Here is a 57,671-nt window from a genome sequence, read left to right on the forward strand (position 1 = left end):
TGACGACGACGCCCTTGGGCAGGCCGGTGGAGCCGGAGGTGTACATCACGTAGGCCGGGTGTGCGGCCCGGGACGGGGCGAGCCGTTCGGCGTCCGTGAGGTCATCGGCGGACCGGTCGGCGTCGCCGTCCTCCCGTACGGGGATCAGGGGCAGGCCGGTGAGCTCGCGCGGCCAGGTGTCCTGCGGGGCGACGACGCAGACAGCCTGGGCGTCGTCGAGCATCAGCCGCACGCGGTGTGCGGGGTGGTCGGGGTCGACGGGCAGGTACCCCGCGCCCGTCTTGAGGACGGCGAGGAGGGCGACGATCTGCTCGGCCGAGCGGGGCAGGGCGAGGGCGACGAGGCGTTCGGGGCCCGCGCCCGCCTCGATCAGACGGCGTGCCAGGCGGTTGGCCCGGGTGTTGAGTTCGTGATAGGTCAGCTGCTCGTCCCGCCAGATGACGGCGGTGGCGTCGGGGGTGCGGGCGGCCTGACGCTCGAACACGGCGGGGACCGGTTCGGCGGAGGCGGTCAGCGGGGCGCCGGTCCCGAGGGCGGACAGGACGTGGTGTTCCTCCGCCGTGAGCAGGTCGATCGCACCGATCGCGCGGCCGGGGTCGGCCGTGGCGGCGTCAAGCAGCCGGATCAGGCGACCGCCCAGCGCCTCGGCGGTCTCCCGGTCGTAGAGATCGGTGCGGTACTCCACCTTGCAGGCGATCCCGGCGGGCTCGCCGTCGGGCCCCTGTGTCTCGCGCATGCTGAACGTGAGGTCGAACCGGGCGTGCGGGCCGGCGGCGTACTCGCGGCTCGCCTCGACTCCGGGGAGCTCCAGGGTGCCTTCCGCGTTGTTCTGGAGCACCAGCATGATCTGGAACAGCGGATGATGCGCCCGGGAGCGGCGCGGGTTGAGTACGTCCACCAGCCGCTCGAACGGCACGTCCTGGTTCGCGTAGGCCGACAGAGCCCGCTCCCGCACCCGGTGCACCAGGTCGGTGAAGCTCGGGTCGCCGCTGGTGTCGGTGCGCAGTACGAGGGTGTTGACGAAGAACCCGACGAGTTCGTCCAGCGCGTCGTCGGTGCGGCCGGCCACCGGGGTGCCGATCGGGATGTCGTTCCCCGCACCCAGCCGGGTCAACAGGGCGGCGAGAGCGGCCTGAGCGACGATGAACACGGTGGCGCCCGTCGACCGGGCCATGTCGAGGACGCGGGCGTGGAGGTCCTGTCCGATGTCGAAGGTCACGGTCGCACCGGACAGCGATTCCACGGCGGGTCGGGGCCCGCCCGGCAGACCGACCTGTTCGGGCAGACCGGCGAGCGCCTCGGCCCAGTAGTCGGTCTGTCGCGCGATCGGACTCCGCGGATCGTCGATCTCGCCCAGCATCCGCCGCTGCCAGACGCTGTAGTCCGCGTACTGCACGGGCAGTCGGGGCCAGTCGGGTTCGGTGCGGGCCAGCCGGGCCGCGTAGGCGCGTGACAGGTCCCGCAGCAGCGGGGTGATCGACCAGCCGTCACCGGCGATGTGATGCATCACCAGTACCAGCAGCCACTCCTCGTCCGCGACGCGCAGCAGGGAGGCGCGGAAGGGGATCTCGGCGGCCAGATCGAATCGGTGGCCGATCGCCTCCTGGACCGCGGCGGCCTCGTCACCGGGACCCACGTCGGTGACGGACAGGGCGAAGGGCTCGTCCGCGGGGAGGATGAGCTGGCGCGGGGTCCCCTCGACCTCGGTGAGGACCGTCCGCAGTGACTCGTGTCTGCCGACGACGTCCGTCAGCGCGTCCCGCAGCGCCGCCACGTCGAGGCCGCCGGTCAGCCGCAGGACGACCGGGATGTTGTACACCGCGCTCTGCCCGTCCAGCTGCCACAGGAACCACAGGCGCTGCTGGGCGAACGACACCGGCATGTGCGGCACGCGGGAGACCGGCCGCAGTCCGGGCTGCACCCGGTCGGCGGCCGAGACCGTCCGACGGGCCAGGCCCGCCACCGTGGGAGCCTCGAACACCGACCGGACCGACAGCTCGACGCCCATCACCGTACGTACGCGGGCCACCAACCGTGTCGCGAGCAGCGAGTGTCCGCCGAGGTCGAAGAAGCCGTCGTCGACGCCGACGCTGCCCTTGGACAGCCCGAGGACCTCGGCGACCAGCTCGCGCAGCTGTTCCTCCCGCCTGGTGCGCGGAGCCCCGCCGGCGCCCGCCGCGGCGGCGTAGTCCGGTGCGGGAAGGGCCTTGCGGTCCGCTTTGCCGCTCGGGGTCAGAGGGATCGCGTCCAGCCGCACCAGGGCCGCGGGCACCAGGTGCTCCGGCAGGCGTGTGCGCAGGAACTCCCGCAGTGCGGCGGGCAGTTCGTCGTCGGCCTCCGCGGTCACGACGTAGGCCACGAGGCGGGGATCGCCGGGCTGGTCCTCACGGGAGAGGACCAGCGCCTCGGTCACGGCGGGATGGGCGGCCAGTTCGGCCTCCACCTCACCGGGCTCGACCCGGAATCCGCGGATCTTCACCTGGTGGTCGGCGCGGCCGAGGTACTCCAGGTTGCCGTCCGCCCGCCACCGGACGATGTCGCCGGTGCGGTACATGCGCTCGCCCGCCCCGCCGAACGGGCAGGCGACGAAGCGGTCCGCCGTCAGTACGGGGCGTCCGAGATAACCACGGGTCACGCAGACGCCCGCCAGGTACAGCTCGCCCGCCACCCCCGGGGGCACCGGGTGCAGCGTGTCGTCGAGCACGTACACCCGGACATTGGTGATCGGCGCGCCGATGGGCGGCGCGCCGTCGGGGGCGGCGCGGCGACAGTCCCATGCCGTGACCTCGATCGATGCCTCGGTCGGGCCGTAGAAGTTGTGCAGGCTCGCGGAGAGGGTCGCGTGGAACTGCGTCTGGAGGTCGGCGGTCAGTGCCTCGCCGCTGCAGAAGACCGCGCGCAGGCTCGGGAGGTCCTCGGGCGCGGACCGGTTGAGGAACGAACGCAGCATCGACGGCACGAAGTGGGCCACGGTGACCCGTTCGCGCCGGATGAGCCCGGCGACGTACTCCGGATCGCGGTGCCCTCCGGGACGGGCCACGACGAGGGTCGCGCCGGAGGCCAGCGTGCAGAAGAACTCCCAGGCCGAGACGTCGAAACCGTAGGGCGTCTTCTGGAGGACGCGGTCCTGCGGGGACAGCCCGTACCGCTCGATCATCCACAAGAGCCGGTTGGTCACACCGCGGTGCGGCACCACGGTTCCCTTGGGCCTGCCGGTGGTGCCCGAGGTGTAGCTGACGTAGGCGGGATGCGCCGGGGTCAGGGCGGCCGTCCGCTCGGCGTCGACGACGTCGTGCCCGGCGTACGGGCGCAGCGAGTCGGCGGTCAGGGGGTCGTCCAGCACCAGCCGGGGAGTACCCTCCGTGTCCTGGTGCGCTGCCGCCGCCTCGGACAGGGTGAGCAGGCAGACCGGACCGGCGTCGTCCAGCATGTACCGGACCCGGTCGTCGGGGAACTCGGGGTCGATCGGGAGGTAGGCGGCGCCGGACTTCATGACGGCCAGCAGGGCGACGACCATCTCCACCGACCGGGGCAACGTCAGCGCGACGATCCGCTCCGGGCCCGCGCCCAGTTCGACGAGCCGCCGCGCCAGCCGGTTCGCACCGGCGTTCAGCTCTGCGTAGGTCACGGCCCGGTCCTCGAACACCACCGCCACGGCGTCCGGTGTCCGCGCGGCCTGTCGCTCGAACAGGACGTGCACCGGGGCGTCCGGCACGGTGGCCGACGTGTCGTTCCACCGTGTGAGGACCTGGAGCCGCTCGTCGGGTGACAGCAGATCGATCTCGCCCAGCCTGCGGTCGGGGTCGGCGGCGCCCGCGTCGACCAGGCGCACCCAGCGTCCGATCAGGTTCTCGATCGTGGACCGGTCGTACAGGTCGGTGCTGTACTCGACCCGGCAGCGGATGCCGTCGGGGGCGCCGTCCGGCGTGTGCCTCTCCAGCAGACTGACCGTGATGTCGAAACGGGCGGTGGTGCGGGGCGGGAGTTCCCTCACCGCGTCGAGGCCGGGAAGGTCCAGTCCGGCCTCGACGTCCTTCTGCAGTACCAGCATGATCTGGAACAGCGGGTGGCGTGCCAGTGAGCGGGTCGGGTTGAGCGCCTCCACCAGCTGCTCGAACGGTACGTCCTGGTTGACGTACGCCGACAGCGCGGTCTCGCGCACCCGGCCCAGTAACTCGCCGAAGGCCGGGTCGCCGGAGGTGTCGGTCCGCAGGACCAGCGTGTTGACGAAGAACCCGATCGACTCGTCCAGCGCCTCGTCGGCACGGCCGGCCACCGGGGAACCGATCGGGATGTCGGTGCCCGCGCCCAGCCGGGTCAGCACTCCGGCGAGCGCGGCGTGGAACATCATGAACACGCTCACGCCCGCGGCGCGCGCCGCGGCCACGATCCGTTCGTGGGTCCGCGGACCGATCGGTACGTCGATGGTGGCGCCGGCGCGCGATGCGATCGCGGGCCGGGGCCGGTCGCCCGGCAGTCCGACCTGGTCGGGCAGTCCGGCGAGCGCGTCCTTCCAGTAACGCGTCTGGGTCGCGAGCGGGCTGTCCGGGTCGCCGGGATCCCCGAGGAGTTCGCGCTGCCACACCGCGTAGTCCGCGTACTGCACCGGCAGTTCCGGCAGCGCCGGGGCGTCGCCGCCCACGCGCGCGGCGTAGGCCCGGGACAGGTCGCGCAGCAATGGACCCAGGGACCAGCCGTCGCTGGCGATGTGGTGGATCACCAGCACGAGCACCGACACGGGGTCCTCAGGAGTGTCGGCGCGGCGCAGCAGCCACGCGGCCACGGGGATCCGGGCGGTCAGGTCGAACCGGTGGTCGACGGCCGTGCCCACCGCTGCCTCCAGCCGGTCGGCGGGCACGTCGAGCGCGGTGAACGGCACCGGGGTGCCGGGGGGCAGCACCGTCTGAACGGGAGTCCCGTCGGCCTCCGTGAACACCGTCCGCAAGGACTCGTGCCTGGCGACCACGTCCCCGAGCGCGAGGCGCAGCGCGACCGGATCCGGCTCGCCCGTCAGCCGCAGGACCGTCGGGATGTTGTAGACCGGGCTCGCGTCCTCCAGCTGGTGCAGGAACCACAGGCGCTGCTGCGCGAAGGACAGCGGCATCCGCTCCGAGCGGGGTACACGCCGCAGTGCGGGGTGCCCGGGGTCCGCCGCCTCGCGGATCTCGCGCACCAGGTCGGCGATGGTCGGCGCCTCGAACACCGTCAGCACCGACAGTTCCACTCCGAGCAGGGCGCCCACCCTGGCGGTCAGACGGGCGGCCAGGAGGGAGTCGCCGCCGAGGTCGATGAAGTCGGCCCCGAGGTCCACGGGTCGCCCCAGCACGTCGGTGATCAGATCGCGCACCAGCTGGTCTCGCGGATCGTCTTCGGCAGTCCGGTTCATGTGTCGTACCCCCGTGGTGGTTACGTGCTGTGCGGGTTCCTCGGGTAGCCGTGGCAACTGGGCACTTCGTCCAGGGCACCGCGGCGTGTCCGCCTGCCCTCGGCGAACGGTGGCTGCGTGGCATCCATGACGGCCGGGCGCGCGGCCAGGAGGGGCGGCGCGTGGTCCAGCAGGACTCCGGCCCCGGACGGGACTCAGTTGGTGTTGCTCTTGATGCGGGTGTGGGCGGGAAGGTGGGTGCGGGTCAGGACATCAAGGGACTCGGCCTCGGAGTTCGTGGAGCGGCCAGAACAGGTGGGAGGACCTGTCGGCACCGCCCGTTCCCGTTCCGGAGCCCGCGACGCGTTCCGTCGTCCCGGGTGCGTGTCCGGCGGGATCGGCGCCCGTCCGGCTCGCGGCGCCCTCGCCGGGAGCCACGAACGACTTGATCCGACGATCACCCATGTCTCGTCCCCTCCCGAGCCGACGGCGAAGCCGGGTGCTGTGGGCACCGACTCGGGGGCATGACTGCAGATCCGCCCAACGACAACGTTGGCAGACAGCTGAACCCCCGTTGGTGACCGGTGAAACGCATGAGATCTGCGTGACATCGGGCCACTCACCGCCTGATGCTTCCCCAGGGCCGGACGAGGGTCAACCGTCTTTCCTGGCCACAGGAATGAGTTCTGGCCAGACGTGTTCGGAGCGTAGTAGGCGAGCAACCGGCGGGGCAGGATGTGGCTCGCGCGTCTCATGAGGCGGCCAGGAGAGGTGTCCCGGGCCGCCCCGGCGCACAAGGGACAGTCGGGCCGCTTCACAGCGTGCCTGGTCACGGGGAGGAAGAAGATGAGCAACCCGTTCGACGACGTTGAGGGACGCTTCCTGGTCCTGGTCAACGACGAGCGCCAGTACTCGCTCTGGCCGAGCTTCGCCGAGGTTCCCGAGGGCTGGTCCGTCGAACTCGAAGAGAGCGATCACCAGACCTGCGTCGAGCACATCGAGCGGAACTGGACGGACATGCGGCCGAAGAGCCTCGTGGACGCCATGGAGGCGGACGCCGCGGAGCGGTCCCGTACCACCTGACCTCGGCCTGCTCCGTGACCGCCCGACGGGTGGCCTCGGAGCGGGAACCTCTCATCCCACCGCGGCGGCACACCGTCCGCGCACCCTCATGCCCCACGGGCCGGTACGGCTGCTGCCGGACGCCGGTGACGTCGGCATGTCCGTCGGCCGCCGATGGACGCCCGGCCGGAGAACCCGGCCTGCGTCCTGCCCGCACGGAACACGTGCGCCATCACATCACGGGGGACCCCTGTGCCCAGCGAGGCACCTCTGCACGCACCGCACCACAACCTGCTCTGTCCGGTGTGCGCTCGGCGAACGACCGATGACGGTCTGCTGCTCGAATGCCCGGCGGACCACGAACGGGCCCTCCTGCGCGTCGAGTACGCGGCGAAGGGCTTCACGCCCGACCTCGCCCGGACGGGACTGTTCCGCTATCGCGACTGGCTGCCGGTCCGGCGGGAGTTGCCCGGGGCGGGCGGAACAGTCATGTACCGCAGCATCGGACTCGCCGAATTCCTCGGCCTGCGCAACCTGTGGATCGCGTTCAACGGATATTGGCCGGAACGTGGTTGCACCCTCGAAACGGGCACGTTCAAGGAGTTGGAGGCGTTCAGCGTCCTGGCACGGCTGCCGGACGATCCGCCGACACTGGTGGTGTCCTCGGCCGGCAACACGGCCGTGGCCTTTGCCGTTCTGGCCTCCCGGTGTCACGTGCCGTGTGTCATCGTCGTTCCCGAGGGGGGCCTCGGCGCGCTCATGCTGCGCGAGCCGCCGGCGCCCTGGGTACGGTTGATCGCGCTCGAACAGGCCGACTACTCCGACGCGATCGTTTTCGCCGACTCCCTCTCCCGGGCACTCGGCGGCCGGCTCGAAGGCGGGACCAGGAATGTCGCCCGCAGGGCCGGACTGGCCACGGTGCTGCTGTCGGCGATCGAGGCGTTACCGGGGATGCCGGACTTCTACTTCCAGGCCGTCGGCAGCGGCGCGGGCGCGATCGGCGTCCACGAGGCCGCGCGCAGACTGGTGGAGGCAGGTGTCGGAGAGACCCCGCCACGGCTCATGCTGTGTCAGAACGCAGCCATGGCACCCCTGTACGACGCCTGGCGCGGCACCAGGACCCGGCAGGCCCCCCTGTCCGCGCCACCCCAGGTCTTCGCACCCGAGCTGACCAACCGGCACCCCCCGTACGGGACGCGGGGCGGCGTGCGCGACTGCCTCGTCGAGAGCGCGGGCGACATGCTGGTCGCCGATCGCACGACGGCCGACGCCGCCAGGGCCCTGTTCGCCGACGTCGAACACATCGACATCGAACCCGCCGCCGCGGTCGCCGTCGCCTGCCTGCGTCAGTCGGTGGCCGACCAAACCGTGCCCCGGGACGCGACGGTTCTCCTCAACATCACCGGGGGCGGCCGGCGCAGGATCGCCGAGCAGGCCCTGCTCTCCCCCGCCGCACCGGTGAGCGTCGTCCCGGCCGCCGACTGGCGCTCCGGGGAGCCTCCCGTGGGCCTGTTGCGCAACTGCGCGGTGCTTCAGTGACCTTGTACGTCGCACCACCGTCCTCCCGGCATCCGTTCTCCGTGCTCCGCGGCGGCTCGCCCGCCTCGTTGCGGAAGCGGCGACGGTGCCCCTCCACAGGCTCGCCGAGGCCCGGCGGCGCACTGCCGGGAACCCGTCCGGGCGTGTGATCAGCTGTGGTTAACTGAGCCAGGCGCGACCATCGAGTGACCGCTCGGACCACCTGTGCAGCATGCTCGGCGCGCGGTGTCACCGAGGGGAGAGGACCGGGTGTGAAGCTGCGCGACATCGGCAAACGCTACGGACGACAGACATGGGTCCTCGCCCATGTGCAGGTGGATCTGCCCCCCGGCGAGCTGATCGCGTTCAGTGGCGGCAACGGATCGGGAAAGTCCACACTTCTGAGAATCGTGGTCGGCGTGACGCGGCCGACCACGGGCCGGGTGACGGACCGTCCGGCCCTGATCGGCTACGTGCCCGACCGGTTTCCGCCCGACGAGCGGATGTCGGCACTCGACTACCTGACCCACATGGGCCGGGTCAGCGGCCTGCGGAGCGCGGCGGCCGGACGGCGTGCCGAGTCGTTACTCGAACGACTCGCCCTGGTCGGCGGCGCCGACACGGCTCTGCGCGCACTGTCCAAGGGAAACGCACAGAAGGTCGCCCTGGCACAGGCGCTGATGGTCCCCCCGCAACTGCTCGTTCTGGACGAGCCCTGGTCCGGACTGGACAGCTCGGCGCACGGTGTCCTGGCGGAGATCATGAACGAGATCACGCGAGCGGGCGGCACCCTCGTGTTCACCGACCACCGCGAGTCGGTGGTCCAGGCGAACGCGACCCGGATCTACCGTGTCGCCGGGGGAAGCGTGACCCTCGACGAGAACCCCACCCGCGTGGCACGGCCGACTGAGACCCGGCTGGTCCTCAGGGCACCGGTGAACGAGTACGGGATTCCCCGCACCGCGGACTGGCGGTCCCGCGCCGGCGTGGTCACCGCGCACGACAACGGCGCGCACACCACGATCCATGTCACCAGCGCGTACGCGGACGAACTGATCCTGGCCGCCCTGCACGAAGGATGGTCGATGGTGGAAGCGGGCACGGTGAACACCCCCCAGGTCTCCGTCCACGGCGGTGCTTCATGATCGCGCTGTGCCGCTACACCATGGCGGTCATGCTGCACTCGCAGCGCTACATGCATCCGATGCTGCTGTTCGTCGCCGTCGCCGTCATCTTCACCGGAAGTTCCGACTCGGTACCGGTGGCTGCGATCTACGGGCCCGTCTCGGGCGTGCTGTTCGTCTGCTCGGCCTGGCTGACCGCCGCCCTGGTGAACGTCGAGGATCCGGTACGGCGCGTCATCTCCGTGGTCCACGCCGGCCGATCGCGTTCCGTGCTCCTCGCGACCGTGCTGGTGGCCCTGGCCATGAGTCTCCTCGTCTCCGGCGTGCTGCTCTTCTCACCGCTGGTGATAGGCGACCACTCGATCACCCCCGACGACCTCATGGTCGGTGTGCTGGCCCAGTTGACGGGTGCGAGCACCGGGGTGGCGATCGGTCTGATCGTGTCCCGCCTGGTGATCCGCCGCACCGGCTACGCGCTGGTCACGGCTCTGGTGCTCATGGCGGCCCTCAGTTTCACGCAGGGCCTTCCGCCGATCAACCGACTGATCCGTCTCCTGGCGTACACGCCCGACGCCCCCGGCCTGCTACCGGCGACGGCGGGATGCGCGGCCGTCGCGGTGGCACTGTTGGCGGCAAGCACGCTCTTCACCGATTTCATCGCCGCCCGCCGGGACTGAGGCCCGCACCCGTCCGTACCCCCGCAGGTCCGGACGGGTATCGAGCGCAGGTCCGGACGGGTATCGAGCACGACTTCCCCAGCCCTCGACGCCGCCCATACCGTCGTGCGCGCCGACCCTGATCGGGCGGGCAGCTTCTTTCCGTCAATCGTCCGGCTGCGCGCCAGGGCGGGGCCGTTTCCCGTCTCCCCATGGGAGACAGATGGGAGGAAGATCTTCCCGATCGAGGCCGGCCAGGGCGAGCGAAAGCCGAGTAGGGCTAGGTAGCGGAACCGGATGGAAGCCGGTAGGAACGCTGACCGGGCTTTGCGTCGGCGCAACCGTTGATCCGGACGATGCCTGACAGCTTCGGGTGACCATCTCGCAGAACAGCAACACCAAACTTCGCGACGTGGCCCAAGCGGTGGTCGCTGCGACCACCCGGCAGGAACCGCTGCCCGAGAAGTTCCAACGGCACCCGGCGGCGGCACTGGCCGCCCATCCGTAGAGATAGACCTACATCGATCAGGCTGGCGTGAATCAGACGAACCAGCCTGTCTGTACCAGGCGCGCGATCCGACGACCGCGTACGGGCGTGGCGCCCCTCGCCAAGCTCGCGGCGGACTTGAAGCTGTTCGCCAAGGCTCCGCAGGGCTTCAGGAACGGATTCCGTACTGCGCCGATTCCAGGGCCACCGCACGCCAACTGCCGGACTCTCAGAAGCTGCAGCTGAAGAATCCGCCTCGTATCAGTGGGCGCGGCGGCGACATTCCCGGAAGCACCGGCGCGGTTCTGCCCTACTCCAGCCCGCGCTTGCCCGGTGCCCAGAACGGCTTCGTGAGTACCGCCCGTCGGTCCCAGCCGGCCTCTCGCACGAGCACCTGCCGCACGTGCTGCACGGTCCGCGCCTCCCCGGCGACGTACGCGATCCCGCCCGCCTCGGGGGCAAGGCGTCGCACCGCATCCGGAAGCGAAGTACCACTCCTGATGATCCAGTCGAGGCGGTGCGAGTACGGCAGGGGGAGCCGGTCGGCAGCCGTCTCCGTTTCGATGCAGCCGGAGATCCGCGCCCCGTCAGGCAGTGCGCCCAGCATCGCGCCGAAGGCGACCGACGCCGTCTCCTCCCCGACGAACACGTGGTGCGCGGCGTCGGGCCGCAGCACGAACGCCCCTTCCGGCTTGCGCATGCGGACCCGGTCGCCGACTGTCACGCTGCTCCCCCACCGTGCTCCGGGGCCACCCCCGGGGTGATCCAGCACGCACAACTCGACTGCGCCCGACGGGTCGTAGCGCCAGATCGAGTACGTGCGCAGAGTCAGCCCGTCGCCGACCATGACCCTCACCTGCTGTCCGGGACGGACGGTCAGCCCGGACAGGGCCTCGCCCTCGATACGCAGGCGACGGAGCCGGGCGGCGACAGGTTCGGTCTCGGTGACCGTGCCCTGAAGCGTCAGCAGGTCCAGGAGGGGGGAGAGCAGGGCAGCCATGGGACTCCTCGAAAACTCGTCGATGCGGTGGGGCACTGAAGGCCAACATCAAACCGAACGCGACACTATCGCGTTTCTTTCAAAACGCGATAGTACTCGTCTGTGTGTGTGTCTGGTTCGGCTACGCCGGGGTCCTTCGCGCCACGATCAGTAGACCGACTTGGCGAGGGTCGGGGCCTTGGCATATGCGGAGCTGAGACGGACAGTTGGGGGCCCTGCTGGTAACGGCGACACCGGGGTCGCGCCGCCGTGCACCTGATGCGCCCAGCCCAGATCCAGCTTCGCCTGGAAGCGCGGGGAGGGTATTGACCCGGCCGGACCGGCCTGGACAGGTGAGCGCCGATCAATCCCGGCAACAACCCACACGGCGCCTCGCTGCCCGGCGGGACGCCACCACGCACCTGCAGGATTTCGCCGACCAACTCGAACCGCACCTGGCGAGCGACGACCACCGCGCGTGGGTGCTCATCACCGCCACCTGCTCCGTACCCAGCCCACACGACACCGCACCACCGGTGAACCCTCACGCAGCAGACCCGGGCATGACCGACAGACACCCTCTGGCTCACCGAGACGACGTGCGGCGAGACGACATGCGGCACCACTTCACCACAACCGCGTCCTGCTCCTGTGCGTCCTACTGCTGAACGCCGGCAGAAGGCGGCTACCCCGGGGGATCGAGACGCGAGTCATGCAAAAGCACGCAATTGTCCGGCACATCACACGGCTCTTCCGGCCGCCGCGTGATGCAAGACGGCCGCCCACGTTCGCCCGGCAACTGGTGGGGCTCTGGCTGTTCGCGCTTGCCTTCGGGGCCGGGCTCACCGTGATCGGCTGGGACGCCGAGTTCGGGATGGGACTGCTGCTCCTCTTCTATGGCGACATCATCGACGGGGTGCGGTACCGCTGGACGGCCGCACTGGCAGCGGTGACAGTCCTGTTGGCTGCCAGCCGGCTCACAAAGGCCGTCCTGCCCGGCTCCCTCGACGACGCCTGGGCGCAGAGCATTGGCTCCGCTGCCGGTATCACACTCGGGCTGGCAGTGAGCGCCGCGATCACACGGCTTCCAGAGCGCCGACCGCATCGGCCCGCCGGGGGACACGACTCCGGGTCCGGCGGTCAAGACTCCCGGTAAAGGGAAAGGGCCGCCGACCTCGGTGACAACAAACTTGCCTTTGTGACACCTATCTCGCTTCAGCTCAGTAGACTGATTTATAGGAGTCATGAACTCGGGGTGGCTAAAACCGAAGCCCCGATTGTCGCGGTCGCTTGCGAAGCCGCGGTCTCCCCTGCAGCCGAAGACGGCCAGAAATCGTTCACTTGAGCCGTGCGGCGTCTTCGATCGGCGCTTGATACGTTCGGCGTGGGAAACGCCTACGCCGCTGAGGCTGCGCCGGCCGAGCCGGCTTTCGGCTTACAGGCCGTCGAGCTGCCGGGATTGGCGGCGTCTGCAGGAATGCTCACGGCTCTGTCCGCGTTCGAGGTCTCTCGTCACAGAAGACCGGTAGATCCTGCTCTGCGGACAGGATTCAGCCGGTGGACCAGGCACGCAGTTGTGCGGCGATCTCCTGCACACCTGCCCCCTTGTGTTTGGCGCGCATAACCAGTGCGAGGGCCCCTTCCGGCTCGTAGTGCAGGACATGCCTGTTGGTGTTCAGGAACACCTCGGCGGCCATCCAGGCGAAGAAGAGGTTCTTGTCTTCCAGGGGCTCGTGCAGGGCGATCGACTCGATCATTGCGGCCCCTTTGAGCCAGTCGCTGGCATAGACATCCCGCCCCATGTAGTGCGCTTGCACACGGGCGCAGACGCCGTCCAGAACTCCGAGATCCAGGCAGGCGGGATCGCCAGGCAGGGTCTGGGCGATCTGTAGCAGTTCCTGCGGGGTGAGGTACCGGGTCACGCGGCGTGGCCGTGGCGCTGAACGTCGTGCAGGTCGCGGCTGCTCATCGGTGCCGGGTCCGGCCAGGCGGTGTGGTCCTCGCCGGTGGTGTGGGTGTCCTGGGTGTCGAAGACCTGCGCCAGGCGGCGGGCGCGGTCTCCGGCGTCGCTGAGAGCCTTGAGGAACGGATCGGCGGCGGCAGCGAGTGCGGCGTCCCGTACGAACGCCTCGGGTGTCTTGCCGACGAGGCGTGCGGCCTTCTCCAGGCGGGCGTACTCGTCCGCGTCGAAGGGCGGCGGGCCCTGGAATCCGTTCTGATCCATGACAGGCACGGTACCAGCGAGCCCGGCCCCGGCCGAGGCCGTTCGGACAAGCAGCACTTTCCACGGGTGCGGGACAAGCAGCGCTTTCCACGGGTGCGGGACAAGCCGCACGAGACGGCTGTGCGGCACGGCCCGGCCGCCCTGCTCCGGAGTTCCGCGTGCTGACTGTGTTGGCGGTCCCCCGGTTCCGCACGTCCCGCAGGTCTGTCCCGGCGCGGGGGTACACGTACCGCTTGACGCGTGAGCGGGTGCGGTGGCCGGCCGTGGTGGACCGGGCCAGGCAGATTGTGGTGCAAGCACGCGTCGTTGAACGTCACGCTGCGACAGGTGATGTACCGGCTGGTCTCCGAGGGTGTCTTGCCGCGCACGGCCCCGACGTACCGCCCGCCTGTCCGCGCACCTGGCGCAGGCACGGCGGGAGGGCCGTTTCCCCCTGGTCGACACCGTCCGTGGAGTCCACGTCCCGCCGGTCTGGCCCGACGCGACCGCTTTGCCAAGGCCGAGCGTCTCTGGGGCGCGCGGCGGCCGCAAGCATTCGATCGGCTGGGCCGTGCAGCCGCCGCACGGCCCAGCGTGTCGATTCACCGATCAGTCGACAACCCAGTTCCGGTCACTACGGTTCGAAGGCTCGCAGGGTGTCGTCGCCGTCGGTCCATGAGACCCCGAGCCGCTGCCGGGCCAAGAGCCATCTGTCCCCGTCACGGCGGAACTCCCAGTCGTAGGGACCGCCCATGGAGTAGGGGGCAGAGGTCTTCCCCGGAGCGGTGACGGCGACGAACCACATGTACCCGATGCCGGTCGCCCGGTCACCCGCCACGTCCACGTGCATGTTGAGGATGTGGTGCTGGATGCTCGTGTAAGGCGACTCGGCCTCCTCCACCTTCGCGCGGATGGCCTTCCTTCCCTGGATTCGCTGCCAGGGCCCGAACTCCAGCACGGCGTCTTCGGCCCAGCAGGCGGACCAGGTCCGCCAGTCCTTGCGGTCCAGTGCCCGCCAGCCGCGGATCATGAGGGCGTGCAGGGCGTCCCGGTCCTCCAGGTCCCGCACTCTGCGCGTCAGGTCGTCGAGAGCGGGGGTGTGCAGCATTCCGGTTCCTTCCGTCACTGGGCGCTCGCCGCAGGTCGTACGACGATCTCGTTCACGTCGACGTGCGCCGGCTGGGAGATCGCGTAGGCGACGGCGTCCGCGATCGCGGACGCCGGCAGGGCCACGGCGCGGTAGGTCCGCATGGCCGCCCGGGCGGCCGGGTCCGCGATACCGTCGGCGAGTTCGGACTGCGTGACGCCCGGCGAGACCAGCGTGACCCGGACGTCGCCGGCGGACTCCTGACGCAGGCCCTCGGAGATCGCACGGACCGCGAACTTGGTGGCGCAGTACACCGCAGCGGTGGGAGAGACCTCGTGTGCGCCGACGGAGGCGATGTTCACGATGTGCCCGCCACCTTGGGCGCGCATCACGGGCAAGACGGCGGAGATACCGTGCAGGACACCCCGCATGTTCACGTCGATCATGCGGTCCCACTCCTCCGTCCTGAGCGCCTCCAGCGGCGACAGCGGCATCACCCCGGCGTTGTTGACCATCACGTCCACGCGGCCGTATCGCTCTTCGGCCGCTGTCACGAAGTCCCGCACGTCGGCGGCCCCGGTCACGTCCAGCCGCTGGGTCGCCGCCGTGCCGCCCGCGGCGGTGATCTCCGTGACGATTTGGTCCAGGCGATCGGTGCGCCGTGCTCCCAGGAACAGGCGGTGGCCGTCGGCGGCGAGCCGGCGGGCGGTCGCCTCGCCGATCCCACTGCTGGCACCTGTGATCGCTACGACCTTGATTGTCCGGTCCGGCATGACTGCCCCTTATCTCTTTGGTAGGGCACCGAGTCTGGGCGAGGTGTTCCAGGCGGCCCAGGCCGTGTGCTGCCTGGGTGCGGTACACCCAGGCAGCACACCGGGCCCGCGGCCTAGCCTGGGCACATGACCGACAACCAGCTGGGTGAATTCCTGCGGGCGCGCCGTGCGGCCGTGCGGCCGGACGAGGTGGGGATGCCGAGCCATGGCGTGCGGAGGGTCGCCGGGCTGCGCCGCGAAGAGGTCGCCGTACTGGCAGGGGTGAACGCGGACTACTACACCCGGCTGGAACAGGGCCGCGAGCGCCACCCGTCCGCGCAGGTGGTGGATGCGCTCAGCCGCGCGCTGCTACTGGATACCGACGCACAGGCGCACCTTCACCAACTGTCCGGAACCGCACCGTCCCAGCAGCCCGTCGCCGCCACCGGCCAGGTCGCCCCCGCCCTGCGCGTCCTGCTGGACGGCTACCCCAGCACTCCGGCGTTCGTCATCAACCCGGTCCTGGACATCCTGGCCGCCAACGCCCTGGCCGAGGCCCTGTACTCCCCCTTCGAAGCGATGGACAACCTGGCCCGCATGGTCTTCCTCGACCCGGCAGGTCGGCCCTTCCACCCCCGATGGGACTGGACAGCCGAGACGGTGGTAGGGCACCTGCGCCAGGCGTCCGGCGTCGACCCGGGCAGTCCGCGCCTACGGGCTCTCGTAGGCGAACTCAGCACGCGCAGCACGGACTTCACCCGGCTGTGGAACACCCACACCGTGCGCGGCAAGACCCGGGAAAACAAGCACCTCCACCACCCGGACGTCGGCGGCATGACCCTCACCCACCACGCATTCGACGTGCGGGACGCCCCCGGCCAGCAGTTGATCATCTACCATGCCGAACACGGCAGCCCCAGCGCCGAGGCACTCAGCCTGCTCGGCTCCGTGCACGCGACGGCGACCGGCCTGACGGGGGCGCCCACGTCCGGTGGGCCTGGACCGACGGCGGGGCGCCGCTCGGCGACGCCATCGACCGGGCCGCACTGACCGCCGGGTACGACAGCTCCGACTGGTTTCACACCGGCAACCGCCACCTCACCAAGCACACCAGGGGCTGAACCGTTTCGCTCAGATCGGGACGCCCTTTCCAAGGGAGTGTCACTTTCACGGAGTTACCGTTGCATCGCCCCGGCTATGGCTCCACTCATGACCCGTCAGCAGTTTTGTCAGGGGACGTCCTGGCCGATCGCCCGGATCACGTCGGCAAGCCACACCAAGTGGTGACCCACGGCCTGGTCCTGGCGAGCAAGCAGATCCTCAAGATGCTGCCATGACTCCGAAAGCTGTCCGATCGTAAGGTCCTGGGGTTCGCTGCCGACGTCGTAGAGCTCGTCGACCGGGACAGACCAGAAGAGGTCTTCCTTGAGTGTCACGGTGGGCCCGGCCGACACTTCGATGTGCCGTGGCGCCACGTCCAAAGCGCGACGGAGTTGATCGATCGGGATCTGCACGGGTTCGCTGACCATGGGCACCATCTTTGCTCAGTCACGGCCCTGACCCATCGGACAAGCCCTAACCCGCCGACGGGTGACTACAGCGTGAGGCGGTCCGCTTCGGCCAGCAGCAGATCACCAAAGGGCTGAAAGCCAATACTGCAGGCATAGACGCCGCTGACGACTCGGTGGATAGTTCCCCATTCCCAGATGGCGGTGATATCCACGCCTGTGCGAGAAGCCAGTTGCTCGGTCCGCGTCCAGAGGTCATCGCCGAGATCTGGGTTGCAGCGCACGATTGTGCCGAGATCACACGCCGGTTCGGCCCTCAGCCCGGCTGGATCGATGAGCTTGTAGCTGCCGTCGCGCGCCCGCAGGGCGTTCATCTCGTGGATATCACCGTGGACCAGAACCGCGGACCGATCGTCGTGGGCAAGGCGACGACGATTCATGCAATTCAGCGCGTCCGCCACAGTGGCCGGCGAACACGGTCGCCCCGCCTGTTCCCATAGTTCTGGCAGCCGATCGGCGTACTGCTCAGCCAACTTCGCGCCGGTGGGGAGGTCAATGTCGGGACCGATCGGATGCCACAGCCGAACCGCCACGTCGCACAGCAAGTTGTGGCGGTTCGCAGGGTCGACGACGATGTCGTACATCGGAGGGCCCAGGCGCTCCAGCAGAAGGGCTCGTCGACCCACGTCTTCGCCCAACAGCTTGGCGCATCCCCCTCCGTTCGCCAGGCGCAACACCGTGGCCTCCTGTCGGATGTCCCGGCCCGGCACACCGATCTTGAGGACCGCCGGGGTTCGGTCGGCAAGGGTCGCCTCGACGGCCAGGGCGGCGTGACCGCCTGCGAAGCTGAAGCCGATCATCAGAGACCACTCCTGGGCCAGCGAGTCGACTAGGCCTGGCAGCTCGTCCAGCCAGGATTCGTTCCCGTCGGCTATGACCGTCTTGCGCACCTGGTCAGGAATGTCGAGGGTCATGCCGCCAGCCTAGAGCCGTGATCGTTTTGGTTCGCCGGACTGGTTCAAGCTGCTGCCTTGAGCGGCCCTCGCCCCAGCGAAAGCGGTCGGATCGGATGTCACCGCACATTCCAACCGCCGCGACGGCCAGCCCGGCGAACCTATGCGGCCGCAGCAACGGCCGGTGGAATCCAGTCTCTGCCGCCTCGGGCCTGGCGGTCCAGGAACTCAATCAGCCGTGGGAGTCCGATGCACCGCTCGAACATCGAGGACTCGGGCGGATGGAATCGGTACTGGTACGAGCGGACGGGCGTTCCGCAGGCGGCACAGATCCGTGGCGTGACCTCTCAGATGGGGTGCTTCACAGAGTTGTAGGCGGCCCGTACGGTCATTCGACGCGAATTGCCGAACGGACCGTATGGACAACTCCTGCACTCCACCCGTGCAGGGCGACTCGTTACGAATGTCGGACGAGGTTCGCGCGCAGCACCTCTTCGATGTCCAACTCCACCTCTCGCGTATGAGCCCCGGCCGCGAGTGCTGCCCGGGCAAGCTCTCCAGACGCGGGGGTGAACGTTTCTCCGAGCAGGCGGTCCTCCGCGCGCAGTGCGTCCTCAAGCGTGCCGTCGGCCGCGTCGATTGCTTCGGTGGCCGCGGCGCGGACACCGTCGGGCAGAGTCGCGATGGTCAGTGCGACCCACTCGACATATTCGTCCAGTTCTGCGGCGGGGAGAGCTCGGTTCACCCATCCCCACCGCTCGGCAGTCGCCGCGTTGACGAGCCCGCCCGTCAGCACGATCTCAAGGGCGCGAGCGCGACCCACGAGGCGGGGCAGGTGGGCAGTTGCACCGGCTCCAGGAACGATGCCCATCAGTGTCTCGAACTGGCCGAACGCCGCAGTCTCCAGGGCCGCGAAGCGCAGATCCAGGCTGGAGACCAGCTCGGATCCACCGCCACGGACGAGTCCCGCGACTTTGGCGATGGTGGTCTGAGGCAGACGCCGCCAGCGTTCATGAAGCCGCATCATCGGGCCCGTCCCGACAAGCGTCTCCTCCGCGATCGGGAGGGCGGCATAGGTCGCGGGGTCCTCCACGAACGACAGGTCGCCGTGTGCCAGGAAGAACTCCGAATTGGCGCTCTGGACCACGATGACGTGCAGCTCGGGATCGTTCTCGGCCGATGCAGCGACGGCGTCCAGGTCGAGCATGAGCTGCGCCGTCATCAGGTTGACGGGCGGAACATCAATCGAGACCCACAGCACTCCGTCCTGGCGCTTGAGCTTGAGGCTGGGCAGGGACTGTTCGGTCATGAGATTCCTTTGACTTGAAGGTATCTCTGGTATACCTGGCACATGAAAGGCACTTCAACGCAACCTGGTATCCGCGAAGATCGGGCCGGTCACGAGACCATCGTCGGCCCGCAGCGCGAGCTCCTGGATCAGTTGCTGGACAAGTGGGGTCACCTGCTGCTGGCGGCGTTGTGCCGGCAACCGCGACGCTTCAACGAGCTCAAGAGAGAGCTCGATGGGGTCACTCAAAAGTCGCTGACTCAGGCACTACGACGGTTGGAACGCAACGGCCTCGTCGAGCGCCGGGTGCTGACGCAGCGCCCCGTTGCCGTGGAGTACCGGATCACGCCGCTGGGTCGCACGCTTGAGGAGCCCTTCGCGATCCTGCGCGCCTGGACCGCCGACCACCTCCCCGAAGTCGAACGGCACAGGAATGCATTCGACGAAGGCGCGGACACCCTTTAGCTGGCGGCTCTCGCGCCAGCAGTCGGCCAGGCAAGGTCGAGCGTACGCACGGGGGTTACGTGTCTGCGCGTCGGGAGAGCCATGTCAGGAGGTCGCTGGTGACTCCTCCAGGCCCTCGCGCTCCCCCGCCGGCTCAAAGGCTGCCGCAGAGTCCGGATTGCTGCCGCATGGAAGTTGAACCGCGCAGCGTTTGCCAGGATCAGTGCGGGATTCCACTCGTCCCAGTGGGGACAGGTCGCGCCGACCTGCCCTTGAGCCGTGATCACGTCCCGCTTTGCAACGAAGGCGTCCCCCCATGGCCCGTACCGCGAAGTCGATCCGATGCGGACCCAAGAGCTAACCCGTTCGAGATCCCCGCGGACGGCACGCCACGCTTCCCCCAGCAGACAGCTTGCCGTCTCAGCCGGGTCTTCAAGTGCGTGGTCTTGCTGGTACTCATGTACCCGCAACTCCCATGACTGCTGCACCCCGTGCAAGCTCTCCACCCACATGTCCCACGTGCGCTGTTTGTCGAGCACAACCTGGCCGCGCCGCTGACGCTGTGCCCACCGACCACCGACGCGGCCATTTTCCGTGCAATGACTGGCGTGGACGGCGGCCGGGCTGGAGGGTCTGTCTGCGCTTCGTCGACCTCGCCGGGAACGTGCGGGGTGGCACGGCCGGACAGATGCCTCACCTCGGGGTGTGCCCGCGGACCGTTTCGCGGAAGGCGATCGGGGTCCGGCCGGTGCGCTGGTGGAAGTATTTGCTGAAGTGGGTGGCGCTGGAGAAGCCGAGGCGGTCGGCGATTCGGGCGGCACTCTGATCGCTGTGGGCCAGGAGGCGCTTGGCTTCGAGGACGACACGGCGGTCGATGAACTCCTTGGCGCCCAGGCCGACTGAGCCGAGGGTGGCGCGCGCCAGGGTGCGGGCCGAGTAGCCGAGCGCGTCGGCGTAGTCCTCGACCCGGCGGGTGCGGGCGAAGTTCTTCTCCACCGCGTCACGGAAGCGCAGGTAGGTGGTGTCGGGTTCGGGGGCGGGGCTGCCGACCGGCTCGGTGAGGTGGGCCATTCGCAGGACGAGGACGGCCAGCAGGTGGCGCAGGGCCGCGGTGTGGATCTCCAGGGGCAGGCGACCGAGGGCGTGGAACTCGGCGGCGAGATGGTCGGCTGCCAGGCGAAGGGCTCGGGCGTCCTCGGGAAGGGGCCGGCGCAGGATCGGCGCGTGCGGGTCCTCTACATGGGCGCCGGTGGTGGTGGCCGGGTCGAGGAAGTCCTGGCGGAACAGGATCAGGGTGCCCTCGGCGTGGGTGAGGTCGCCCCACTGCTGCACCTGGCCGGGGCGGACCCACAGCCATGAGCCGGGTTCGAGGGCGTAGGCGGTGAAGTCGACCGTGTGCCAGAGGGTTCCGCCGGTGAGGGTGATCAGGTGGTGGAAGTCCGGACGCTGGGGGGCCGTGAGCCGCTCGACCGTTACGCGGTGGCGCAGGTCGTTGAGGGGCAGCACTTCGACGCCGGCGGGGGTGCCGGCGGGCGCCGCGAATGAGATCTCCTTGATCCCGCGGTCGGCATCATGTCGGTTTTTGACCATCATCAGTCGCCAGCGTATCCGATTCTGCCTGTTCAGCGACCCTAGCGTAGAGCTGTCAGCTCATCCGGCAGCGTCGATGTCGGAAAGCAGTAAGAGCGCGGTAGGAGAGGAGGAGCGTGATGCTTTCGTCGGAGCGGGCCTGCCTGACGTACGCCTTCGACGCGTACTGCGCCTGGTGCTACGGCTTCGGCCCCGTTCTGCGCGCCTTCGCCGAGGACAACGCGCACCGCATCCGACTCAGCGTCGTGTCGGCCGGCCTCTACACCGGCGCCCGGGCGCTGCCGGTGGCGGCCTATCCGCACCTGCCGGCCGAATGCGGCACCATCACGCGGCTGACCGGGGTCGCCTTCGGCACGGGTTACGAACGCGCCGTGTCGCGGGGGACGACCGTGCTCGACTCCACCGACGCGGCGGCGGGGCTGGCCGCGCTGCGCGAGCAGCCCGGAATCAGCGAACTGGACGCGGCCGAGGCCATGCAGCGGGCGTGGTTCGTCGACGGCCGCAGCCTGTCCGACGTCAAGGTCTACCGGGGCATAGCCGGCGAGCTCGGCCTGGACGCGGACGCCGTGACCGCGGCATACAACTCCCCGGCCGGCCGGGTGCAGGCCCGCGCCGACTTCCGCACGCTGCGTCGCCTGCGCGTCCTCTGCTACCCGACGCTGCTGCTGGACACCGAGCACGGCGCCGACCAGATGGGTGGCGCAGCCTCCACCGCCGCCTCCCTGACCTCCGCACTCGACCAGCGGCTGACCACGCCCATCCCCCAAGTCCCCATCCATGAACTGCCCTTGCGAGGAGAACCATCATGAGTAACGCCAAGAACACCGTCCTGACCGCGGCCGGCGAGCTGTTCGGCCAGAAGGACCCGAGCGCGGTGGACCGCTGGGTCGCCGCCGACTACACCCAGCACAGCACCCTGGCCGCCGACGGCCCCGAGGCCCTGCGCCGGCTGGTCGCAGGCCTGCCGGAAGGCTTCCGCTACGAAGGCGCCCGGGTGATCGCCGACGGCGACCTGGTCGCCCTGCACGGCACGTATCACGGTTTCGGGCCCGACCCGCTGGTCGCCTTCGACATCTTCCGCGTCGACGCCGACGGCAAGCTCGCCGAGCACTGGGACGCGCTGACCCCGATGGTCTCCGACACCGCCTCCGGGCGCTCGCAGACCGATGGCCCCACCGAGGTCACCGCGCCCGAACAGACCGAGGCCAACCGAGCCCTGGTCGCCGAGTTCGCGCAGAAGGTCCTGGTCGGCGCCGACTACTCGGTGCTCACCGGCTACATCTCCACCGAGACGTACAACCAGCACAACCCGGAGGCCGCCGACGGCCTCGACGGCTTCGGCGCCGCCGCCGCGAAGTGGGCCGAGCAGGGCAAGAACCTCGTCTACAAGACCGTCCACAAGGTCATCGCCGAGGGTGAGTTCGTTCTGCTCCAGTCCGAGGGCGAGTTCGGCGTCCCCGTCGCGTACTACGACCTCTTCCGCGTCCACTGCGGCAAGATCGCCGAGCACTGGGACGTCATCTCCCCCATCCCGGCCGAGCTGCCCCACGGCAACGATCTGTTCTGAGAGCCGCGCACCACCCTCCACCACGAGACCCTCGAAGGCCCGGCCAAAGGCACCGAGGAGACCGTCACCCTCCACACCGCCGAGGTGGCCCCCAGCCTGTTCATGCTCGGCCGGGCCGAGAAGTCCGGCATGACGGTCACCCACCTCAGGAACCTCAACGCCCGGACCATTCACGCCTTCTGGGCCTACGAGACGGGCGACGGCCGCGTCGCCGAACTGCACACCGGAACCCTCGAACCCGCCTGACGGGCCCTCACCTGTCGCCGTGCCCCCGCCACCCTGCGGGTGAGGGCACGGCGGCGTGCCGTTCAGCAGAGCTGTCTCACCTTCGACCCACCACGTACCCACTGTCCGGAGGGCCACCGTGTATCCGACCCCGACCCCGACCTCGCTGCCGCTCCCCGCCTACCGCGCAGCCATCGCCTTGGACGAGCCGTTCCGGCCCGACGTCGGCCACGACATGGACGACCGTCGGGCAGCCGTCCTGGTCCGCGAGGCACTCGGCCTGTTGGGCGACGACCCGACGGCAGCGAGGGCCGGTCTGCGTCCCGGCGCAGCCGACCGGATCGACGACGACGCCGCCCGGCGGCTCCTGCGCGCCGTGCTGACGGTCCGGCAACCGGCCCCGCTGCCCATTCGGGCCGCCCGCGTCCTGGACGCGCTTTTGGCCGCCGAACGCCTGGCGCGCGACACCACCGACGCGGCCTCGCTGCCCACCGTCCGCGACACGCTCCCCCACGCCGCGTACCGGGCCGCCGACCGTACGGTGCTGTGGCAGGGCGACCTCACCACCCTCCGCGCGGACGCCGTCGTGAACGCCGCCAACAGTGCCCTGCTCGGATGCTTCCGGCCGATGCACCCGTGCATCGACAACGCCCTCCACACCGCGGCCGGCCCCCGCCTGCGCGACGACTGCCACGCGATCATGTCCCTGCAGGGCCATCCGGAGCCGACCGGCACCGCCAAGATCACCCGCGGCTACCACCTGCCCGCCCGCTACGTCCTGCACACCGTCGGCCCGATCGTCGACGGTCCCGTGCTCCCGCAGCACCAGCAGGCGCTGGCGGCCTCCTACCGTGCCTGCCTCGACCTCGCCGCCGAAGTGGACGGCATACGCGACGTCGCGTTCTGCGGCATCAGCACCGGCGTCTTCGGCTACCCCAAGTCGCCCGCCGCCCGCATCGCCCTGGACACCGTGGCCGAATGGCTCGACCTGCACCCCGAGCGGCTCGACCGCGTGATCTTCAACGTGTACGCGGACGACGATCTCGCCGCCTACGTCCAGGCACTGACCGAAGGAACCCAGCCCCGATGACCCAGCCCGCCTTCGACCTGGAAGCCGCCGCCGAAACGATACGCACCTGGCTCGGCGAGGCCGACCGCGTCCTGATCACCGCCGGAGCCGGACTCAGCGCCGCCGCCGGATACGACTACGGCGACGAAGACCGCTTCCGGGAACTCTTCCCCGCCCTGCACCGCCTCGGCCTGCGCTCCCGCTACCTCGTCGGCGTCCCCCTGCCGCCCGAGCTGTGGTGGGGCTACTGGGCCGTCCACATCGACGACATCCGCTTCTCCCCGGAACCCAACCCCCTCTACCAGCAGCTGAGGTCCCTCGTCGGCGACAAGGACCACTGGGTGATGACGTCCAACGTGGACGCCCTCTTCGCCCGGGGCGGCTTCGCCCCCGACCGGATCTTCACCCCGCAGGGCGACTACGGCCGATACCAGTGCACGACCCCCTGCACCCCGACCACCTTCGACAGCCGCCCCCTCGTCGCACAGCTCCTCGCCACGTACGACCCTGCCACCGGCGCCGTCACCGGTCCCCTGCCCAGCTGCCCGAACTGTGGCGGCGAGGTCGAGATCAACGTCCGCATCGGCCCCGAGTTCATCGACGACCCCCATCTCCCGTCGGGCCGCCGCCTCCAGGACTGGCTGACGACCGCGGCCGACACCCGCCTGCTCATCCTTGAGTTCGGCGCCGGATTCAACACCCCTGGTGTCATCCGATGGCCGGGCGAGAACCTCACCCGGCAGATCCCCCACGCACGCCTCATACGCGTCAACCCCACCCACCCCGAAACCCCCGCCGACCTCACCGGCCGGACCCTGTCCGTCCCGGCCGAGGCCGACCAACTGCTCGACCGACTCATCGACCGACTCACCGTGCCACACCCGGCACCCGACCCTACGGCGGCATCATGAGCGACCCGGAGAAGAACAAGACCACGGCTCAGGCCTTCTACGACATGATGTTCAACCAGTGCCGCCCCGCCGAGGCCATCAACCAGTACGCGGGCGACACCTACATCCAGCACAACCCCCATGTCGGCGACGGCAAGCAGGCGTTCATCGACTACTTCGAGCGCATGGCCGCCGAACACCCCGGCAAGCGGGTCGAGGTCAAGCGCGCCTTCGCCGAAGGCGACCACGTGATCCTGCACTGCCACCAGATCTGGCCCGACGAGGAGTACGCCGGCATCGACATCTTCCGCTTCGACGCAGACGGCAAGATCGTCGAACACTGGGACGTCCTCCAGGTGATCCCACCCACCGCCAAGAACACCAACACCATGTTCTGACCCTCGCCCCGCCCGCACTGCACTGCAACGCTCACACGCAACCACCAACGCCCCCACACGGGGGCAGAACGCCAGCCGACCGCATCAATCGTCACGCTGCACAGCGCAGGTTCAAAACACTGCCTCTTCACCAGTAGAACTGCGGAAATCCGAGATCAGGGTGGCCCGTGAGCACCTGACCGAGTTCCACTGTCTGCGGACACGGAAGACGGCGCGGTGCTTCTCGAACTTCGCGGCGAGCACCTCGGGGGCGCTCCATGCAGTTGTCGACCTCCATGAACAGCACCGGCAGGCCGGCCTGGCGGGTTTGGAGGACCGCGTCCGCACGCGGTCCCGCCCATCTGCTCGGCCGGCCTGTCGAGGACTTCCGCAGCCCGCGCCAGCCCGTGGGGGTCAGGGTCAGCGACCACAGCTTGTTGCCGTCCCGGCTGTGGCCTCCGAGACAGTCACCGGTGGGCGGTTCGAAGGCGTATCCGTACGGATCCCCGAGCGCGGTGCGCGCACACGTGCTGACCGCGCTCGGGGTGCTGAAGGCAGCGAGCGCCGACCAGATCCACCGGCTGACGGCACCCGGACACAAGGACAACAAAGCGTTCCGCAACGCGCCGCTGGATCTGGCCCGGCACGGCCTGACTCTGCCTCTCGCCGTATTCCTGCGATGCCCCACCGGGCACCGCACGACCGACCGGACCCGCCCTGCGCGCGACACCGACGAGGGCACCCAGGTCCCCGGCTGCGTCCGCGCCGCCTGTTCCTGCCCTCCCCTCGCCTCCCCTCCTACAACTCCGGCCAGGGCATGGGCACAAGCGGTCGCAACGGGGATGTCCGCAGTCCGACCATGCCCGTACAGCGGGGTGACCTGCACCAATGCGACGGCGACGGCGACGCTCGCACAGGAGACGGCGCGAAGATCGACGCAGGAGAAGAACGTCCGACGCGGAAGACGGCACGGCACCCGCACAGGCGGCGTCCGTGATGAACGCCGGCCGATCAGGGGCCCCAGCGCGCTGACCTGCCATCGTCGGGCTCATGGTCGGCGCGTCTCCGGCCGTGGCCGGCCAGCGAGCCGAACCTACTGAGTGGCGTGGCCGGGGTCGGGGACCTGGGGCGGGAAGTAGCGTTCCAGGATCTGCGCCCACCGGTGCAGGACCACGAAGCCGGTCGTGTCGGCCTGCGCTTGGACCAGCCCGCTCAGCGCATCGACGAACGGCCGGGGGCCAGGCGCTGAAGAACGAAGCCACCTGTCCCTCCACCATGGCACATGAAGATCGTTCCGCGAGGACTTCTCAGCCGGGTACGTCCATACGCTGTGTGCCGATGACCGACAGCAGCCGTAGTGCCTGCTCTGCGGGAGAGCCGGGCTCGACCGTGAAGAGCACGACCTGTTGGTCCTGGTCGGTGATGTCGAGGAGGTCGCAGTTGAGGGTGATGGGGCCGATCAGGGGGTGGTTGACGGTCTTGAGCAGGGTGGGCTCGGGGCGCACGTCGTGAGCGGCCCACAGACGGGCGAACTCCGCGCTGCCGGACAGGAGGTCACCGACCAGGGTGACTACCTCGGGGTCGTCGGGGTGGCGGGCGGCGGCGGCACGCAGGCGCCGCGCCGCGGCGCGGGCGAACGCCTCCGCGTCGAACGGGTCGTACAGCGGCCGCTCTCGCGACGGCGGTGCGAGGTAGGCACGGCGCAGGAGGTTGCGCTCGCGCCGGGTCAGAGGGGAGAAGTCCTCCAGGAGCGCGGCGGCCAGATCGTTCCAGGCGATCACCTCGTAGGTCGCGGAGAGCACGATCGCCGCGGTGTGCGGCAACCGCCGCAGCAGGTCGAGGATGCTGCGCGGCACTTCGCGTGAGGGACCGGTCGGCGGACCCGGCGGGGCGCCGGCGAGGTGGTGCAGGTGGTCGCGCTCGGCGTTCGACAGGCGCAGGGCCCGGGCCAGGCCGGCGAGGACCTCGCGCGACGGGCGCGGGCCGCGGGCCTGCTCAAGGCGCGTGTAGTACTCGGTCGAGATGAACGCCAGCTGCGCCACCTCCTCGCGGCGCAGCCCCGGGGTGCGGCGGCGCGGCCCGGCGGGCAGCCCCACGTCGGCAGGGGCGATGCGCTCGCGCCTGCCGCGCAGGAAGCCGGCCAACTCACGTCTGTCCATACCTCCAGTGTGCGTCCGGCCGCACGGCCGAGCCAGGTACCGCGGGTGCCTGGATCAGCCGTGCGGCCAGCCGCAGGCTTGCTGCCGCGGACAACGCGCAGCTCACCAACACTGCCGTCCCCGCCGCCGGGAGCCTGCCTTCAACGGTGGTACGCACCCGGCCGGTCCCGGCGCGCGTACCGGCGCATTCCCCGGCTGGTGATAGCAGGCCGGCGAATCATCACGCATCGAACAGAAACGGACTGGCATCATGATCAAGATGGTCATCACGTTGAAGCGTCGCGAGGGCATGACTCATGACGAGTTCACCCACTACCAGCGGAACATCCACAGGCCGCTCCTCATGTCCATCCCGGAGGCGGGGCAGTACATCCGCCGCTTCGTGGTGTCGTATCCCGTCCCCGCACCGAACTATCCCGAACCGGACTACGACTCGGTGGTCGAGGCGTGGTTCGACACGATGGACGACCTCAACGCGCTCTTCTTCTGCGAGAACTTCATGAAGATCGTCGACCCGGACCACGAGAACTTCATCGACCTGAACACCTTTGGACGCATCATCTCCGAAGAGGAGGTCATCGTCGGCTGAGGGCCCGACGTAGGTCTCCTGCCAGTGGGAGCGCGGGGCGCGGGCGGCATTGCCGCGTCCTGACGCAGGTGCGTTGCGGTAGGCGTCGTAGCACTCCTGCTTGGCGAGAAGGCGGGCGTAGGACATGGTGCGGTCGATCTCCACGAACACGCTGGAACCGTCGGCCAGGAGCACCACGCCGTCGGGCAGGAGGTTCCCGGCCGGGGTGGGATGGGCGCCTGCCACCTGCCAGCCCGCATGGTCGGGCACCTGCGCCTGGTGGAAGGCGACGAAGGTGTCGACCAGCGCGAGGCCGTGTTCCCGAAGGCCCGTCTTGCCGGCGGGGCGATGCGTTTACCGGTGGTCCGCCCGGCCGTCGGTGCGAACTCACCGGAGGCGACGGCTTCGGCGAGACCCGCCGGGGTGCAGGTACGGCCACTCACCCGACCACGCTCTCGTGAAGCGTGACCATGAGCTTCTGATCAGTCGTCCCGCCGGCCTTCGACGCAGAACCGGTTGCCCTCCGGGTCGGCCAGCACGGCGTACGGCCGTTCAGCAGGTGCTGGGTTCTCCGGGTAGTGCCGCCAGTCGACATGCTGAGCACCCAGCGCCACCAGACGGGCGACTTCCTCGTCCAGGGCACGCTCTCCCGCGTCGAGGTCGAAGTGGATACGGGGAAACTCCACCGCAGGGCTCTCGCTCACGTCCATCGCGATCGGGATACCGGGCACACCGGTGGGAGGCTCCAGAACGATCCAGTCGTCACCCTCGAAACGCGGAGGCCGCCGCACATAGCCCATGGCCTGACGCCAGAACTCACCTGCTCTCACGTCATCGATCACGCCCAGCGAGACCTGCCTGATCGTCGTCATGTCGCCAGCTTAGATATGCCATCCCAACCGGACTGTCGTTTTCCGGCCTGCAGTCCCTCCGTCACCAAGTGCGATGGATCAGGGGATTGGGCACAGCTACTGACCTTGTTGCTCATGCTCGGCGGTCACGTTCGGTGAGGGTCGCGGGGCGTTTGAGGGTCTTGCCTACGTCGTGGTGGGTGGCGGGGTGCCGGTTTCTGGTGCCGGTGGTCGTCCTGGGCCGGGCGGCTGGGTTTCGGTGCACGGGCCGGACACACAAGGTGCGGACGGTTGTGTCGGAACCCGCGCCGGACGTGAGTCGGTGGCAGTGTCTGGCCGGGACGCGTGGTCTTCTCCCAAGGCTTACGCCGGTCAAGCAGACCGGTGGGGCGTCCCGGTCACCGGACAGGTGATCGACGTTGAGCCGGATCAACGCGCCCTCGATGAAGGGGAGTTCACTGTCGTGGTCGATCCACGCGGATCGCTGCTGCAGCTTGTGATGCATCCGGTCCCAGGCGAGGGTCTCGGCCTTGCCGTAGCGGGCCGTGTCGTTCACCGTGACTACAGAGGGCCCGGGGCCAGGAGGCGGGCCTGGCCAAGCTGAACTCCTTGCCATGCCTGGGCGGCCGCCCACCTCGGGGACAGGACTGGGCGTACTCCTTGAGCGAGGGCGCAGGCCGTCGCAGGACACGGTCCGAACGCAGCCGCCCGACCAACTCGACCGGCAGGTCGCGCAGCACCCAGGCCAGGCACACGTCGTAGCCCGCGTCCATCACGGCCAGGATGTTCCGGTCACCTCTCTGCCACTGGCCGGCCGCGACCAAGCGCTCGACCACGTCCCGCAGCCGGCCTGTGGTGACGGCCGCGGCATCGTCCACCGGCCCGAGCCGGACCGCGTCCCGGACCTGCGTCCACGACGTACGGTCCGAGGTGAACACGGCAACGAACGAGTACGGCCAGCCCGGCACCACATGGCCCGAAGAGCGGCCGTTACGGCCGTGGACCAGGCAGAACAGCACGGCCTCAGGAGCACACCTTGTCTCTGCTGTTCCCGGGCCCCGCAGCAGACCTTTGCGAACCGCGCCGTTCACCGCAGGGCGGGTCAGCGCGCTGACGATCTCAAGAGAGTCGCTACTATGCTCGGCTTACTTGCCTAAAGCGAACCGGCGCGACAGTTCGATCTCTCTGGAAGAGCATGCGATCTGCCGTTGCATGAAGACCGCGTGATGCGGCAGCCGCGCATCGCATACTTTGGCTGCACTCCCGCCTTCAGCCAAAGCATTCTCCACTTCCGCGGACGCCGACGCGTCACTTCACGCGCATCATTCTGCCCGTCGGGAGGTGTCAGACTTTAATTCCGAACAGTTTTTCCGCATTTCGGAACGCAATTTTTTCCTTGGCTTCGCGTGGCAGATCGACTCCGCGGAACCAGTCGGTCTGCTCCTTTATGTCCGCGAACGGGTAGTCGGTTGCGAACATCACCCGATCCACGCTTATGTACTTCAGCAGGAGATCGAGCAGTTCGGTCTGGGGGAACGCGCTCGTCGTGACCCAGAAGTTGTCCTGGAAGTATTGCCCGATGAGCTTCTCAAGCGAGTCTTCGGTCGGCTCGCCCATGTCATTGACGATCCGCTCGTAGTAGAAGGGAAGGCCTTCGCCCATGTGGCCGATGATGACTTTCAGTTTGGGGAATCTGTCGAAAACTCCGTACGTGATCATACGAATGCATTGAGTCAGCACCTCCTGGTGCCAGCCATATCCAGACCCACTGAAAATGTAGTCTTGGTACTCTTCCTTGTATTTGGACCGTGTGGTGCTGTAGTAGATCTTGAAGACGTCGTCAGCTGGATAGCCCGGATGCAGGTAGATCGGCACATCGAGAGCAACGGCACGTGCCAGCACAGGCTCGAAATCGGGATGGTCGAGATACTTCTTCGCGATGTGTCCGTTGGTCAGTGCACCCAAGAAGCCATCTTCCCGAACCGAGCGTTCCAGTTCGTCCGCCGCCGCCTCCGGGCTCCGCAAGGGCAAGGTGGCGAAAGCCTTGAAGCGGCCCGGGTATTTGGCGATTGGCCCGTCTACAAGTTGCCGGTTAAGACGATGGGCAAGGTCGATACCCCTTTGCCCAGGGACATTTTGCACGGAGGGGGTATGAGCGGAGAGGATTTGAACGTTGAGTCCCCCCGCATCCATATCACCAATGCGGCGTTGACCTAGATCCGCAAGACCAATTCCCTCAAGGAACGCTATGTGATCCTGATTGATGGAGTTCAGCTTCAACAGCGTGGGAGTCGAAAAGGTCTCCTCCGTGCCGATGAAGGGCAGGTCCCGGTCTCGCAATGCAATGTCCGGAGTCTTGTCCGGAGTCTTGTTCCCGTCCGCTGCCGAAACGGCGGCATACGCGGACAAGCCGGCACCAGCGCCAAGTGCCGTGGAAGCGGCTAGAAAGCCGCGACGTCCCATAGGCTTCATGTCAGTCTCTCCTGAGGTATTTGTGTGGTGTGGTATCCGTGCGGCATCCGTCTGCGAGACACGACGGGTTACGTCGCTTATCCGGATGCCTACTTCCTACCGAGCGAACCTGAGACGAACGTTAATGCGGCCGCTCAGGCCGGTGAGCCGAGCCAGGTGCCCAGCGCACGCACCGGCGTGGTGGCGTCGAGGTCCTGCCCGGTGGGCACGGGCAAGGCCCGGGCGACGCAGCCGTCGGGCAGGATCAGCAAGGCGTCGACGTCCACCCGGTTCCGTGCGGGCGGTGACGGTGTCGACCCGTCCGGTCCACGCAGCCTCGCCGGCGTGAGGTCGATCGCCCACTTCACCGGCTCACCGCCGCTCAACTCCAGCACGTCGCTGATCAGTTCGAGCAATGCATGCTCGCCGTTGACCACACGCTGCGACAGCTCCCGCGTGCCGTCAGCACCGAGCACCACGCAGTGGTGTCGGCCTTGCCTGCATCCACACCAGCCCACAGTTGGGCACGGCCGCCTCCGAAGTCGTTTCTCTGTCTGTCGCAGGACGACCTCGCCAGCGTGTCCTCACCAAGCGATCTTTGCCGCGCATCCCAATGAGTGGCCGGGTCGTCGCGGGATGCCGGGCGGCCAATCGTTTGAAGCCACCACCGGGCTGGAGACACGATCCTCACCGCGGCCGGTACTTCAAGCCTCAGCGCCTACACGCAGACAGAGCTTACGATCGCGCCGACCTGCGCCGACCTGCGCAGATGGCTCCGACGGCTCCGACGGCTCCGACGGCTCCGACGGCTCCGACGGCAACGTAACGGAGTTCGCATCGCCCGGGCGGGAATCGAATCCAGCGAGTGATCAAGGCGTCGGAGGTGGGTGATCCAGCGCACGATGTCGTGGCTGGCCGGTTACCGCAGACTCAGTCCCCGCTACGAGCGCCGACCCCGCAACTGCCTGGCGTTTCTCGGACTTGCCGCCGCCCTCTGCTGTTACAAACGCCTCGTCCGCCTCACCACGTAGGACACGATCTTCGGCGTCCGTAAGAGCACGGCCCGCGGGCACCACAGCGGCGATGCTCTAATCCTGACCTCAGGTTGATCGGGGACAATGAGCGGAAAAAGCAATCGACTGGAAGGGGGGCGGGCCGGCGTGCGGATCATGATCGCGGATGACGAGGCGGCCATCCGTGAGTCGCTGGAGCGGGTGCTCCAGGTCGAGGGTTACGACACCAGCACCGTCGCCAACGGTTTCGCCGTGCTCGACGGGGTCGGTGGTGACGCGCCGGATCTGCTGCTCCTCGACGTGATGATGCCCCGCCTCGGCGGGTTGGAGACCTGCCGGCGGTTGCGGGCCGCGGGCCGGGATCTGCCGGTGCTGATGCTGACCGCCCGTGACCAGGTCTCCGACCGGGTCGCGGGGCTGGACGCGGGCGCCGACGACTACCTGCCCAAGCCGTTCGCCACCGAGGAGTTGCTGGCCCGGGTGCGGGCCCTGCTGCGGCGGCGCACGCCGGCCGACGAGGAGTCGCAGATCCTGTCGTTCGCCGACGTCCGGCTCGATCCCGACAGGTTCGAGGCGTGGCGGGGCGCGCGGCCGCTGCGTCTGACCCGGACCGAGTTCTCCCTCCTGCAGGTCCTCGTGAGCAACGCGACCCGGGTCGTGACCCGCGACGCGCTGTTCGAGGCGATCTGGGGCTTCGGCATGAGCTCCACCGCCAACAACCTCCAGGTGTACGTGAGTTACCTGCGCCGCAAGATGGAGGCCGAGGGTGAGCCGCGATTGATCTACACGCTGCGCGGCCTGGGATACACGTTGCGGGAGACCCCTCCGTGAGCAGGCACGCCGGCCGGGAACCGCGCCGGCTGACCCGATGGTGGCGCCGGCGGTCCCTGCGGGCCAGGCTGACGGTGATCGCGGCGACGGCCATCGCGGTCAGTGTGTTCGCGGCCTTCCAGGTGGCCAGCGAGCTACTGGACTGGGAGCTGAAGGACACCGCCGAGAACGAGCTGCGCGCCGACTCCCGCGTCCTGGCGACGAACGCGGAGCGCGCCGGTCTGGCGCGGGTCGAGCTACCGCCGTATCCCGGATCCGGTCGGCTGGTGCGGGTCATCCTGCCCGACGGCTCGATCCGCAAGCCGGCCGGCCAACCCGCGCTGCCCCCGGTCAGCGAGGACGCCGGGCGCGTGGCGCAGGGCGCGTCGGCCGACCTGATGGAGTCGAACGACAGCGACGAGGACGGCTACGTCATCTACACGCTGCGGGCGGGCGACGGCGCGGTCCAGGTGGCCCGCGTCGTCGACGACAGCCCGATCAACCAGTTCGGGTTCGGCATGCTGCTGATCGGGCTGCTCTGCGTGGCCGGCGGCGCCCTTGTCGGGCGGACCGTGGCGCGGACCGGGCTGGCACCGATCGACCGGCTGACCGCCGCCGCGGTACACGTCGCGCACACCCGGGATCTCGACGCCGACATCCCGGATGAGGGCGGTGGGGAGATCCGGCGGCTGATCCAGTCGATCAACGACATGCTCGCCGCGCTCCGGGACTCCCGGCGGGCCCAGCGGCTGCTCGCCGAGGACGCCGCCCACGAGCTCAAGACCCCGCTCACCAGCCTGCGCCTCAACGCCGAGCTGCTGATCCGACTCGATCGGCGCGGCACCCTGGACAGCGCGCTGCCGGCGGAGAGCCGGACCCGGCTGCTCAACGATCTCGGCGCCCAGGTGACCGAGTTGAGCACCCTCGTCGCCGAGCTGACCGACCTGGCGCGCGGTGACGTCAGCGACGAGAGCACCGAGGTGCTCGACCTCGCCGACGTGGTGGTGGCCGCCGCGACCCGGGCGGGTTCCCGCGTGCCCGACATCGAGGTGGCGCTCGACGTGACCTCTGTGTGGGTGAGCGGGCGTCCCGCCGCGCTTGAGCGGGCGGTGCTCAACCTCATCGACAACGCCGGTAAGTGGTCCCCCGCGGACCAGCCGGTCCAGGTCCGGCTCAGGGCCGAGGGCGCGTCGGCGGTGCTTGAGGTCGACGACGCCGGGCCGGGCATCGACGCCGCCGACGTACCGCGGGTTTTCGACCGGTTCTACCGTGCCGACAGCGCCCGGGCGTTGCCGGGATCCGGTCTGGGGCTGTCGATCGTGCAGCGGGTCGTCGACGCCCACGGCGGCCGGGCCACCGTCGCCCGCTCCGCACGCGGTGGCGCGCTGCTTCGGGTCGACCTTCCGGCAGCGGCCCCGCCCTCCCCGGTCGCGCGCGGCGCCACCGGGGAGGACACCTCGGTGCGCTGACCCGCCCCGGCGGCGCGGCGCGGGACAAAGGGCGGCGGCCCTCGCGCATGGCCCCGCGCGCCTCACCGTCGGGGCAGGACACCGTGATGCGCCGATCCTGGCCCCGGCGTGTGGCGTAGGACCACAGGGCGGCGACCGGCGGGCAACGGCCCGCGCGGCCCACCACCGGGCACGACACCGAGACGTACCGACCCCGGCCCCGGCGTGTGACACAGGACCACAGGGCGGCGACCGGCGGGCCCATGAAAAAGATCCGGGACGGGCCTGGGGGCCCGTCCCGGATCTCGTCCGTGCCGCCGCGCTCACCGTTGCAGAGCGGGCTCCTGCTCCTCCTCGTCGGCGAGCGGCTGTTGACCGTCCGGCAGCTCCGCCGCTGGACGGGACAGCCGGCTCGGCCACCAGATCCGGCGGCCGATCAGCAAGGTGAGGGCGGGTACCAGGACCGACCGCACCAGCAGGGCGTCGAGCAGCACGCCGAAGGCGACCAGGAACCCGACCTCGATCAGCATCACCAGCGGAAGGGTGGCAAGGACCGCGAACGTGGCCGCCAGGACCAGGCCTGCCGAGGTGATGACGCCACCGGTGGCGGAGAGGGCTTTGAGCATGCCCTCTCTGGTGCCGAGACGCACGGTCTCCTCCCGGGCCCGGCTGGTCAGGAAGATGTTGTAGTCGACGCCGAGTGCCACCAGGAACAGGAACGCCAGCAGCGGCACCGAATAGTCGATCCCCTTGAACCCGAGGATCGTGTCGAAGACGAACACGCTGCCGCCGAAGGCTGCGGCGAATGAGACGATCACGGTGGCCATCAGGACCAGCGGGGCCAGGACCGCACGCAGCAGCAGCCCGAGGACGATCAGCACGACGGCGAGCACCAGCGGGATCACCAGCTTCTCGTCGCGCTTGGTGGTCACCTCGGTGTCGAGGTTCTCCGCACTCGGCCCGCCGACGATCGCCTCCGCCCCGCTCACCGCGTGCACGGCGGTGCGCACCCGCTTGATCGTGTCGTACTCCGCGACGGTGTCCGGCGCGTCCTTCGGGAACACGGAGATGTTGGCCCAGCCACGGCTGGTCTGCTCCGGGACGGCCTGGGCCACACCGCGAGTGCCCTTGACGATGTCGAGCACCTGCTTCTGGTGCGCCGGCCGCGTGAAGATCGTCATCGGCTGACCGCCGAGTTCAGGGAAGTGCTCGCGGAGAACGGTGAAGCCGGTGACCGACTCCGGCGCGGACATGAACTGGTCCTGCTCCCGCAGGGCGCCGGTGTTGCCCGCCAGCCCGAGGGCGAGCACGCCTAGGACTCCGAGCGAGCCGAGCGTCGCCACCCACCGGCGGCGGCTGATGGCGGTGCCGAGCCGTCCCCACAGCCCCGGCTTCTCCTCCACGGCCATGCTGAGCCGCGGGACGGCCGGCCAGAAGATCCGCCTGCCGAGCACCACGAGCACCGCCGGGAACAGCGTCAGCATGGCCACCAGCGCGCACAGGATGCCGGCCGCACCGATCGGGCCCAACCCGCTGGTGCTGTTCAGGTCCGCGACGAGCAGGCAGAGCAGGCCGGCGACCACGGTGGCCGCGGACGCGACGATGGCCGGCGCCGCGCCGCGGAGCGCGTGGACCATCGCGACCCGGACGTTCTCATGGTGGTGCAGTGCCTCTCGATATCGAGCGATGAGCAACAGCGCGTAGTCCGTGCCGACGCCGAATACCAGGATCGTCAGCAGCGCCGAATTCTGGTCGTTGACCACGATGCCGAAGCCCTTGACGAGCAGGTAGACGGTCCCCATCGAGGTCAGTGCGGCCGCGCCGACGGCCACCAGCGGGATGATCCACAACACCGGGCTGCGGTAGGTGAGGATGAGCAGGAGCGTGACGACGACGATGGTGGTGAGAAGTACCTGTACGTCGATGCCGTCGAAGACGGCATCCATGTCGCCGTCGATCGCGCCCGGGCCGGTCACGTCGAGTTCCAGGCCGGAGGGGCGGTCCTTCGCGGCGTCACGCAACGGGCCGACGAGGTCCTCCGGTGCGCCGTAGGCCGTGCTCACATCGAGGGTGAACATCATCGCCTCGCGGTCGGTGGAGGGGCTCGTCGGTGAGCTCTCGTCGTCCTCGTCGGCTGCCGTCTTCGCCTTTGGCGGGTACTGCTTGGCAAGGGTGTCGTAGTGGCGCTCGACCGTCGCGCGGTCGGCGTCGGTCATGCCGCCGGCGCGGTGGTACACGAAGACGAACGTGCTGTTGTCACCGCCGGGGAGACTGTCGTCCAGCACCGCCACCTTGGTGGACTCGGCACTGGCCGGCAGGGTGTCTACGGCGCTGTCGGTGGTGACCGAGCTCAACTTTCCGCTCAGCGGCACCATGCCCGCTGCCAGCACCAGCCACAAGCCAATCACCAACCATGGCACCCACCGGCCTGCCAACCGACCGGCCGGCGCTTCCCCGGACGGCGCTGCGTTGACTGCCATCACTAGCCTCCTACATACGGGTCACATCGCTTGTCTGGACGCCTACTTCGTACCGAGCGAACCTGAGACGACTGTTAATACGGTGCTCAGGCCGGTTGGCCGAACCAGGCGCCCAGCGCATGCACCGGGGCGTGGTGGAGTCGAGGCCCTGCCCGGTGGGTAAGGCCCGGGCGACACAGCCGTCGGGCCGGATCAGCAACGCGTCGACGTCCACCCGGTCCGTGCGGGCGTTGACGGTGTTGACCCGTCCGGTCCACGCGGTGACGACGTCCGGGTCGGGCCGCTCCAGCGTCAACTTCATGTCCGGGCACAGGGTGCCGACGGGCCGGTGGTCGTCGCCCAGGTCCATCAGATCGGAGAACATGTCCCACAGCGCGCTCGTCTGCGGGGCGGGTCGTAGCGGGTTGGGAAAGTGTGGTCGGCTGCCGGAGTACTCCGTATCGCCGCTAGGACCCGTGAGTTGACAGTGGGGTGTCCGGACTGCGGGTGCGAGTCGTCGCGGGCGCACAGCGGTGTTCCCGCACGCTGTCCGATGTCGCCGCTGGTGGCCGCCCGGTGCTGATCACTCTGACGGTGCGACGGTTGTTCTGTGACGGACCGAGCTGTGGCCGGTGGACGTCTGCCGAGCAGGTCGAAGAACTGGCTGTGCGCTACCAGCGCCGCAGTCCCGTGTGTCGTTCCAGTTGACGCATATGCGGATCCATGACCGATCCGATTCGCGGTGGTCGCGCTCGTGGCAAGGCAGCCTCAGCCGGACCACCTGACACATGTGGCCACTAACTGAGGACCTGCCGACGTTTCAGGTCCGCGCGGAGCCGACCCGCATCTACCGGCCGCCCTCAGTGGTTTGGGCTGATCCACTCGTTGTCGAGGGTTGCGAGGGTGTTCCGTGCACGGCCGAACCGGCAGATGAGGGCCATCCTGCGAAGTCACGTGGATGAGCTGCGATCGAGGGGCGAACTCGGCTTACCTCGCACGCCGCGACGTCACGCCGGGGACTCCACGCGGGGTGAGGTGTGAACGACCTGGCGGGGCCCTCTGAGCTGTGGGTAGGTGATCACCCGAAAGCCGAGTGCACGTCTTCCGTCCTTGCGCGGGCCCCTCACCGCGCGAGGACGAGGCGTGTCAGAGGACGACCTCCCGGTGGGACTCGACCAACTCTCCTATTCGGCGGTCGACCTCGGCGGGAACATCGTTCTCGTTCTTGATGAGAGCGGCGATGAGCCGGCCGAGCTCCGCGCATTCCTCGACGGTGAATCCCAGTCGCGTGATCTCGGAGACCCCGAGGCGAAGAAATCCGTCCACGTTGATGCGATGACATCCGAGATGGTCACGGAGCCTGCGGGCTTCGTCCAGAGGAACGTCCACGAGGATCTGGTGGCAGTAGGTCAGTTCGGCGAAATTCCTCGCAGCCGTTCCGCGGAGCGGGATACCCGCGTCCAGCAGCGCTACGGCGACACTTCGCGCGTTGTCCACGACCCGCTTCGCGTAGTCCGTCCAGGAGGTCTCCTCAAGGACGATACCGAGGGAGGCGACGCGTGCGAGGTGCGGGTTGCAGATGAGGGTCGGACCGCTCAGCGGGCGGAAGTTCGACAGAGTCTCGACCCGTTCGTGGATCTCCTTGTCGTTGGTGAGGACCAGGCCGCCCTGCGGTCCGGGGAACGTCTTGTGCGTCGACCCGAGCAGCAGATCGGCACCTTCGCGCAACGGGTCCTGGTACTGGCCGCCGGCGATCAGGCCCAGCGTGTGCGATCCGTCGTACGCGACCAGGCCGCCGTAGGCGTGGACGATCTCACTGATCTCCCGCACCGGCATCGGGTACGTGACGATCGACGAGCCCAGAACCACCAGGGGCGGCTTGACCTCGTTGAGGAGGGAGACCGTCGCGTCCAGATCGACCTGCCAGTTCTCGTCCGAGAAGGGCAGCGGCAGCGGCCGGCGGTCGAACACGGCGTAGTCGAGCGGGTAGCCGCCCCCCGGGAAGAAGGGAGGTATGCGGCCGATGTGGTCTCCGGTGCCGGACAGGGCGAACACGACGGCGAGCAGGCTCATGTTTCCCGAGATCGGCGACAGATTCACATACCGCGCCTCGAACGTCTCGGACGCGAGTTTGGTCACGTATTCGGTCAGTTGCCGGGCGGGTGCCGTTCCGTGGTAGAAGTCCGCAGCATAGCGCTGGGATATGTCGGAGGCTAATGGAGCTCTCGCCCTTTCGCTCATCCGATTCTCACTCACTATGAGATTCAGTGAGTCGAGGCGTGCATTTTCATGCAGCTTCAGTATGGTGTCGACGGATTCCATCGAAGAAACTCCTTGACGCTGGTTCATCACAGGTCGTGCATGGCGCGAGACACGCCGACGCGCCGCGCGGGAATGCAGTCCCACACGGCGCGCCGGTTTGCATTCGACTGACCGAACAGCGCCCGGATCAGGCCTTGGGGATTTCCGGACGGTCGATGATCCGCAGCCAGGTGCCATCCGCCTGACGCTGCGCGACTTGCACCCGGCCGCCCGTGTCGTCGGCGTCCCGAGTCGAGGTGAGGGCCAGGTCACCGTATTGGACCGTGGGCAGGGGCTCTTCCACGGGGAACGGCAACGGCACGTTTTCCAGCATCCGCTCGTACACGGCCTGGATGGCCGCCCTGCCGACGGTCGACTTCCCCGGCGGGTAGGCCAGCACCGCCTCGGGCGCGTACAGCTTGGACAGCCCTTCGGCGTCGCGGGCGTTGGCACGCTCCACGAACAGTCGGGCCAGGTCTTCAGGGGTCTTAGCGACCCCGTTTTCCGTGGACATAATATTTTCCTTTCAGAAAGTGGGGTTCGCCCTCAAGCTCCGAGCGCGGCGCATTCCCACGCGACACCTCTGCGGGGCTCGCCAGGAGCGGAGACGAGCTGCCTGCCGCCTGCCGCCGCGTTCCACGTATCGGTCTCCGCCGGACGACACCGTCCGGCAACCCGCTGTTCCTCGACGGCCAACACCCGTTCATCTCCCTCTCCGCGGATCGGATCGACAACGGCCCGGCTGTCTGAGCACGTGAAACGCCTGTCTCCCTCACGATCACTGTTGTGCAGCGCGCACAGGAAGTCCAAGAGTTGTGAGGTATCGATGCCAGAACCGATGGTTATGGAACCGGAACAGTGGTGTCCGGCTCTCTAACTCACGGGGCTATTCGGAGGCCGGACCGCCGGCCGTGGACGTTCGCGACGCGGCCGACACCGGCCTTTGGGACCCGGACGGCAGTGCGTCACCGAGCGAACAGTCTCCGGATGCCCCTTAGGTAGAGCAACGGCGCAAGAAGGACAATTCCACCCTGCCTCTTGCTGTACCCATGAAGGCGTGATGAAGTTTGTTGAATTGCGTTCGCTGCTCCGCGTGGCAACGTTATCATTAACACGTGCAAAACCGGAAAACATTGCCTCCGTGTGCTCCCGGAACATGCTTGCCCCGGCCAATGCGAGCTCTCCGTCAACACATACCCAAAAAGGAGAATCGGATGGAAATTCGCATCCTGGGGCCCGTCGAAATCATATCCAAAGGGCGATTCGTACCGCTTGGCGGAAGCAAACCGAAGACCATCCTGGCGGCCCTCCTCCTGGCCGACGGTAAAGCAATATCCAACACTGAAATCAGTGAGGCATTATGGGGGCTCACTCCGCCCGCCACCCGTCAGGCCCAGATCCACACCTATGTTTCTCGCCTTCGAAAGGCACTCGATCCGCACGCGAAGATCGTACGTCGGGCGGCCAGCTACCTGTTATCGACCGATGCCGTGAAAGTCGACTACAAGGAATTCATCAGGCTCGCGGACAACGGGCGGGAGAAACTACTCAAGCAACGGTACGCGGAAGCTTCCGGGTTCTACTCCCAAGCGCTGGCTCATTGGCGCGGACCGGCACTCGACGGCGTCACACAGAACTTGTCCGACCTTGAATTACCACGCATCAACGAGTTACGGACGGCCGCCATAGAAGAAAAGGCGGAAGCGGATCTGGGTCTTGGGCGGCACGGTCAGCTGGTCGCGGAACTGACAGCGTTGGTGGAAGCGTTCCCCGTACGCGAGCGACTGCGCGCCCTGCTGATGACCGCCCTGTACCGCAGCGGCCGGCAGGCGGACGCGCTCGACGTCTACCACGCCGGGCGGACAGCCCTCGTCGAAACCCTCGGTGTCGACCCCAGCGCTTCGCTGAGAGCGGTCTTTCACTCCATCCTCAACGGTGACCCGGCGCTCGACTTCCCCCGCCCACGGCTGGAGGCGATACCCCGCAGGCATGTCGACGTGCCGTCCATGCTCCCGCCCAGCATCGCCGACTTCACCGGCCGCGAAACGCAGATGCGGGAACTGTCGGAGCGACTGCGGCCGACAAGCACCCCCCAGCCCCTGGTGATCGGCGGAATGGCCGGAACGGGAAAGAGCGTGTTGGCCGTGCGGCTGGCGCACAAGAAGGCCGCCAGTTTTCCTGACGGCCAGTTGTACGCCAGACTGTCGTGCGGCGAATACAGTCCCAGGAAAGTCTACGATGTGCTCGGCGATTTCATCAAGGCAGTGGACCCGGAGGAAACCATACCCGAATCGCCGGTCGAACGGGCCTGGATGTACCGAACCATCCTCAGCAACAAGAAAATGCTGATCCTGCTCGATGACATGCTGGACGAAAAGCAGATCGACCTGCTGCTCCCTGGTGTCGGTGAATCACGTGTCATCGTGACCGGGCAAGGCTACCTGGATACTCTGGAAGGCGCGCACGTCACTCAGATCGGCGAATTCGAGCACGCCGAGGCCATCGCACTCGTACGCCGGATCGTCGGCGACAAGAGGGTGAACAGAGAGCCGGGTGCCGCCGACGCACTGGTGGAACTGTGCGACTGCCTGCCACTGGCCGTACGCACGGCCGCGACGAGGCTGGCAGGGAAACCCCACTGGAGCATCGCGCACCTCGTGCAGCGAATGACCGACACCTCACGGAATCGCCTCGACGAGCTCCGGTTGGCGAATCTTGACGTCCGGGGATCATTGTTCAGAAGTTTCAACCGGCTACCTCATGACATACGAGGGATGCTCGGGAGGCTGACCCTGCTGTCGAGCAGCAGAATATCCACCAAACTGACCGCGGCCATCCTTGATACGACCGAAGCAAAAGCAGAGGATTTTCTGGAGTTCCTGGTCGAGCAGAATCTGCTGAGAAGCCGCGGAACGGACGACCGGGGCAACCTGATCTACTCCTCCTCAAGTCTGGTCATGATGGCCGTCGCGGAGTTCTCCGAGCAGCTGGTGTCATGAACCCGCGCCGTGACCGGCCCCTCTGCCGCTTGAGCACAACGCCCGACCGGCCGCACCCGGGGCGGTCCCACACTCAGCACCGGCCGCGCGGTCCCCTGTCGGCGGCGTCCCCACTCGTCCCGGTTCGCGCGGCGGCCAGGAGTGCGCGCCGCGCGGGTGTGCTGAGTACCAACCGAGTGCCGACCAACTGATTCCTGTCAAATTGACAGCACGGAAACGCCGTTCATACCGTCATCGAGAACTGTCGGACGAGCCAAGCACCCACACGGGAGTGCGATATGACGGATCAGGGTCAGGCCACCGGATCGGAGACGGTCTCAAAGACCGCGTCCGGGCTCCCGAACACGTCGACATCGGTTCGGGCCATCACCCTGAGCATCTTCTCACTTCTCACCCAGCGGCTTTCTTCCCCGGCCGATCCGTGTTCCGGCTGTTCCCTCAGACAGCAGAAGCTGTCCGGCCCGCAGACTCTTTGACCGACAGCCATCCTCAAGCCCCACCACGACGACTGCCGAACCCGGCTCAGGAGCGTATTCCACGCTTTCCTGCCTGAACTGCGAGTTCCCTGACCGCAGCGTGCGGTGCGGTTCCAGAAGAAACGCCGCGGAGCCATCCTTCTCGGCACACATCCGTGTGCGGACGCCTCGCACACCCATCAGACGCACCCGAAAGTTCCGACTCGGTCCAAACGCATGCCCGGCACTGCCCGACGGACCGGAAAGAGAGTGACCGCCATGAGTGCTCAGGGGTATTCCAGTTCCAGCCACGAGATACCCATCGCCATCATCGGAATGGCCTGCCGTCTCCCCATGGACATCAACTCCCCAGAACAGTTCTGGCAGTTCCTGAAGGAGGGCCGGGAAGCCGTCTCCGAGCTCCCCGCCGCGCGCTGGGAAGGCTACGCGTCGAACCCCGAGAACAGCCGGGCGCTGAAGAACACCACGAAGGCAGGACATTTCCTGTCGGACATCGCGGGATTCGACGCGGAGTTCTTCGGCATCACGCCGCGTGAAGCCGCGGAGATGGACCCGCAGCAGCGCATCACGCTTGAGGTGGCGTGGGAGGCACTGGAGCACGCCGGCATCCCGCCACGCGACCTGGCCGGTGGCGACACCGGCGTCTTCATCGGCGTGGGCACCGACGACTACGGTCGCCGGCTCCTGGAGGACCTCCCCCGCATCCAGGCCTGGACGGGAATCGGTTCCTCCCTCTGCGCGGTGCCGAACCGGATCTCGTACACCCTCGATCTGAGGGGACCGAGTCTGGCGATCGACACCGCCTGCTCGTCCTCCCTGGCCGCCGTCCACCTCGCCTGTGCCAGTCTGCGGAGCGGCGAGGCGCCGGTGGCCCTGGCCGGTGGTGTCATGCTCATGGCTGGACCTGGACTGACCATGGTCCTCGACAAGGCGGGCGCCATCTCCCCCGACGGGCGGTCCAAGGCGTTCAGCGCCGACGCCGACGGCTACGGACGGGGCGAGGGATGCGGCGTCCTGGTGCTGAAGCGGCTGGACGACGCGGAGAACGACGGCGACCGTGTCCTGGCGGTGATCCGGGGCAGCGGCGTGCACCAGGACGGCAAGACCAACGGGATCATGGCTCCGAGCGGCGAGGCCCAGGCCCATCTGCTGCGTCGTACCTGGGAGCGCAGCGGCCTGGATCCGGCGACCGTCGACTACGTCGAGGCGCACGGCACCGGCACGCCCACGGGCGATCCGATGGAGGCGAGCGCCCTGGCATCGGTGTTCGGAGCCGGACGCGCGGCGGGCGACGAGTGCCTCATCGGCTCGGTCAAGACCAACATCGGGCACCTGGAGGCCGGTTCCGGAGTCGCCGGAATGATCAAGGCGATCCTCGCCCTGGGTAAGGGTCTCATCCCGGCCAGCCTCCACGCCTCCGTCCCCAACCCCGCCATCCCCTGGGCCACGTCCGGTCTGCGCGTGGTCGACACGCAGACACCGTGGCCGGACCGGCACGGCACACCGCGCCGTGCCGGTGTCTCCGGCTACGGATACGGCGGCACCATCGCCCACGTCATCCTGGAGGCGGCCCCCGAGCCGTCCGGGACGGCGCCGGGCGCCGTCCGGGACGAGTACACGCCGCCCGCTTCCGAGACCTCGACACCCCGTCTCCTGCCGCTCAGCGGCAGTTCGCCCGACGGGCTGCGCACCGGTGCCGAACGGCTGCTGGCCTGGCTCTCGGACGGGAACAGGACCGTACGGTCGGCCGACATCGGGCACACGCTCGCCCACCGTCGCGCTCATCTCGCCCATCGCGCGACGGTCGTGGCCACGGACCGCGAGAGCCTCGTCGCCGGACTCCGCCAACTCACGGAGGCCGCGCCCCACTCGTCGCCCCAGTCGAACGGACCCGTGTGGGTGTTCTCCGGGCACGGCTCCCAGTGGACCGGCATGGGTCGCGGACTGCTGCGTGACGAACCCGCGTTCGCCGCCGCCCTCGACGAGATCACACCGGTGTTCGAGGAGGAGATGAAGCTCTCCCCCCGGCAGGTGCTGATCGAGGGCGACTTCGAGTCCACGGACCGCATCCAGGCGATGATCTTCGCCGTGCAGATCGGCCTCGCCGCGGTACTGCGGTCCTACGGCGTCACACCTGCCGCCGTCATCGGGCACTCGGTGGGCGAGATCGCGGCATCGGTGGCCGCGGGCGCACTGTCGCCCCAGGACGGTGCCCGGCTCGCCTGCCGGCGCTCCCTGCTGCTGCGGGAGGTCGCCGGGCAGGGCTCGATGGCGATGGTGAACCTGCCCTTCGCGGAGGTCGAACGGACGCTGGGCGACCGGAGGGACGTCGTCGCCGCCATCTCCGCCTCGCCGGAGAGCACCGTCGTCTCCGGGGACCCCGACGCGATCGACGCCCTGTTCGCGCGGTGGGAGCGGGAGCAGGTGCGCGTCCGCCGCGTCAACAGCGACGTGGCCTTCCACAGCACCCACATGGACGGGCTCACCCGGGTCCTCGCGGACGCCTGCCACGACCTGTCGCCCCGTACGCCGACGGTGCCGCTGTACTCCACCGCGCTGTCCGACCCGCGGGACACCGCACCGCGCGACGGCGCCTACTGGGCGGCCAACCTCCGTAATCCGGTGCGGTTCTCGGACGCGGCGCGCGCCGCGCTGTCCGACGGCCACCGGCTGTTCGTCGAGATCTCCGCCCATCCCGTCATCACTCACTCGCTGGTGGAGACGTTCCTCGCCGACGACGTCGCGGACGCCTCGGCGACCTTCCTGCTCCGCCGCGACACGGAGGAGCTGGCGTCGCTCCTGAAGGGGGTCGGCGAACTGTACCGGCACGGGACGGAGGTCGACTGGACAAGGCTCCAACCGGACGGTGAACTGGCCGACCTGCCGGTCACCGGCTGGCAGCACGAGCGGCACTGGCGCGAGCACGACACCACGCACGCCGGTGACCATTCGGGCCACGACACCGGCGACCACGCGCTGCTGGGCGCCCGGTCGACCGTCTGGTCCAGCACGCCGCTGCACGCCTGGCGCACCCGGCTGGACTTCGACAACCGGCCCTACCCGGGCGACCACCCGGTACGCGGTACCGAGATCATCCCGGCGGCCGTGCTGCTGAACACCTTCCTGCGCGCCTCGGCCGACACGGGTGAGTACGGTGCCCGGCCGGCCCTCACCGACGTGGCACTGCGGGTACCGGTCGCGGTCGTCGGGCGGCGCGAGCTCCAGGTCGTGCACCAGGACGGCGGACTGAGGCTGGCCGGCCGTGTCCTGGACGAGGACACCACCGACGACTTCGGTGCCTGGCTCACCCACACCACGTCCTCGACGGAAGAGGGCGGCGCCCTCGAACAGGTCTCACTCGGCGGATTCCGGCAGCGGTGCGCCGAGGAGGCCGACCCGGACTCCCCCGTCACCCGCCTCGCCGGTGTGGGGGTCGCCGCGATGGGCTTCCCCTGGGTGGTGCGCGAACTGCGCCTGGGCGACGGGGAACTGCTCGCCCTCGTCTCGGTGCCGGACGAGGAGGGCGCCGATCCCGGCTCCTGGGCTCCCGCGTTCGACGCGGCCCTGTCCATCGCCTCGACCGTGTTCCCCGGGCCCCAGGTGCTGCGCATGCCGGCTCGTATCGCCCGGGTGGACGCCGTGGACACCCCGCCGTCCGACGTGTGGATCGCCGTCCGCGCGACGGACGAGCCCGACACCGCGGACGTGCACCTGCTCGACGCGTCCGGCCGCGCCCTGGCCACGCTGGGTGGACTGGCCTTCGGACGGATCGACGCCGATCCCACCGCCTCCGCCCACCCCCGGCGTCTGGTGCACGAAAGCGTGTGGCGTCCCGCCGAGACCGGCAAGGACCGGCCCGTCACCCGTGCCCTGTTCGTCGCCCCGCAGGGACGGCTCGGTGACCGGCTCGCCGACCGCTGGCGGGAACTGGGCGTGCACTGCCGGGTCATCGGTGACGTCGTCGACCTCGACGGCGCGGCCGGGGCCGACACCGTGGTCTTCGTCGCGCCACGCGGCCCGGCCGAGGAGTCGGTGTGGGCGCTCGCCTCGGTCGTACGCGCGCTGGGCGAGGACAGGGCCGCCGGTGCGGTCCGCGTGTGGTGCGTGACGGAGGGCGTGAGCGAGTCGGTGGCCGAGCACACGGTGGCGCAGTCCGCGCTGTGGGGCCTCGGGCGCATAGCCGCGACCGAACACCCCGACGTGTGGGGCGGCGTCGTCGACCTGCCGTCGGGTACCGCGCAGGACGACACCGCGCAGGACGACACTACGGAGCACACGGCGGCGCTCCTGCTGTCGGCCGTCCGTTCGGCGCCGCTCGGTGAGGTCGTCGCGCTCCGGGACGGCACTCTGCTGGTCGAACGCCTCGCACGGGTCCAGCAGGAGGCCGTGCGGGGGCCCTTGCGGCTCCACCAGGCCGGCACCTACCTCATCACCGGGGGCTTCGGCGCCCTGGGACTGGAGGTCGCCCGCTGGCTCGCCGGCCAGGGCGCGCGGCGGATCGTGCTGGCCGGCCGCAGTGGTCTGCCGCCCCGCGCCGAATGGGCTCGGGTGTCGGATCCCTCGGTACGGCGCCGGATCGAGGCCGTGACCGAGCTGGAGGCGCTCGGTGTGACCGTGCACGCCGTACAGGTGGACATCACCGACCTCGAACAGGCGCGGCGGGCACTGGACGCGGACGCGCTGGGCCTGCCGCGGTTCCGGGGTGTCGTCCACGCGGCCGGAGTGCTCGACAGCGCCTTCCTCACGGATCTCACCCGGGAGTCCCTGCGGACGGTCCTGGCGCCGAAGGTCCAGGGAGCCCAGGTGCTGCACGAGTTGTTCCCCGCGGGGAGCCTGGACTTCCTGGCCCTGTTCTCGTCGGCGGGCCTGCTCCTGGGGCTTCCGGGCCAGGCCAGTTACGCGGCCGGCAACGCGCTGCTCGACGGGCTCGCCCGGCACCGCCGGGCCCTGGGCTCCACGGACACCGTCAGCCTGGCCTGGACGTCCTGGCGCGGTCTGGGCATGTCGACGTCGTCGGCGGTCATCGACCTGGAGCTGGCGGCACGGGGCACCGCCGACATCACGGCGGACGAGGCCTTCCACGCCTGGGACTTCGCGTACCGGCACGCCCTGCCGTACGCCGCCGTCCTGCGCACCCTGCCGGCCGAGCCGGGTGTGACGCGCCCGCTGATCCTGGAGGGCCTCCCCGCGGACGAGGCTCTCGGCGCCGTCGCCGACCAGAGCGCCGGCTCCGACTGGGAGGCGGTGCCCGCCGACGAGTTGGAGGCGTACGTGATCTCGGAAGTGGCCGACCGGGTGGCGGAACAGATGAATCTGCCCGTCGCCGCCGTGGATCCGCACCGGCCGCTCGCCGAGATGGGACTCGACTCGATCATGTCGGTGGTCATCCGTCGCGGGCTCGAACGGCGGTTCCGGCTGAGTCTGCCCTCGACCCTGTTGTGGAACCAGCCGACGGTCACCGCGATCGGCCGGCTCCTCACGCGGCTGCTCACCGAGGACGACGACGCCCCGAGCGCCGACGACCAGGTGCCCGCCACCGCCTGAACCGCCCCCGGCCGACAGAACGGCCGACGGACATGAGTGGCGGCCCCCGCCGTTGGGCGGGGGCCGCCACTCATGTGCTCGGGGGAAGGGCTTCTCACGCCTTCGCGGCGGGCGCGATGTTGTGGTTGAAGCGGAACAGGTTGGCCGGGTCGTGGACGGCCTTGATCTCGGAGAGCCGCCGGAGATCCTCGGGCGAATAGACGAGGCCCGTCTGGTCCGGTGTGGCCTCGTCGGCGTAGATGAAGTTGAGGTTGCGGCCGACCGTCCACGGCCGCACCGCCTCGTAGAGCCGCTCGTGCACGGGGCGGGCGGTGTCCACGTCGCAGATCGCCAGCGGTGTCAGGACACGCAGGATGTACTCGCCCTCCCGGCTGCCGATCGCGCTGGGGACGGCGGGCGGCCGGGAGAAGGCGCCGCCGAGATGGCGCACGTCCACGATGCAGGGGGCCGCCGCTGTCGGGCCGGCGAGATCGAGGACGGCCTCGGCCACCGAGGATCCCGCCTCGCCCAGCATGACGTTGTTCCCGTAGTAGGCGTGCGGGAAGGCCGGGTCGTTGTAGATGGTGCCGCTCGCGGTGTACGGCATCTCGTCGATGCTGTCGATGAGGCGCGGGCCGATCGCCCGCAGGGGCTCGACCAGTTGCCTGCCCGACTCCGCGTCGCCGGTGTACGCGACGCGGATGTGGGCGGTGTAGCGGCCCTTGAGGGGCGCCGGGATCGGCGGGAGGTCCGGGTAGCGCATCAGCGAGATCGAGGAGGTCAGCTCCTCCGGCACCGTAGTGGTCCATCGAAGGTAGGTGGCCAGCGCCTCCGGGACCAGATCGGCGTCGAAGTACAGCCCGCCGCCGTAGATCCGGCTCAGAGGGACCAGCGCGACCTCCAGGCTGGTCACGATGCCGAAGTTGTCCCGTCCACCGCGCAGCGCCCAGAACAGGTCGGGGTCGCTGTCTGCGGTCACATGGCGCAGAGCGCCGTCGGCCGTGACGACGTCGATGCTGCGTACGTGGTCGGCCGTGTAACCGAACTGACGGCCCAGTACGCCGACGCCGCCGCCGAGTGTGTAGGCGACGGCCCCCACGTGCGGGGCGGAGCCGTTCAGCGGCGCGAGTCCATGCGTCGCCGCCTCCTCGATGACCTGCTCCCAGCGCACCCCGGCCTCGACCCGAACGGTCCGGTTCCGCGGGTCGATCCGGACATCGGTCATCCGGGCGGTGCTGATCAGGACCCCCTCTCCCTGCGCGGCCGCCGACAGACCGTGTCCGGTGGCCTGCACGGCCACCGGGAGCCCTCCGGCGGCGGCGAACTTGACGGCGGCGCTCACGTCTTCAGGTCCGGTCGCGCCCACGATCACCGCCGGTCGATGCCGGAAAGCTGTCTGGAACCCGGACCGTTCGTCGTCGTAGCCGGAACTGCCCGGCGTGAACACCGGTCCCTGCACCCGTTCAACGAGCTCTTCGAATTCCGCCGGGACATCGCTCATCGCTGCCGTGTTTCCTTCCCAGTCCGCCGAGCTCGACCGGACCCGACGAGGGGTGCCGGCGAGCCAGTACACCGTCACACTGGTTCATCGACATCCAGAAGTCCAAGATCTGAAATCTCTTCTTGCTAGCATGATTGGTTATGGAACTGAGGCAGTTGGAGTACTTCGTAGCCGTGGTCGAGGAAGCGAGTTTCACGAAGGCGGCCGCCCGGCTGCATGTCGCGCAGCCAGGGGTGAGCGCTCAGATCCGCCGGCTGGAGCGCAAGCTCGGCCAGGAGTTGCTGGACCGCTCCGGACGCCTGGTGCGGGTGACCGAGGTGGGCGCGGCCGTGCTCCCCTACGCGCGTGCCGCGCTCGCGGCGATCACCGACACACGGCTGGTCGTCGATGAACTGACCGGCCTCGTCCGCGGACACGTCGCGGTGGGGATGGTGCCGTCCTGCGGAGGTTTCAGCCTGCCCGCCCTGCTCGCCGGTTTCCATGAGGAGCACACGTCGGTGGAGATCACCCTCTCCGAGGCGAACTCGGAGGAACTGGTCCATTCGCTGCGGGCCGGCCGGCTCGACGCGGCGTTCATCGCCCTGTCGGGCGGCGAGGTACCCGTCGGCCTGGCGACCCACGTGATGGTGGACGAGCCGCTCGTCGCGGCCGTGAGTCCCGGCGACCCGCTGGCCACGCGCGAGGCGATCACCCTGGACGACATCCGGGACCGGGCCCTGATCAGTCTTCCGCCGGGCACCGGCATGCGCAAAAGCCTCGACGCCGTCTGCGCCGAGGCCGGCCTCACTCCGCGGATCAGCTTCGAAGCCGGGAACCCGGGCATCCTCGCGGAGTTGGCGAGCCGGGGCCTGGGACTGGCCATCCTTCCGCAGTCCCTCGTCAGGTCGCACCCGGCACGGCTGTGCGCGATCCCCTTCTCGTACCCCGAACTGCGCGGTCAGGTCGCCCTCGCCTGGCGCGTCGACGGCCCCGTCAGCCCGGCCGCCCGGGCGTTCGTCGACCGCGTCCGCAGCACCACGCGGCAGCCCGACACGGTCGGAGCCGGTCAGATCACTCCGGTGGCGCCTTCGGGCTGACGCGCCGCCAGACCAGCACGCGGCGCTGCCTCGGGCCGATGAGCGAGTCACCGTGGAGCGTGAGGGTGGCACCGTCCAGACTCAGGTCACGGACCTGGTCGGTGCCGATCCAGCCCGGCTCCGGAGCGAGCGTGAGCGTGTGGACGACCTGGTCCCCGGACCGCCGCCACGTGCCCGAATAGCTCATGTAGTTCTGGGGCGGCCTCTCCCCTGGCCCACCGCCGGGCGCCGAAGGCCCCGTGCGCATCATGTGCACGGACACGTGCCCCTCCACCGAGTAGAAGAGCAGCCCTTCGGGTTCGGGGCCCAGCGGCCCCTCTCTCCTGTTCCCGTCCTCGTCGACGTCGTGGAACGACGCCAGCCTCCACACCCCGACGAGCTCACTCACCGTCATGTCCCGGCGCGCCTTCCCTATGTCCCTGTGCTTCTGTGTCCTCTGTCCGCACGGTCCCGCACCGGATCCGGTCCCGCCTCAGGGGAGCGCGATGCCCGGAACGCGTACGCGTGCGGGGTCACCACCGAGCACCCGCCCGCGGGCCGCGGCGCTCACCTCATGGGGCGAGCCGAGTGCCACGGCACTGGCCTCGTCCAGCCGGGCGAGCTGCTCGCCGGTGAGCTCGACGTCGAGAGCCGCCAGGTAGTCGTCGAGCTGAGCCACCGTGCGCGGGCCGATGACGGGCACGAAGGCGGCGGCGCGCCGGGCCCTCTCCCGTACCCAGGCGACGGACACCTGCGAGGCGGGCACCCCGGTCTCCGCCGCGACCGCGCACACGGCGTCGACGACGGCGGTCCGCTGGCTGGTGCTCTCGGTACGGATCACCCGGCCCTTCCAGTCGGTGAGCCGCCCCTCGGCGCCGGTGCGGTACTTGCCCGTCAGCAGCCCGCCGCCCAGCGGTGACCACAGGCCGACGCCGAGGCCGAGGCTCTCCGCCATCGGCAGCAGCTCGCGCTCGGCGGTGCGGTCGGCCAGGCTGTACTCGGTCTGGATGGCGGTGACCGGTGCCAGGTGCCGGAGCTCCGCGATCGTCACGGCCCGGGAGACCTGCCACGCCGGGAAGTTCGACAGGCCCGCGTGCAGGATCTTGCCGGCCCGCACCAGGTCATCCAGGGCGCCGAGGATCTCCTCCAGGGGAGTGACCGTGTCGGGGAAGTGCGCCCAGTACAGGTCGATGTAGTCGGTGGACAGCCGCTCCAGGCTCGCCTCCACCGACCGGACGATGTTCTTGCGGCTGTTGCCGGTGCCGGAGATCCGCGACTCCGGCGTGGAGCCGTAGCCGAACTTGGTCGCCAGCACGAAGTGGTCGCGGTCGGCGGCGAGGAAGTCACCCAGGAGTTCCTCCGCCTGTCCGAACTGGTAGCAGTCGGCGGTGTCGATCAACGTACCGCCGGCGTCGGCGAACCGGTCGAACACCTTGCGGGCCTCGTCGGGTTCGGCTCCGCCGCCCCACCGTGTTCCGAAGTTGACCGTGCCCAGTCCGTACTCCGACACCCGCAGGCCCGTGCCGCGGCCGAAGGTCGTGTACTGCATGTCGACTCCTGTCACCCTGTAGCTCCTGTCACCGCTGTCCTCGGGGCGACTCGGCTCCCGGCATCGCTTCGCCCACCCTGCGTAGCAGTTCCTGCCGCTCCGCGCGGAGGTAGAAGTGCCCGCCGGGCAGAAAGCCCAGATCAAAAGCGGCGCTGGTGTGCGCCTTCCAGCCCTCGATGTGCAGAGTGTCCGCCTCCTCGGTGCCGGCGAAGGCCGTGATCGGGCGGTCGAGCGGCTCACCGGGGAGGTGGTCGTACGTTTCGAACACCTCGATGTCGGCCCGGTAGTAGGCGAGCACGATCTCCAGGAGCGCGGGGTTGGCCCGGACCGGTTCCGGCAAGGCCCCGAACCGGCGCTCCAGCGCGGGCAGCAGTTCCGCGCCGGAGAGCTGGTGCAGCGGTGCTTCGCCGTGCACGAGGGGAGGTGGCGGGGACGAGGACAGGAACAGCCGCTCCGGCTGCTCCCGGCCGCGCTCGCGCAGCGCACGGGCCACCTCGTAGGCGACCAGTCCCCCGAGGCTGTGCCCGAAGAAGGCGAACGGCTCCTCGAAGACCACCTTGTCCAGCAGTGCGTCGACCAGCGGACGCATCCTGGTGAAGGCGGGTTCGGCCCGGCGGGAGGCCCGGCCGGGCAGTTGCATCGCCCACACCTGGACGTCCGGCAGATCGTCGGACCAGCGGACGTACTCGCCGGGCGAACCGCCGGCGTGGGTGAAGCAGTACAGGGACGAGGCGGCTTCCGGGCGACGCTCGCGGCGCACCAGCCAGGGGCCTTCCGGCGCCGTGCGGGGCGCGCCGGCCCCGGTTCGGGTGTTGTCCACCATGACGACTCCTCAGGAGAGGGCGGGCCGCGGACTGTCGTGACCGCCCGTCGGCGGGTCGACGAGTGCGGCGAACTCGGTCACCGTCTCGGCCTCGTACAGCCCCAGGACGTCGACCTCCACGCCGAAGATCTCGCGGGCACGGGACAGGAGCTGGACGGCTATGAGCGAGTCACCGCCGAGGGAGAAGAAACTGTCCTCGGCGCCGACGTCCGGCAGACCGAGGATCTCCGCGAAGAGCCGGGCGACCCGGCCCACGGTGTCCTCCTTCTCCAGCCCGTTGCGCTCCGGCCCATCATGTTCCAGCCCGCTGGGCTCCGGCCCGTTCCCGTCCGCGGTCCCGGCGGACGCGGCGGCGGTCTCCCCTTCGGCGGCCTCCACCACGTGGCGCTGCCGCTCGAACGGATACGTCGGCAGGGGGACCCGCAGCCTCCGGCCTCCGTGGACCTCCGCCCAGGAGATCGCGACGCCCGCCAGCCACAGTTCACCCAGCGCGGCGAGCAGCGGGGGCGGCCCTTCGGACGCGGTGCCGTGCTCTTCGCCCGGCAGGGCGGTCACGAGCAGGTGGTCCGCCGTGCGCCCGGGATGCCGACGGGCGGCAGAGGTCAGGGTCAGGCCCGCGCCGAGCTCCACGAGCACGGCGGAGGAGTCCTCGAACAACGGGTCGAAGGCGGTGTGCGGCAGGGTCTTGCCGCGCAGATGCGCGGACCAGAACCCGGGGTCCACCGCGTCGTCCGGGGAGAGCGGCCGGGCCGACGTCCCGCCGACGACGGGGACGCGCGGGACCCGGGGGCCGGCCTCACGGACCAGCTCCTCGAAGCGGGCCGCGGCATCCGCTCCGTCCGACGTGTCGCCGCCGCCTGCCGGGGCCAGCAGTCGGGCCCGGGCAGCCACCAGCCGTGCCGCGTCGTCCAGGGAGAACACGCCGGCCACCGCGGCGGCCGTCAGCACTCCCACGCCCGTTCCCAGTAGCGAGGCCGGCCGCACACCCCACGCGGCCAGCGTCCGCGACAGCGCGTACTCCTCGGCGAAGGCGAGCAGGTCCGCCGTGGCCGGGTCGTCGCTCTTCGAGCCGGGCCGGAAGCCCTGCGCGCCGGACCCGTCGACCACGTCGAGACCGCGCACCGCGGCGTGGCAGGCGTCGAACGCGCGGCGGAACGCCCGCTGTTCCGCGTACAGCCGGGCCGCTTCGCCTGCCGCCCCGGTACCGGGGAACAGGAACGTCACCGACCGGGGCCGGGGCGGGCCGCCGGTGCCGACCGGACTGCCGTCCGCGCCGGACAGGGTCCGTACGGCGTCCCGGGTCCTGCCGACGACCGCGTACCTGCGGTGGTCGTGCTCCCGGCGGCCGACCTGGAGCGTCCAGGCCACGTCGGCGATCGACAGCTCCGGACGGGCGTTCAGGTAGCCGGCCAGATTCTCCGTCGCCGCGTCGAGGGCGGCCGGGGTGCGCGCCGAGAGGACCAGCAGCTGCCAGGGGGCGGGCGGCGCCATCGGCGGGGGCGCGGGGGCCTCCTCCAGGACGACGTGGGCGTTGGTCCCGCCGATGCCGAAGGAGTTCACTCCCGCGCGCCGGGGCGTGCCCCGCGTGGGCCACTCCTGAGCCCGGTCGGCCACCCGGAACGGGGTCGCGGCGAAGTCGATCCGCGGGTTCGGTTCGCTGAAGTGCAGGCTCGGCGGAATGACGCCGTGTTCCAGGGCAAGGACCGTCTTGATCAGTCCGGCCGCGCCGGCGGCCGCGTCGGTGTGCCCGATGTTCGTCTTGACCGACCCGATCCGGCAGAACCCGCTGAGGTCGGTGCCGTCCCGGAACGCCTTGGTCAACGCGGCCACCTCGATGGGGTCACCGAGCGGCGTGGCGGTGCCGTGGGCCTCCACGTAGGTGACGGTGGCGGGGTCCACCCGGGCCACCGCCTGCGCGTCCCGGATCACGGCGGCCTGCCCCTCGACACTGGGCGCGGTGAAACCGATCCGGTCGGAGCCGTCGTTGTTCACCGCTGTTCCCCGCAGCACGGCGTGGATGCGATCGCCGTCGGAAACGGCCTCGGCGAACCGCTTGAGCACCACCAGGCCCCCGCCGTCGCCGCCCACGGTGCCGCCCGCGGCGGCGTCGAAGGCCCGGCAGACCCCGTCCGCGGACAGGATCCCGCCCTCCACGTACGGACTGTTCCGGGCCGGTACGTGCACGGCGACGCCGCCTGCAAGGGCCATGTCGCAGTCACCGGACAGCAGGGCCTGGACGGCGGTGTGGACGGCCACCAGGGATGTGGCGCACGCGGCCTGCACCGTGACGGCCGGGCCGCGCAGCCCCAGTTTGTAGGCGATCCGGGTGACCAGGTAGTCGGTCGCGTTGCCCAGCAGGATCTCCATGTCGGACACGCCCGAGCCCCGGTCCGACTCCGACCGCGCGAGGTGGGCGTAGGAGGTGTCGGTGCCGCCGCCGTAGACGCCGATGGCGCCGGAGTACCGCGCCGGGTCGTAGCCGGCGTGTTCCAGGGCCTGCACCGCGCACTCCAGGAGGACGCGGTGCTGGGGGTCGATGATCCGGGCCTCACGGGGCGAGTAGCCGAAGTAGCCCGCGTCGAACGACTCCGGGTCCGCAAGCAGGCCACGGGCCGGTACGTACGCGCGCTCGGCGCCGCCGCCGGGAACCGGGCGCGGGGCCGAGCGGGTCACCGTGTCCAGGCCCTCGGTCAGGTTCCGCCAGAACTGGTCGACGTCCTCGGCACCGGGGAACCGGGCGGCCATCCCGATGACGGCGATGTGTTCGGCGTCGTCCGCCTGCTCGACATCGTCCGCCTGCTCGTCGGGGCTGTCGTCACTCACGTGTCTCACCCCGCTCCCGGGTGCCCGGCCGGCTCCGCTGGGCACGCCGGCGCTGAAGCCGCGCGCGGCCCCCGGCCCGCTCCGCCCCGCTGTGGGACCGGGTGGACTCGTCCGTACCGCCGTCGAGGTGCCGGGCCAGCGCCCGGACCGTCGTGTACGTGAACAGGTCGACCAGGTCCGGTTCCGTGCCCAGTTCCTCGCCGATCCGGTCCTGGACCATGTGCAGCAGCACCGAATGCCCGCCGAGATCGAAGAAATTGTCCTCGGCGCCCACCCGGCGCCCCTCCAGAACCTCCGACCAGATTTCGGCGATCACCCGCTCCGTATCCGTGGCCGACGGCCGGGAGACTTCTTTTCCAGAAGGGGCGGGTAAGGAATCCTGCGGCTCCGGTTGCGAGTCCACTCTTTCCTCCCATGACTTTTCGCTGCGTGCCAGGACTTTTTAATTGCCCGCCCCCGAGCATGTCAACGAAGCCCCTTGGACAGTCCGGGCGCGTGGACGGCCGCCCGGCTGTCCAACCGGAGAAAGTCCCCGGTTGGTGGCCGTCGGCACCCGCGCCGTCCGACGGCCGGGCTTCGTTCCGCAACGCCCCCGGCGTTCAGTGGCCTCGGGCGCGAACTGAGTAGATGGCACTCATGGCCCGGTCCGCCGGACCCGTGGTGTTCTCGTTCGGCCCCCGACTGCCTCGTGCCGGCCGGCGGCGGACACGACGGTACGGGCTGACGGACTTCTCGCGTGCCGCCGGCTCCGGCGGCACGCGAAACCACCCGCGGAAAGAAGGATCCGTCACCTGGTGGATCACAGAAGAACGGGCCGCCACAGGAAAAAGAAATCCTCGAATCCATGAATCCATTCCTGACACAAGGAAGCGAAGGCACGAAATGCGCTCATTCCTGAAGGGCAGTCCCATGGTTTCGTGGAACACCTCGACCCAGGACCCACTGCGCGCGTATCCGGCCGCTCAGCAGCCGGACTGGCCCGACCGTTCGGCCCTCGACGCCGTCACGAGGGAACTGGAGACCCTTCCGCCGCTCGTCTTCGCCGACGAGTGCGACCTGCTGAAGAACCGGCTTGCCGCCGTGGCCCGCGGCGAGGCGTTCCTGCTGCAGGGCGGTGACTGCGCGGAGACCTTCGACGCGGTCCGGACGGACACCACGCGGGACAAGCTCAGCACCCTGCTGCAGATGGCGGTGGTGCTGACCTACGCCGGCTCGGTTCCCGTCGTGAAGGTCGGCCGGCTCGCCGGGCAGTACGCCAAGCCGCGCTCGAAGGCGACCGAGACCCGGGACGGGCGCGTGCTGCCGGTCTACCGGGGCGACGCGGTGAACGGTTTCGACTTCACGGAGGCCGCCCGGGTCCCGGACCCGGCCCGGCTGCTGACGATGTACCAGGCATCGGTGACCACGCTGAACCTGGTCCGCGCCTTCAGCGCGGGCCGGCACGCCAACCTGCGTCAGATCCACAACCTGAACCGGGACTTCGTCTCCGGATCGCCCTCCGGACACCGCTACGAGTCCATCGCCGACGAGATCGACCGGGCGCTGCGCTTCATGCACGCCACCGGCAGCGGGCCGGACGCGGCGGACGCCGAAGAGTTCTTCGTCTCCCACGAGGGGCTGCTCCTGGACTACGAGACGGCCCTCACCCGCGTCGACACCTCCAGCGGGCTGCCCTACGCGACCTCGGGGCACCTGCTGTGGATCGGCGAGCGGACCCG

The 57,671-nt window shown here is 69.4% G+C and carries 44 protein-coding genes and 4 pseudogenes (2 of these 48 cut by a window edge); 22 read left to right on the forward strand and 26 right to left on the reverse strand.

Annotated elements, in window-relative coordinates; all coding sequences use genetic code 11:
- On the reverse strand, positions 1-5,386 hold the 5' portion of the coding sequence (locus OHS59_RS00495) for a non-ribosomal peptide synthase/polyketide synthase (protein WP_328491380.1). It extends 21,887 nt beyond the left edge of the window; 5,386 of the gene's 27,273 nt are visible here — the first part of the coding sequence; its start codon is at positions 5,384-5,386; its stop codon lies beyond the left edge, outside the window.
- 825 nt (positions 5,387-6,211) lie between these two features.
- Here OHS59_RS00495 and OHS59_RS00500 point away from each other — a divergent pair.
- The 5 genes from OHS59_RS00500 (at position 6,212) to OHS59_RS00520 (ending at position 10,233) form a co-directional block, all read left to right on the forward strand.
- Complete coding sequence (locus OHS59_RS00500) at positions 6,212-6,448, forward strand: MbtH family protein (RefSeq protein WP_328491381.1); 237 nt, start codon at positions 6,212-6,214, stop codon at positions 6,446-6,448.
- Between the two features lie 282 nt (positions 6,449-6,730).
- Positions 6,731-7,966, forward strand: coding sequence for a cysteate synthase (locus OHS59_RS00505; RefSeq protein WP_328491382.1), 1,236 nt, complete (start codon positions 6,731-6,733; stop codon positions 7,964-7,966).
- A gap of 251 nt (positions 7,967-8,217) precedes the next feature.
- Positions 8,218-9,090: an ABC transporter ATP-binding protein gene (locus tag OHS59_RS00510; protein ID WP_328491383.1), complete on the forward strand. Its 873-nt coding sequence runs from the start codon at positions 8,218-8,220 to the stop codon at positions 9,088-9,090.
- The gene (locus tag OHS59_RS00515; protein WP_328491384.1) at positions 9,087-9,746 is read left to right on the forward strand and encodes a hypothetical protein; all 660 of its coding nucleotides are present in this window, start codon (positions 9,087-9,089) and stop codon (positions 9,744-9,746) included. Before OHS59_RS00510 ends, OHS59_RS00515 begins: the two co-directional genes overlap by 4 nt.
- Positions 9,747-10,098: 352 nt before the next feature.
- The gene (locus tag OHS59_RS00520) at positions 10,099-10,233 is read left to right on the forward strand and encodes a hypothetical protein (protein ID WP_328491385.1); all 135 of its coding nucleotides are present in this window, start codon (positions 10,099-10,101) and stop codon (positions 10,231-10,233) included.
- A 289-nt stretch (positions 10,234-10,522) separates the two neighbouring features.
- Here OHS59_RS00520 and OHS59_RS00525 read toward each other — a convergent pair whose 3' ends face one another.
- Positions 10,523-11,212, reverse strand: a complete 690-nt coding sequence (locus OHS59_RS00525; RefSeq protein WP_328491386.1) for a siderophore-interacting protein — start codon at positions 11,210-11,212, stop codon at positions 10,523-10,525.
- A 691-nt stretch (positions 11,213-11,903) separates the two neighbouring features.
- Here OHS59_RS00525 and OHS59_RS00530 point away from each other — a divergent pair.
- Positions 11,904-12,347, forward strand: coding sequence for a hypothetical protein (locus tag OHS59_RS00530; protein WP_328491387.1), 444 nt, complete (start codon positions 11,904-11,906; stop codon positions 12,345-12,347).
- Between the two features lie 394 nt (positions 12,348-12,741).
- Here OHS59_RS00530 and OHS59_RS00535 read toward each other — a convergent pair whose 3' ends face one another.
- The 4 genes from OHS59_RS00535 to OHS59_RS00550 form a co-directional block, all read right to left on the reverse strand.
- Positions 12,742-13,113, reverse strand: coding sequence for a fic family toxin-antitoxin system, toxin component (locus tag OHS59_RS00535; RefSeq protein WP_328491388.1), 372 nt, complete (start codon positions 13,111-13,113; stop codon positions 12,742-12,744).
- Positions 13,110-13,415, reverse strand: a complete 306-nt coding sequence (locus tag OHS59_RS00540; protein ID WP_328491389.1) for a hypothetical protein — start codon at positions 13,413-13,415, stop codon at positions 13,110-13,112. Before OHS59_RS00540 ends, OHS59_RS00535 begins: the two co-directional genes overlap by 4 nt.
- 613 nt (positions 13,416-14,028) lie before the next feature.
- The gene (locus OHS59_RS00545; RefSeq protein WP_328491390.1) at positions 14,029-14,502 is read right to left on the reverse strand and encodes a nuclear transport factor 2 family protein; all 474 of its coding nucleotides are present in this window, start codon (positions 14,500-14,502) and stop codon (positions 14,029-14,031) included.
- Positions 14,503-14,516: 14 nt separating this feature from the next.
- Entirely contained in the window at positions 14,517-15,254 is a 738-nt protein-coding gene (locus OHS59_RS00550) for an SDR family oxidoreductase (protein WP_328491391.1), read from the reverse strand.
- 126 nt (positions 15,255-15,380) lie between these two features.
- Between OHS59_RS00550 and OHS59_RS00555 the strand changes: the two genes are divergently transcribed.
- On the forward strand, positions 15,381-16,283 hold the full coding sequence (locus OHS59_RS00555) for a helix-turn-helix transcriptional regulator (RefSeq protein WP_328491392.1): 903 nt from the start codon (positions 15,381-15,383) through the stop codon (positions 16,281-16,283).
- A gap of 179 nt (positions 16,284-16,462) precedes the next feature.
- On the opposite strand, the gene OHS59_RS00560 is transcribed toward OHS59_RS00555, so the two are convergent.
- From OHS59_RS00560 to OHS59_RS00570, 3 genes are all read right to left on the reverse strand, one after another.
- A complete protein-coding gene (locus tag OHS59_RS00560) occupies positions 16,463-16,762 on the reverse strand; it encodes a hypothetical protein (RefSeq protein ID WP_328491393.1) in 300 nt (99 codons plus the stop codon).
- A gap of 65 nt (positions 16,763-16,827) precedes the next feature.
- Positions 16,828-17,715: an aminoglycoside phosphotransferase family protein gene (locus tag OHS59_RS00565; RefSeq protein ID WP_328491394.1), complete on the reverse strand. Its 888-nt coding sequence runs from the start codon at positions 17,713-17,715 to the stop codon at positions 16,828-16,830.
- A 436-nt stretch (positions 17,716-18,151) separates the two neighbouring features.
- Complete coding sequence (locus OHS59_RS00570; protein ID WP_328491395.1) at positions 18,152-19,003, reverse strand: enoyl-CoA hydratase/isomerase family protein; 852 nt, start codon at positions 19,001-19,003, stop codon at positions 18,152-18,154.
- 42 nt (positions 19,004-19,045) lie between these two features.
- Here OHS59_RS00570 and OHS59_RS00575 point away from each other — a divergent pair, with 42 nt between their 5' ends.
- Positions 19,046-19,447 (forward strand): winged helix-turn-helix transcriptional regulator, encoded by a 402-nt coding sequence (locus tag OHS59_RS00575; protein ID WP_328491396.1) that lies wholly within the window; start codon positions 19,046-19,048, stop codon positions 19,445-19,447.
- Positions 19,448-20,119: 672 nt separating this feature from the next.
- On the opposite strand, the gene OHS59_RS00580 is transcribed toward OHS59_RS00575, so the two are convergent.
- Positions 20,120-21,016, reverse strand: coding sequence for a helix-turn-helix domain-containing protein (locus tag OHS59_RS00580; protein ID WP_328498991.1), 897 nt, complete (start codon positions 21,014-21,016; stop codon positions 20,120-20,122).
- A 119-nt stretch (positions 21,017-21,135) separates the two neighbouring features.
- On the opposite strand from OHS59_RS00580, the gene OHS59_RS00585 reads away from it, so the two are divergent.
- The 6 genes and pseudogenes from OHS59_RS00585 (at position 21,136) to OHS59_RS00610 (ending at position 25,165) form a co-directional block, all read left to right on the forward strand.
- Positions 21,136-21,825 carry a DsbA family protein gene (locus OHS59_RS00585; RefSeq protein ID WP_328491397.1) on the forward strand — a complete coding sequence of 230 codons (690 nt, stop codon included), beginning with the start codon at positions 21,136-21,138 and terminating at the stop codon, positions 21,823-21,825.
- Positions 21,822-22,583, forward strand: coding sequence for a nuclear transport factor 2 family protein (locus OHS59_RS00590; RefSeq protein ID WP_328491398.1), 762 nt, complete (start codon positions 21,822-21,824; stop codon positions 22,581-22,583). Before OHS59_RS00585 ends, OHS59_RS00590 begins: the two co-directional genes overlap by 4 nt.
- Before the next feature lie 18 nt (positions 22,584-22,601).
- A pseudogene (locus OHS59_RS00595) lies at positions 22,602-22,829 on the forward strand (MoaF-related domain-containing protein); the annotation flags it as partial.
- Between the two features lie 118 nt (positions 22,830-22,947).
- Positions 22,948-23,898, forward strand: coding sequence for a protein-ADP-ribose hydrolase (locus tag OHS59_RS00600; RefSeq protein WP_328491400.1), 951 nt, complete (start codon positions 22,948-22,950; stop codon positions 23,896-23,898).
- Positions 23,895-24,788, forward strand: a complete 894-nt coding sequence (locus OHS59_RS00605; protein ID WP_328491401.1) for an NAD-dependent protein deacetylase of SIR2 family — start codon at positions 23,895-23,897, stop codon at positions 24,786-24,788. The genes OHS59_RS00600 and OHS59_RS00605 overlap by 4 nt, the downstream gene beginning before the upstream one ends.
- Positions 24,785-25,165, forward strand: coding sequence for a nuclear transport factor 2 family protein (locus OHS59_RS00610; protein WP_328491402.1), 381 nt, complete (start codon positions 24,785-24,787; stop codon positions 25,163-25,165). The genes OHS59_RS00605 and OHS59_RS00610 overlap by 4 nt, the downstream gene beginning before the upstream one ends.
- Before the next feature lie 1,286 nt (positions 25,166-26,451).
- Here the strand turns inward: OHS59_RS00610 and OHS59_RS00615 are convergent.
- A complete protein-coding gene (locus OHS59_RS00615; RefSeq protein WP_328491403.1) occupies positions 26,452-27,303 on the reverse strand; it encodes a helix-turn-helix transcriptional regulator in 852 nt (283 codons plus the stop codon).
- A 250-nt stretch (positions 27,304-27,553) separates the two neighbouring features.
- Here OHS59_RS00615 and OHS59_RS00620 point away from each other — a divergent pair, with 250 nt between their 5' ends.
- Positions 27,554-27,892 carry an EthD domain-containing protein gene (locus tag OHS59_RS00620; RefSeq protein ID WP_328491404.1) on the forward strand — a complete coding sequence of 113 codons (339 nt, stop codon included), beginning with the start codon at positions 27,554-27,556 and terminating at the stop codon, positions 27,890-27,892.
- 461 nt (positions 27,893-28,353) lie between these two features.
- Here OHS59_RS00620 and OHS59_RS00625 read toward each other — a convergent pair whose 3' ends face one another.
- The 5 genes and pseudogenes from OHS59_RS00625 to OHS59_RS44420 form a co-directional block, all read right to left on the reverse strand.
- The gene (locus OHS59_RS00625) at positions 28,354-28,743 is read right to left on the reverse strand and encodes a VOC family protein (RefSeq protein WP_328491405.1); all 390 of its coding nucleotides are present in this window, start codon (positions 28,741-28,743) and stop codon (positions 28,354-28,356) included.
- 112 nt (positions 28,744-28,855) lie between these two features.
- Positions 28,856-29,738, reverse strand: a pseudogene (locus OHS59_RS00630) (transposase); the annotation flags it as partial.
- 328 nt (positions 29,739-30,066) lie between these two features.
- Positions 30,067-31,194: an amidohydrolase family protein gene (locus tag OHS59_RS00635; protein ID WP_328491406.1), complete on the reverse strand. Its 1,128-nt coding sequence runs from the start codon at positions 31,192-31,194 to the stop codon at positions 30,067-30,069.
- 326 nt (positions 31,195-31,520) lie between these two features.
- Positions 31,521-31,693 (reverse strand): annotated as a pseudogene (locus OHS59_RS00640) (IS110 family transposase); the annotation flags it as partial.
- Between the two features lie 215 nt (positions 31,694-31,908).
- Positions 31,909-32,055 (reverse strand): annotated as a pseudogene (locus OHS59_RS44420) (hypothetical protein); the annotation flags it as partial.
- Between the two features lie 5 nt (positions 32,056-32,060).
- On the opposite strand from OHS59_RS44420, the gene OHS59_RS00645 reads away from it, so the two are divergent.
- The 3 genes from OHS59_RS00645 (at position 32,061) to OHS59_RS00655 (ending at position 34,465) form a co-directional block, all read left to right on the forward strand.
- Positions 32,061-32,204 (forward strand): hypothetical protein, encoded by a 144-nt coding sequence (locus OHS59_RS00645; RefSeq protein ID WP_443061358.1) that lies wholly within the window; start codon positions 32,061-32,063, stop codon positions 32,202-32,204.
- 129 nt (positions 32,205-32,333) lie between these two features.
- A complete protein-coding gene (locus OHS59_RS00650) occupies positions 32,334-33,017 on the forward strand; it encodes a response regulator transcription factor (protein WP_322746949.1) in 684 nt (227 codons plus the stop codon).
- Complete coding sequence (locus OHS59_RS00655) at positions 33,014-34,465, forward strand: HAMP domain-containing sensor histidine kinase (RefSeq protein ID WP_328491407.1); 1,452 nt, start codon at positions 33,014-33,016, stop codon at positions 34,463-34,465. The genes OHS59_RS00650 and OHS59_RS00655 overlap by 4 nt, the downstream gene beginning before the upstream one ends.
- Positions 34,466-34,767: 302 nt before the next feature.
- Here the strand turns inward: OHS59_RS00655 and OHS59_RS00660 are convergent, their stop codons facing one another.
- The 4 genes from OHS59_RS00660 to OHS59_RS00675 form a co-directional block, all read right to left on the reverse strand.
- Positions 34,768-36,924 (reverse strand): MMPL family transporter, encoded by a 2,157-nt coding sequence (locus OHS59_RS00660; RefSeq protein WP_328491408.1) that lies wholly within the window; start codon positions 36,922-36,924, stop codon positions 34,768-34,770.
- Positions 36,925-36,934: 10 nt separating this feature from the next.
- Positions 36,935-37,288 carry an aromatic-ring hydroxylase C-terminal domain-containing protein gene (locus tag OHS59_RS00665; RefSeq protein WP_328491409.1) on the reverse strand — a complete coding sequence of 118 codons (354 nt, stop codon included), beginning with the start codon at positions 37,286-37,288 and terminating at the stop codon, positions 36,935-36,937.
- A gap of 761 nt (positions 37,289-38,049) precedes the next feature.
- On the reverse strand, positions 38,050-39,402 hold the full coding sequence (locus tag OHS59_RS00670) for a hypothetical protein (RefSeq protein ID WP_328491410.1): 1,353 nt from the start codon (positions 39,400-39,402) through the stop codon (positions 38,050-38,052).
- Positions 39,353-39,718 (reverse strand): YybH family protein, encoded by a 366-nt coding sequence (locus tag OHS59_RS00675; protein ID WP_210884675.1) that lies wholly within the window; start codon positions 39,716-39,718, stop codon positions 39,353-39,355. Before OHS59_RS00675 ends, OHS59_RS00670 begins: the two co-directional genes overlap by 50 nt.
- A 700-nt stretch (positions 39,719-40,418) precedes the next feature.
- Between OHS59_RS00675 and OHS59_RS00680 the strand changes: the two genes are divergently transcribed.
- The gene (locus OHS59_RS00680; RefSeq protein WP_328491411.1) at positions 40,419-42,203 is read left to right on the forward strand and encodes an AfsR/SARP family transcriptional regulator; all 1,785 of its coding nucleotides are present in this window, start codon (positions 40,419-40,421) and stop codon (positions 42,201-42,203) included.
- A gap of 734 nt (positions 42,204-42,937) precedes the next feature.
- The gene (locus OHS59_RS00685; protein WP_328491412.1) at positions 42,938-48,223 is read left to right on the forward strand and encodes a type I polyketide synthase; all 5,286 of its coding nucleotides are present in this window, start codon (positions 42,938-42,940) and stop codon (positions 48,221-48,223) included.
- 94 nt (positions 48,224-48,317) lie between these two features.
- Here OHS59_RS00685 and OHS59_RS00690 read toward each other — a convergent pair whose 3' ends face one another.
- Positions 48,318-49,703, reverse strand: a complete 1,386-nt coding sequence (locus tag OHS59_RS00690; RefSeq protein WP_328491413.1) for an FAD-binding oxidoreductase — start codon at positions 49,701-49,703, stop codon at positions 48,318-48,320.
- Positions 49,704-49,843: 140 nt separating this feature from the next.
- Between OHS59_RS00690 and OHS59_RS00695 the strand changes: the two genes are divergently transcribed.
- A complete protein-coding gene (locus tag OHS59_RS00695) occupies positions 49,844-50,779 on the forward strand; it encodes a LysR family transcriptional regulator (RefSeq protein ID WP_328491414.1) in 936 nt (311 codons plus the stop codon).
- Here OHS59_RS00695 and OHS59_RS00700 read toward each other — a convergent pair.
- The 5 genes from OHS59_RS00700 to OHS59_RS00720 all read right to left on the reverse strand — a co-directional run bounded on the left by OHS59_RS00700 (position 50,754) and on the right by OHS59_RS00720 (position 56,269).
- The gene (locus OHS59_RS00700) at positions 50,754-51,173 is read right to left on the reverse strand and encodes a lipocalin-like domain-containing protein (RefSeq protein ID WP_328491415.1); all 420 of its coding nucleotides are present in this window, start codon (positions 51,171-51,173) and stop codon (positions 50,754-50,756) included. The genes OHS59_RS00695 and OHS59_RS00700 overlap by 26 nt on opposite strands.
- A 78-nt stretch (positions 51,174-51,251) precedes the next feature.
- Complete coding sequence (locus OHS59_RS00705; protein WP_328491416.1) at positions 51,252-52,307, reverse strand: aldo/keto reductase; 1,056 nt, start codon at positions 52,305-52,307, stop codon at positions 51,252-51,254.
- 28 nt (positions 52,308-52,335) lie between these two features.
- A complete protein-coding gene (locus tag OHS59_RS00710; RefSeq protein WP_328491417.1) occupies positions 52,336-53,130 on the reverse strand; it encodes a thioesterase II family protein in 795 nt (264 codons plus the stop codon).
- Positions 53,131-53,139: 9 nt separating this feature from the next.
- Positions 53,140-55,953 carry a type I polyketide synthase gene (locus OHS59_RS00715; RefSeq protein WP_328491418.1) on the reverse strand — a complete coding sequence of 938 codons (2,814 nt, stop codon included), beginning with the start codon at positions 55,951-55,953 and terminating at the stop codon, positions 53,140-53,142.
- On the reverse strand, positions 55,946-56,269 hold the full coding sequence (locus OHS59_RS00720; RefSeq protein ID WP_328491419.1) for a phosphopantetheine-binding protein: 324 nt from the start codon (positions 56,267-56,269) through the stop codon (positions 55,946-55,948). Before OHS59_RS00720 ends, OHS59_RS00715 begins: the two co-directional genes overlap by 8 nt.
- A gap of 593 nt (positions 56,270-56,862) precedes the next feature.
- Between OHS59_RS00720 and OHS59_RS00725 the strand changes: the two genes are divergently transcribed.
- Positions 56,863-57,671 carry the 5' portion of a class II 3-deoxy-7-phosphoheptulonate synthase gene (locus tag OHS59_RS00725; RefSeq protein ID WP_328491420.1) on the forward strand. Its footprint extends 583 nt past the window's final position, so only the first 809 of its 1,392 coding nucleotides appear in the window; its start codon is at positions 56,863-56,865; the stop codon falls past the right edge of the window.

This window comes from Streptomyces sp. NBC_00414 (assembly GCF_036038375.1).
Lineage (GTDB): Bacteria > Actinomycetota > Actinomycetes > Streptomycetales > Streptomycetaceae > Streptomyces.

Coding starts and splice junctions, on each gene's coding strand:
- OHS59_RS00500 (WP_328491381.1), top strand. CDS start 6,212: ATGAGCAACCCGTTCGACGACGTTGAGGGACGCTTCCTGGTCCTGGTC.
- OHS59_RS00515 (WP_328491384.1), top strand. CDS start 9,087: ATGATCGCGCTGTGCCGCTACACCATGGCGGTCATGCTGCACTCGCAG.
- OHS59_RS00525 (WP_328491386.1), bottom strand. CDS start 11,212: ATGGCTGCCCTGCTCTCCCCCCTCCTGGACCTGCTGACGCTTCAGGGC.
- OHS59_RS00530 (WP_328491387.1), top strand. CDS start 11,904: ATGCAAAAGCACGCAATTGTCCGGCACATCACACGGCTCTTCCGGCCG.
- OHS59_RS00540 (WP_328491389.1), bottom strand. CDS start 13,415: ATGGATCAGAACGGATTCCAGGGCCCGCCGCCCTTCGACGCGGACGAG.
- OHS59_RS00545 (WP_328491390.1), bottom strand. CDS start 14,502: ATGCTGCACACCCCCGCTCTCGACGACCTGACGCGCAGAGTGCGGGAC.
- OHS59_RS00550 (WP_328491391.1), bottom strand. CDS start 15,254: ATGCCGGACCGGACAATCAAGGTCGTAGCGATCACAGGTGCCAGCAGT.
- OHS59_RS00555 (WP_328491392.1), top strand. CDS start 15,381: ATGACCGACAACCAGCTGGGTGAATTCCTGCGGGCGCGCCGTGCGGCC.
- OHS59_RS00560 (WP_328491393.1), bottom strand. CDS start 16,762: ATGGTCAGCGAACCCGTGCAGATCCCGATCGATCAACTCCGTCGCGCT.
- OHS59_RS00565 (WP_328491394.1), bottom strand. CDS start 17,715: ATGACCCTCGACATTCCTGACCAGGTGCGCAAGACGGTCATAGCCGAC.
- OHS59_RS00570 (WP_328491395.1), bottom strand. CDS start 19,003: ATGACCGAACAGTCCCTGCCCAGCCTCAAGCTCAAGCGCCAGGACGGA.
- OHS59_RS00575 (WP_328491396.1), top strand. CDS start 19,046: ATGAAAGGCACTTCAACGCAACCTGGTATCCGCGAAGATCGGGCCGGT.
- OHS59_RS00580 (WP_328498991.1), bottom strand. CDS start 21,016: ATGGTCAAAAACCGACATGATGCCGACCGCGGGATCAAGGAGATCTCA.
- OHS59_RS00585 (WP_328491397.1), top strand. CDS start 21,136: ATGCTTTCGTCGGAGCGGGCCTGCCTGACGTACGCCTTCGACGCGTAC.
- OHS59_RS00590 (WP_328491398.1), top strand. CDS start 21,822: ATGAGTAACGCCAAGAACACCGTCCTGACCGCGGCCGGCGAGCTGTTC.
- OHS59_RS00605 (WP_328491401.1), top strand. CDS start 23,895: ATGACCCAGCCCGCCTTCGACCTGGAAGCCGCCGCCGAAACGATACGC.
- OHS59_RS00610 (WP_328491402.1), top strand. CDS start 24,785: ATGAGCGACCCGGAGAAGAACAAGACCACGGCTCAGGCCTTCTACGAC.
- OHS59_RS00615 (WP_328491403.1), bottom strand. CDS start 27,303: ATGGACAGACGTGAGTTGGCCGGCTTCCTGCGCGGCAGGCGCGAGCGC.
- OHS59_RS00620 (WP_328491404.1), top strand. CDS start 27,554: ATGATCAAGATGGTCATCACGTTGAAGCGTCGCGAGGGCATGACTCAT.
- OHS59_RS00625 (WP_328491405.1), bottom strand. CDS start 28,743: ATGACGACGATCAGGCAGGTCTCGCTGGGCGTGATCGATGACGTGAGA.
- OHS59_RS00635 (WP_328491406.1), bottom strand. CDS start 31,194: ATGAAGCCTATGGGACGTCGCGGCTTTCTAGCCGCTTCCACGGCACTT.
- OHS59_RS00660 (WP_328491408.1), bottom strand. CDS start 36,924: ATGGCAGTCAACGCAGCGCCGTCCGGGGAAGCGCCGGCCGGTCGGTTG.
- OHS59_RS00665 (WP_328491409.1), bottom strand. CDS start 37,288: ATGTTCTCCGATCTGATGGACCTGGGCGACGACCACCGGCCCGTCGGC.
- OHS59_RS00670 (WP_328491410.1), bottom strand. CDS start 39,402: ATGGCACCTGGCTGCGGATCATCGACCGTCCGGAAATCCCCAAGGCCT.
- OHS59_RS00675 (WP_210884675.1), bottom strand. CDS start 39,718: ATGTCCACGGAAAACGGGGTCGCTAAGACCCCTGAAGACCTGGCCCGA.
- OHS59_RS00680 (WP_328491411.1), top strand. CDS start 40,419: ATGGAAATTCGCATCCTGGGGCCCGTCGAAATCATATCCAAAGGGCGA.
- OHS59_RS00685 (WP_328491412.1), top strand. CDS start 42,938: ATGAGTGCTCAGGGGTATTCCAGTTCCAGCCACGAGATACCCATCGCC.
- OHS59_RS00690 (WP_328491413.1), bottom strand. CDS start 49,703: ATGAGCGATGTCCCGGCGGAATTCGAAGAGCTCGTTGAACGGGTGCAG.
- OHS59_RS00695 (WP_328491414.1), top strand. CDS start 49,844: ATGGAACTGAGGCAGTTGGAGTACTTCGTAGCCGTGGTCGAGGAAGCG.
- OHS59_RS00700 (WP_328491415.1), bottom strand. CDS start 51,173: ATGACGGTGAGTGAGCTCGTCGGGGTGTGGAGGCTGGCGTCGTTCCAC.
- OHS59_RS00705 (WP_328491416.1), bottom strand. CDS start 52,307: ATGCAGTACACGACCTTCGGCCGCGGCACGGGCCTGCGGGTGTCGGAG.
- OHS59_RS00710 (WP_328491417.1), bottom strand. CDS start 53,130: ATGGTGGACAACACCCGAACCGGGGCCGGCGCGCCCCGCACGGCGCCG.